Origin of the sequence: Stieleria sedimenti (assembly GCF_025060895.1) — a bacterium.
In the GTDB taxonomy this organism is placed as follows: domain Bacteria; phylum Planctomycetota; class Planctomycetia; order Pirellulales; family Pirellulaceae; genus Stieleria; species Stieleria sedimenti.
The window spans coordinates 1-57,671 of the sequence record NZ_JANZKV010000072.1; the positions used below are offsets into that span (position 1 = coordinate 1).

The following is a 57,671-nucleotide window of genomic DNA, read 5'->3' on the forward strand; positions in this document are numbered from 1 at the left end:
AGCCTGCACACCAACGGTTGCTGAATTCCTTGTCGCTTCTGTCCGTGCTACTCAGGTGGTTCGCGAAATGAGTGTTCTTTACATCGCATTGCCGATCGCGTTGCTGCTGGGCGGCGGCGGACTGATTGCGTGCCTGTACTGCATCCGGGACGGCCAGTATGACGATTTAGATTCTCCGTCGGTGCGGATTCTGGTGGATGAGCACCGGGTGGATGAACAGGGCCAACCGCAAGAAGAACTTGGGGAGCCCTGACCGAGAGCGGCAAAAGGTGTCGCTCTCGATTGGACTGATGGGACCGAGCGCGCAACACGCGTCACAAAACAACCCACTCTCGAAGTGTGTCATCCACCAAACCTAGACGGCAGCAAACGGTCAACAACCCGGCTGCTAGATCAGCAGTGGGAAAGCACCGATCACACTTGGTGGGTGCAGCCCAATGCCACCAATTTCGACGCCAATCCCTTGGTCGGTGAACGGAGTGATCGTCGCCGTTCGCCCTAAGAGTGTTGGCTACGCGATAAGTTTGACAATTCCACTTCTTGAGAAACAGTCGCATGAGCAAATTTAAAAAACCGATTCTAGGCGTCCTTTGCGGGTTCGCTGTCTTCTATTTGGCGACATGGTTTGTGTTTCGTTCAGATAGGACAACTCAGGATTTTGCCGACCATGTTTACCGTGCTCGATACAATGAGGCAGCCGAGATGCTCACCGCCCCTTGTTCGATCAAATTGGAAACAGATGGCGGTTTGACGCTTGTTGATCGTGCTGGCAAATCAACGTTTGTGCCACCAGGACAATTGCCCTTCAAGGTCGGGGGCGGTCGACCAGACGCGCCGGGAGACTTTTCAATGACTGCACTCGGAAGCTCTACGAACGGCCGATTAGATGCGCCCGCCATCATCATGTACCTCAGCGTTGAGGGCGGCAGGATTTGCATCGACCATGTGGATTCCTAACCGCAACAGGATGGGCGAACAATGTGGTGCACCCGAGCACGCGATCAGGGTGTTTTGAAATGGAAAGTCAACCGCGCGTGCCGGGTGACCACTGACGTTCGCGCTGCCAACCGACGCCTGACGATACCAGCTGTTGATGGGATCGATTTGGTGCCACCCACCATTTCTGGACGGCAACGAGATCAATAATCCTGCTGCCAAAACAGTAGGTGACACCATTCATCTCATTGTCTGAATGCAGCAATCGGAAAAGTTGCCCACGGATGGCAGCGCGAACCCACGGATCGTCCTGCTGATCGCTATCGGTGGGTTCATTTTCTTTTCTCCCAAATTATTCGCAGGGGAGGCCGCATTCGGGAATCGGTCCTCATCGATTGGGCCGTACGGACGCGATGGATCCAAGCCCTGTCCCCGCGCTAACTGTCTCGAATCCACTCGCCGCAGTTCGTCAGCGTTTTGGTGCGGTCGCCGTCTCGATCTCTTGTGGCCCATCGTGTGATCCGCGGACGCATGACTCCCCCGTTGCTCGCGTTGTGTGGTCCGGCGGTGTTTCTCTTTGACTCAAAGACAAATCCGACCGAACGCACGACGCGCCGATCTTGGGGAGTCGAGCGGCTAAGGATGCCTGACTCGCAAAAATGAGATCAAAACGCGGCCTGCTTCGCGACGCTGATGAACTGCATGCCCGAAATTCTTGAAGCGGACGATTTGCGTAGGGCAGGTGATTGGGAAACGTATTTTGCCTCGCGTGTGGCAAGGTGCGTCACAATCGGCGATGATGGAGGCTGTTGACCGAAGTCGCGGACCAGCTTTCCTAGCTTGACCGCATATTGTGACCGTTTGCTGTACGAAACAATGTTGGGCGGGCGAATCATATGTCCACATCCAGGAACGCGAAACAATTCTCCCTACGGGGTGTATTCCGCTATGTCATGGTCTGTGCGGTCGTTTTCGCCTTTTCTGGATTCCTGTATCGTCAGTGGTTTCTCCCTCGCAATGTTGGCATGGCCGCGCAACAGCGATTTGACGAAGCATTTGCGAAGAATGCGTGGAGTGGCTGGGCACAAGTCCACTTTCTAGACGGACGTGTTTGTATTGCTTCCGACATCGATGACGATGGGATCAAAGTACTGAGCCCAATTCTTGAAGATATCTACTGGTTGATACACCTTGAATTGTTCGGGACGTCCATCAGTGATGATCAACTCGCTAATCTGCGGCAGCAACTTCCAAACGTCCACATTGATCGCCGGTGGGGTCGGACAGCTGAAGCAGTGCCCAATCAATTGTAGGCCGCAGGGATCGCTGCAGGTGGGTGGCACCATTCATTGATGGGGGTGACGACGGGGGCAGCCAAGTGGCCCCCATCGACTCCGCCGTCGGGGCCGATTCCCATCCAATTTGGGCACGGTAGCGTGCTAGAATGGGACGACTGAGACTGTGACGACTCTTGATCGCCCCGAATACTGCGTCTAGCGTTAACAGCGTTACGCCGATCCTCTTGGTGGGATTGCTAAACCGGATGTTTTGGATAAAGAAATGGATAGACTCGGGGAAACTGAATCTGAGTCCGGGTTGGGGCAGAGAACTGCCGAGCAAGCCCGACGGGCTGAATTTAACGTGTCGGGTATGACCTGTGCCGGGTGCGCTCAATCGATCGAGCGGTCGTTGTTGCGGCAGCCGGACGTGAGTTCGGCCGCGGTGAACTTTGCCGGCGGCAACGTGGTGGTCAATTACGACCCGACGAAAACCGACGAAGCCCGATTGGCCGAGGTGATTCGTCAGACCGGGTTTCAAGTGGAAGAGGGAGACCGCGACACCGCCGAGGAAGACCGTCGGAAAGAGCAGCGCGACACGATGGTCATGTGGCTCGGCGTCGCGCTGACCTTGCCGTTGTTTGTGCTCAGCATGGGCCGTGATTTCGGTCTTTGGGGGCCGTGGGCGCATGCCGGGTGGGTGAACTACTTGATGTTCGCCCTGGCCACGCCGGTTCAGTTTTTTGTCGGCCGCGAGTTCTATTTGGGGGCCTATCGATCGCTGCGCAGCCGATTCGCCAACATGGACGTGTTGGTGACGATGAGTACCTCGGTCGCCTACTTTTTTAGCGTGGCGGTGATGCTGTTGCTGTCCTTCGGCAGTGAGATGCTGGGGCAACATGTCTATTTTGAAACCTCCGCCACGATTATTTCTCTGGTGATGGTCGGGCACTGGATCGAAAGCCGTGCCAAGACGCGAACCAATGGTGCGATCACATCGTTATTGAATCTGCAAGCGAAAAACGCGCGTGTCCTCCGCGACGGCGTGGAAGTCGACTTGCCGATCCAGGACGTGGTTGTGGGTGATCATGTGATCGTGCGGGCGGGGGAACAGATTCCCGTCGATGGCGCTGTGATCGCGGGTGAGAGTGTGGTCGACGAGAGCATGATCACCGGTGAAAGCATGCCGATCCACAAACCGGTCGGCAGCGATGTGATCGGTGCAACGATCAACGGCGATGGCATGTTGACCGTCGAAGCGCGGCACTTGGGGGCCGAATCGGCGCTGGCGCGAATCGTCAAACAGGTGGCCGAGGCCCAGGCGACCAAGGCGCCGATTCAGAAGCTGGCCGATCAGATTTCAGGGATTTTTGTTCCGATCGTGATCGCGGTCGCGCTGGTCACGTTTTGCGTCTGGTTTTTCGTCATCGGCGACACCGTCGGGGCGATCTTGCGAATGATTTCGGTGTTGATCATTTCCTGCCCCTGCGCGATGGGGCTGGCGACACCGCTGGCCGTGACGGTGGGCATGGGACGCGGGGCCGAGAACGGCATCCTGTTCAAGTCCAGCGAGGCCATCCAGCGAGTCGGTGCGATTAAACATGTGGTGCTGGACAAAACGGGAACGATCACGCGTGGCGAGCAGGTGGTCACCGACACGATCGCCGTCGCGGGTCTGAACGACGAACAATTGATCGCAATGGCCGGCAGTGTCGAACGCGGCAGCCAGCACCCGATCGCCACCGCCATTCTGGCCGAAGCCGATCGGTTGGGCGTGGACACGTCGATGCCCGACGACGTCCAGTCCAGCTCCGGTCAGGGCGTGACGGCTGTTTGGCAAGGACAGCGCGTGCGGGTCGGCAATCAGCGTTTCATCGAACAGGATTCGTCGATCGATCCCGCCTTGCAGGCACGCGCGGCGGAATTGCAACGCCAAGCCAAAACGGTCATGTGGATCGCTTGCGAAGGCGAAGTGGTCGGGTTGATTGCCGTGGCGGACACGATCAAACCGGAATCGGCTGAGGCGATTGCAAGGCTGCACGGCCAAGGTATCGTGGTTTCCATGCTGACCGGCGACAACCAACACACCGCTGCGGCGGTCGCCAGCCAGGTCGGGATCGACGACGTGATGGCGGAGGTGTTGCCGGGTGAAAAAACACAGCGGATTCGCGAGTTGCAGTCGCGGGGCGAATTCACCGCGATGGTGGGCGACGGAATCAACGACGCCCCGGCGCTGGCGCAGGCGGACGTGGGGATCGCGATCGGCACCGGCACGGACGTCGCGATCGAAGCGGCGGACGTCACCTTGTTGGGCGGGGAATTAAGAGGCGTCGCGCGGGCGATCAAGCTGTCGGTGCTGACGATGCGCAACATCAAACAAAACCTGTTCTGGGCGTTCGCCTACAACGTCGCGCTGATTCCGATCGCCGCGGGGGTGCTGGCCGGAGTCGAATCGGCGCCGATGTGGCTAAGAGAGTTGCATCCGATCACTGCGGCACTCGCCATGGTCGGTTCGGATTTGGTGATCGTGAGTAATGCGTTGCGGCTGAGACGGGTGCAGGTGGATGAGTGAAGGGGTAGGAAGATTTTGTGGGTAGGAAGATTTTGTGGGTAGGAAGATTTTGTGGGTAGGAAGGTTTTGGCTAAATCGAACTGAGGGTGCTTTTCGTAATTTTCTTACCTCCAAAATCTTCTTACCTCTTTTCCGCAGCTGCACAGAATCGCGTCCCCGCATGCCCATCGCATCCGCGGAATGCGTTAATCGACGTGCCCCTTGGGAGTCACCTTGCCGGGTGCCGACCGTGGCTTGATCCAACCGTTGTCGATGTACCACCGTGTGGTGTCGTCGATCCTCTTTTGAAGCGTCTTGGCGGGTCGAAAACCGGTCTCGCGGCGTAGCCGATCGGCGTTGCAGGCCCACGATCCCGCCGTCGCTTCCCTGGCTTTATCGATGCTGAGGATGTGTGGCCGACCGCGTAGCCGTGAGACGAGCTCGTTGACGGCGGCGATGGCCCAAATCGCTGCCGAGGGGCCGCGCAAGATGAAAACGTGTTTCTTTCCCAATGATCGACCGATCTGTCGTCCCAGCTCGGCATAGGTGGGCGTCTCATCGGCGGCGGCGAAGTAGATGCCTTGGTGACAGGCGGCGTCGCCACAAAGCCGTTTTCCGCGGGTGGCGACATCCGTCAGCGCACGGCAGAGGTCATCGACGTGGACGACGGAGAAGACATGGTCGGCGAAGCTGGGGACCAGATGCAGACTCCATTTGGCGATACCGTTGAACATCTCAAACCCATCGCGATCTCCGGGGCCGAGGACGATCGGCGGGCGGACGATGGAAACCGGCAGTGAAGCGGCAAACTCACGCACGGCGAATTCGCCGCTCAGCTTACTTTGGCCGTAGTCGGAGACCGGCGCCGGCGGGTCGGCTTCGGTGCGCGGCGTCGATCCAGAACAGGGGCCGGCGGCGGCCAACGAGGAAACGTGCACGAAGGTCGGGGGAGCGTCGAGGGCGGCACAGCAAGCGGCCAAGTGCTTGGGGCCCAACGTGTTGGCTTGCTCGAAGTCTGGCTTGCGGAGCGCCTTCGTCGTGCCGGCCAGATTAAACACGATCTCGCAATCTCGGACCGCATCCTCGAGGGATCGCGGGTCGGAGAGGTCGCCGACGATGAAGCGTGGATTCCATCGATGGAGAGAACGAAGATCGGAACTCGATCGAATCAGGCACGTGACCCGGTCCCCTCGTTGTGTCAAATGCCGGACCAACTGAGTTCCGATGAACCCGGTGGCCCCGGTGACTAAAACGTTGGCCATGACTCTCACGCTCAGTACGCGGTGTTAGGCTAATCCCGTGTCGGTTCAAGCCCCTTCATCGTCGATTTTCCGCTCGCAAATTCATCCGTCGGCAGGCCGCTTTGCTGCAGCACCGAAACGAACAGGTTCGCTAAAGGATAGTTGCGGTTGCGGTCAAAGGCGAGATGTTGTCCGTGGCGGAAGCCGCCACCCCCGACCAAAACCGGCAAGTTTCGGTTGTCGTGACTGGACGCGTTGCCGAGATTGCTGGTCATCAGGACGGAGGTCTGGTCGAGCAAGTTGCCGTCGGTATCTTCGAAGCCGGCCAAGCTGCGGAGGAAGTCGCCGTAGGCGCCGACGATCTGTTCTTCGATCAACGCCAACTGGGCGAGCTTGTCTGCGTCGCGGCCGTGATGGCTGAGCGTGTGATAGCCTTCGTCGACGCCTTCGATCGGCAACTTGGCGTTGCCGCCGGGCAGATTTAGCGTGATGAATCGCGTCGAGTCGGTTTGCAGGGCCAGTTTCATCAAACTCAGCATCATCGCCTGGCAACCGACCAAGTCATTGGCGTCCGGTGGGGTCGGCGGCTTGGCATCGACGACCGGCTTGGGCATTTTCGCCCATCGTTCGTTGGCGGCCATCCGTTGTTCCAGCTCGCGCACGCTGGAGAAGTAGGAATCCAATCGGTTGCGATCGCCGGCCCCCAGATCACGTTGCAATCGTTTGGCGTCTTCGTTGACCACATCCATGATGCTGCGTCCGCTGCGAATCCGATCGGCTTGCCGCAAACGTTCTTGTTGCGACTGGTCGATGAACAGCGTCGCGAACAGTTCCGCCGGAGAACTCAGCGACGGGATCATCGCCCCGGTGTCGGTGTACGAAGGGCTTTGGGTGCCGCTGGTGCTGAGGACCAACGACGGATAACGCGTGGCGCCGCCGAGATGTTTGGCGAGGTATTGGTCCACCGAGATCGTGTTCTTGGCGCTGCCGCTGTTGCCGATCGGCGTGGCGGTCAAGATGCTCGCTTCGGCGCGGTGTCCGTTGGAAACGCCTGGGTGGCTGCTGCCGGAAACGACGGTGAATTGATCGCGGACGTCAGCCAGTGGGTTCAGGTAGCGGGACGAGGCATACGTGCGACCGGCTTGTTCGGGAAACAGGTTTTCGCCGAGCAACCCCAAGCCGATCGTGACCGAGACGAAGCGGTGGGCTGGAGGGTCGGATGTTGCACCGGCGGAGGCATCCATCGCCGAGAGCCAGGGCAGTGACATGGCGACGCCGCTGCCTCGCAGCAGGGTACGACGGGCCAGGCGACTCTTCGGCGAATGAAAACGGCTGGGGGCGGTACGCCCGGCGTGGTCTTGTTTTTTCGTCATCGTTTCACTTGGTGAGGAAGGTTTGGCTGGTCACGACGGCTTCGATCAGCGAACGCAAGCGATAGCCATCGGATTTGGTTTGAGCGACGATTTGGTCCAGGGTCTTGCGGTCGGCGAACGTGATTTCGTGTCCGGTCGCATAGACGAGCAGTTGGGCGGCAAAGTTGCGGGCGACCAGATGGTCATCACTGGCGGCGAGTTCACGGAAGGCGACGAAGGAATCGAATGCTCGACCGTCGGCAAGCCGGTACGCCGAGTCGACTTCGGGGCCTTGTTTGTACGAACCGCCGCGCCGCGTCAGGTAATGATCACGCCATTTGCCGGCGGCGTCAAAGTGTTCCAGCGCAAAACCGGGAGGATCGATTTTGGCATGGCACGAAGCGCACTCGGTTTGCGAACGGTGTTTTTCAAGGATCTGGCGAACCGTCGTGGCGCCGCGGACGTCGGGTTCGATGGCCGGTACATTGGCCGGCGGATCGGGGATGGGAATGCCGAGCAATCGATCGCAGATCCAAACCCCGCGGACGACCGGCGAGGTGTTGGATCCGTTTGCCGTCACCTTCAGGATCGATCCGTGCGTCATCAGTCCGCCGCGAAACGGATGGTTCGCGATCGAGGCACGTTTCCATTGCGAGGGGGCGATGTCGGCATCGATGCCATAGTACCGCGCCAGACGACTATTCAACCAGGTGAAATCAGAATCGACCAGCATCCGCGCCGGTTGGTTTTCGACGATCAGTGTTTCCAGATAGCGACGCGTTTCACCGAGCATCGCATTTTGGACCACCAAGTCGAAATCCTTATGCATCCGACGATCCGGTTCGGTGAAATCGATGTCGGCAAGGTCCAGCCATTGGTCGGAGAAATCGTTCACGAAGTGCTGCAGCATGACGCCTTGAAGCAGGCGACGCGTCTGTGCAACGATCTCCGCCGGATCGGACAACCGACCGGCGTCGGCGGCCGCACGCAGTTCGGGGTCGGGCGCCCTGCCGGTCAGCATGTAACTGAGTCGATTGGCGACGGCGTGGTCGCTCAGACGCCCGGGCGTTTCGGTGAAATAGATGAATCGAGGCGAACACAACACGGCTCGATAGGTTTGGCGAAGTACTTCGATCGGATCGTTGTCATCCGCGATGCCCCGATCGATCAGGCGGGCGTACGGTTCCAGCATCTCTGTCGTGACCGGGCCGCGGAAGGCTGCGGCGGCAAAGTCATGCAAGCGTTTTTTCAGGTCTTCTGCCGGTGAATCGCTGTGCAATTGAAACCGTTTCGATTTCGCATCGTAACGCGTTTCCAGGTCGCCGAACAAAGCCTGCTGGACGGCCGCCTGGTTTCCGCCGGGATAAATTCGTTCGATCTTGAGCGAGTGCATCGCGACACCGGGAACGTCTTGCGGTTCTCCTTCGCCGAATCCCACTTGTCCGCCGTTGAAGCGAGCCTTCTTGAGCGTGCTATCGGCAGGTCGGATTTCAAGCATGTGATCGGCTTCGATCCATGTGGTGAAGGTAAACGTTTGCGGAGTCTCGGTCGCTTCGAATGCGCCGACCCAATGCATCAGGGGCGCGCTGGAAACACATTTGCCACTTCGAACCGAACACCACAGCCCGCGACCGTCGGGCATCTTCAACGAAGAAGCGTCCAGCGTGATGCGATACCAACCGGATTGTTTCAATTCGGTGCGGGAGATGCGTCCGTAGAACGAGAGGCCACAGGACCAGATCACCGCCGCGCCATCGCGCAACTCGGGATCGCGATTGCGTTGCCCCTTGCGCTTGTTTGCGATCCGTGACGCGGGCAGGTCGATGACGACGTCGGGCCGGTTGGGGCGAAGCCGATCAAAGGCCAGGTCCAAGGCCGCATCGACGACGCGCAGGTGGTCTTCGAGATGATAGTGCGACATCGACTGGGCGTCGGCGATGTTGCGAAACCCATCGGTGCGTTGTTCGTCGGGCATCAATTGCGACAGCGGGGCGGCGATCGCAAACAGGTCTCCGAGCGTTCGTTCCAGTTGATGGTTGGTCAGTCGCCTGGAAAGCACGCGTCCGTGTGATTGATGACGCGACGTGATGGCTTGGTCAATCGATTGAGAGGCCGAGTTGAGAAACCGCATTTTGGGCTCCGCTTCGACTTCGCCGTATTCCTCCGGCGGCATTTCACCATCAGCGACGCGATCAAAGACGCGGACCCACGTGGCGATGTTCTGGGGATCGCTGGAGTGTGCCAGATCGGCCCACTTCAGACGGTTCAAATCAAATCCGCCTTCACCTTCACTGCCGTCATGGCAGTCGAGACAGTTTTGCCGCAAGAACGACATCACGTCGTCCTTGCGATGATCGATTTGTCGCGTGTCGTTGGAGTCGGTTGCTTCGGTGGCTGCAGCCGTCCGTTGCAGCAGCAGTGTCGTGGTGACCACGGCGAACAAGGTGAACATCGGCAACGCATGGTGTCGCGCGGCACGCAAAGTGGTCGTGCACGCGCTGTGCACGTGGCTTGCGCTGTGCACGTGGCTTGCGCTGTGCACGTGGCTTGCGCGGCGTCGACGCCATTGTCGCAAAGGCATGAAGGCTTGTTTCATCACTCGGTGAGTCATTGGAGGTGGGATCGAGCGCGGCGAGGGGTGGCGATCCAGATGATCGCAGGTGTCACGACCCGTGTAATAGGCGGGAGGGGTCGATACGGCCACGGCTCACATTATAGCTGCAAGCACCGAGATTCACGATGCGTTTTGGCGTGCGAAAGCTTGGATCGTCCGTTGCTGAACTGTGAAGAAGGGACGCCACGCGGTATTCTGGGCAAGGTTGTGGTCCGCCCGACGAATCAGACCACGCTCTATGTCTCCCGAAATCGTCCACACAGGCATACCCCATGCTGTTATCCGAGCCCCCCGAAACCGCTTACGACATCCGCTTTACGTTACTGGGTTTCCCGGTCAGGATCGCGGTGACGTTTTGGTTGGGGGCGGTGGTGTTTGGTTACTCGCTGTGCCGTTTTTTTTCGAGTGAAGAGCTTGGCGTCGGGCCATTGATGATCGCTTGGGCGCTGTGTCTGCTCGTTTCAATCTTGATTCACGAGCTGGGGCATGCCTTGGCATTCCGTCACTACGGCATTCAGTCATCGATTGTGCTGTATCACTTCGGCGGCCTGGCGATTCCGACGAGCACGTACACGCCGGGTCGATCGATCGCGCGGATCGGCGAGAAGGAACAGTTGATCATTTCGGCAGCCGGGCCGGCGTTTCAGTTGTTATCCGCGCTGGCGGTGATCCTGGCCGTCAAGTTGGCAGGTTTCGAAGTGTCGGCGTTCCGTTGGATGCCATCGTTTCTGGCGACTCTTCCATGGGTCACCGAAGGACCGGTGATGGATAGCCGAGGCATGTTGGCGCTGGTGACGTTTTACATCTTGCCGAGCGTCTTGTGGGCGTTGTTGAACCTTGTTCCGGTCTGGCCACTCGATGGAGGACGCATCGCGCGCAGTCTGATTGTGATCAATGGTGGCACGGTCGCGCAATCGCTATGGGTCAGTGTGATCTGCAGTGGCTTGTTGGCGTTCTATGCGTTCAACCATGGGCAACCGATGATGGGCATCTTCTTCTTGATGTTCGGTTTCAGCAGTTACCAGATGTTGAATCCGATGAACAACGGTTGGCGCTAACGCGACGCAACGTCAGGCAGCGCGGTGCGAACAAACGCAGCGCGATGCAACCAACGATCACGCGCATCCGTGCAACAAAGCCGCGCGAGATGGACAACAAAGTGCGCCAAGACCGTTCGATCAAGCGGTTCGTTGTAAAAATTTTCTCAAAAACTTTTGCATGTGTTTGATGTGGCTTCCAACCACTGCGCATGGTGTTGTCGAACATGCATGAAGCGATCCAATGTCAAGTGTTGCAAGCGACATCAAGACAACGAAGCGCATCGTGGTTGCGTCGGTTCGCGTTTCCATCGAATGCGCACAACGCATTGCTGTATCAATATTTGCGTCAACGCGCTCACAACGAGGTCGTTGGGCGACACGTCCAGCCATGTGTCCACACGTCGCTTGTCATGGAACGTTCAACACGATCGCTGCGATACTTGCTTCGGTCGCAAAGAACAGTGGTGAGGTAGCAGGGACGAAGTGTCTTGCAAGCATAATTTTTTCGAAAACATGTTGCGGAATTTGACGCAGCGCGTACAAATACCGCAGGTTTACGTCAGACAGCATTGATTGGTCCGTTGGATAACTGGCTTCAACGTTTGTCTGTCACTTACTAACGCATGGTGAGCCGTGGCCGGTGGCTTGTCGGGGAACGTTCCCACGCAAGTCACAATGACTCGCCATCGTTTCCAATTCCGCGGAGGAAAAACGTGGCTAAAAAGAAAGCAACCAAGAAGAAGGCTGCCAAGAAGAAGGCAACCAAGAAGAAGGCAACCAAGAAGAAGGCTGCTAAGAAGAAGGCCGTGAAGAAGAAGGCTGCCAAGAAGAAGGCAACCAAGAAAAAGGCGACCAAGAAGAAGGCAACCAAGAAGAAGGCTGCCAAGAAGCGCAAGTAAGCTTCTTCTCTTCGCCGATTCTCAATCGGCCCCATCCATCCACCAAACCGCTCGGGTTACCCCCCGAGCGGTTTTTTTATGGCCGGGTGCGTGGGGACAGGCGAGGCGCCTTAATTTCCCGCGTTTTGCGGGGTGTCGTTTTAGTCGGGAACTGCTGAGTCAATGGTGAGCCGCTGGCCGTAAGGCCTCGGGCGGGCGCTGGAATGCCTGGCCGCTTACGCGCCCGCGGCTCACAAAATCGACAGCCCGCTCGCGCCGTTCCGCTAACACCTCAAAGCCAAAGTAAGTGCGCGGCGGTTCAAAGCGTCGGCAGGGTCGGTTTGGGCGGAGCGGCGGCATTGCGGGCGGCCAGGGTGCGGACCATCGCTTGGCTGACGCGTTCCAGCGGGGCTCGAGCGGCCTCATCGTCGGCGAGGACCGCAGCAAGCCGGCCTTCGTCTCCGGCAACACGCAGTTTGATGTCCAGCGGAAGTCCGCCGAGGAAGGGGACGTCCATCTCTTCGGCCTTCTCGCGTGCGCCACCGGATCCAAAGATGTCGTAGGTCTTGCCGCAATCGGGGCACAGGAAGCCGCTCATGTTTTCGACCATGCCCAGGATCGGAATGTTGACCTTTCGAAACATCGCGATCGCCTTGACGGCATCGAGCAGCGCAACCTCTTGGGGCGTGCAAACGACGACGCTGCCGGCCAGCGGAATGGCTTGCGAGAGCGTCAAGGCGACGTCGCCGGTTCCCGGCGGCATGTCGATGATCAGGTAATCCAGTTCACCCCATTCGGTCATGCCCAGAAACTGGTTGATCGAACCGTGCAGCATCGGGCCGCGCCAAATCACGGCTTCTTTGGGGTCGACCAGGAATCCCATCGACATCACGGGCATCGGCGACAGGTCGGGGCTGTCGTCGAGCATGATCGGATCGATCCGCTTGGACTCGCTGAAACCCGGGCGGCCGGAGAGTCCTAGCAGGTGTGGAATGCTGGGGCCGTACACATCGGCGTCCATCAAACCGACTCGGCTGCCCAGTCGCCGCAGCGTCAGTGCGATCGAAGCCGCCACGGTGCTCTTGCCGACGCCGCCCTTGCCGCTGCCGACCGCGATCACGCTCTTGGCGCGGAGCGCCGTTTGGCCGACACGGGTGGCCGGTCGGGCGTGCGTTTTGAACTCCAGGTCGACTTGGATGCCCGGAAAGGCAGCGGTCAACTTTGCCTCAACGGCGTCGCGAACATCGTCTTGGATCGGACGCGAGTGTGAGGTGAGGCCGAGTTGGATCCTGGCATGCTGGCCGTCCACATTGACCGAGACGACTTGTCCCATCGAGCCCATCGGGCGTCCGGTTTCGGGGTCGCGGTGCCCATCGAGAAGCTGGCGGACAGAGGATTCGGAGAGTTCGGACATGTTTTTGAGTTCCAGGTTCCGGGTTCCAGGTTTCAAGTTGGCAGCGCCAAGTCGGATGTTGAGTCGGTTACAGGGTAACGATTTGCCAAAGAAGTGGGACCCAGCTAGGAAAATCGCAAACTTGAAACTTGAAACTTGAAACTTGAAACTTGAAACAAAAAAAAGCGGCTCGGCAGCGAACTGCCGAGCCGCTTTCGCGGTACACGTCTAGAGACCAGCAGCCGGATTGATCACCCGGTTGCTACGTTTCGCTTTATCAGCGGACGTAGCGGGCACTGGCTTGAATGACGCGACGCTTTTGTGAGATGCTCGCACTCGGATCAACGATCGGAGCGGGAGGCATGGGAGCTGCGTCGGTGGCAGGAGCAGCAGCCGGAGCTGGTGCGGGAGCCATCGGGGCGCTGTAGGTCGCTCCGCATCCGCAACCGCTGTCGCACGCCGGGGCGTCGCAGCAGCTGTCACATCCGCTGGAGCTCTTGCAAAGGTTGCCGAAGAGTTTCTTCAACAGGCCTCCGCTCTTGGGGCCGCAGCCGCAAGCCGAGTCGCAGCCGCTGTCGCAACCGCAGGGGACAGCGACTTCGCAGCCACATGCCGGAGCGGTTTCGCAGCAAGGAGCAGCGACTTCGCAGCCGCAAGCCGGAGCGGTTTCGCAGCAAGCGGTTTCGCAACCACAAGCCGGTTCACAGCACGAGCTCTTCTTGCCAGCGAACAGGTGGGCCAGCAGTCCGCCTTTTTTCTTGCTGCAGCCACACGCCGGAGCGGTGTCACAGCAAGGTGCAGCGACTTCGCAGCCACATGCCGGAGCGGTTTCGCAGCAGGCCGAGCCAGCGGCTTCGCAGCCACAAGCCGGTTCAGCGGCGCATCCGCAAGCGGGTGCTTCGCAGCCACAAGCCGGTTCAGCGGCACATCCGCAAGCGGGTGCTTCGCAGCCACATGCCGGTTCAGCGGCACAGCCACACGCGGGTGCTTCGCAACCGCAAGCGGGTTCGGCACATCCGCAAGGGGCTTCGCAGCCACAAGCGGGTTGTGCTTCACAGCCACACGGTGCAGCGGCACAGCCGGTGTCACAGCAAGAAGAGCTAGAGCAGCCCTTCATCAATTTTTGGAGCAAGTCCATCCCTTGTGTTTGGCAACACGTCGTGGTGCCAAGAACGAGGGCCATCATCATCAGTGTCCGTATCATCGGAGCCACGTCTCCCTTAGTTTGTTACGCGGGTCGATTTGAAAAGCGGGTCATGTTGGTCGAATTCGACTGCCACTCGGGTGCGTTCGCTGGACGAAGTTGCCGGCGATCGCATCCGATTGATACACCCTTCGAGCACGGACGGACCGCGGTGTGGGTTACACAGCCCGCCGACTTCGTTCAGCTCGATGGCAATTTGTCGTGGTGGAACAACGTCTTGCCCATTGATCGGCAATTCGAATCCGCACGCGAAATCGCTTTTCAAATCCCCGTTGCGTCCTGTGCAACGGGAAGTTCTGGGTCGATCGTTCGCTGGCGGCACGTCCCGGTCGGGGCGATTTGTCAGCTGGGATCACTAACCGTATCGGACCGGTGCAGGTCAGAGATTACTGTTCCACTCTATTTTCACCAGCTTGCGAAGCTTTGACGGCTGGGCAAGTTGCTCTCAATATCGGGGGGGCAACTGATACCCGGGTTGGTCAAGTGGAACAAACGGTCTGGACGGTATAAACTATCACCGATCGGATTACGTGAGGCGTCCGAGGTCCGCCCGTCAGGGGGCCATGCCCGCGCGGGATATCGATTGTATAACGGCAGCGTTTGGCAACCCATTTCAATTCTCTCCCTCTGGGAGAGACGGCGTTTGCGCCGCAAGCGAACGCCAGAGAGGGCCCGCGCTGCAAAAGTCCGCTGCAAAAGTCCGCTGCAATAGTCTTGGCGCCTTCCGCTACGATCAAATCCGTCACCTCTACAATTGACGTCCCCCGCGGGCATGGCAACAGCTGCCGGTGACGGGGCACGTTGTGTGGTGACGGGGCACGTCGTGTTCTGTGCATTACCGTACGGTGTGCGTTGATACGGTGTGCGTTGAATTGACAGACGTTTGCGGAGTGATCCGTACAGATTTGCCACTCTCGAGCGTTGGAGACGTGTCCAGATGCCTGATCCAGGCCCCGCCGTTGTCGATCTGACCGCCCTGCCAGGGGTCGCGTGCCCCTGCGGCATCGCGCGTCGAGCGTTTCAAGACCGGGACGAGTTCCCCGGAACGGTACATTTGACGAATATCGATCGATCCGCCCGGACGCACTACCATATCGAACACACCGAGGTTTACGTCGTATTGGAGTGTGATGATGATGCTGCGATCGAACTGGACGGCCAATTGCACCCCGTACGCCCAAAAACCTCGATTTTGATCCCCCCCGGCACTCGACATCGTGCGGTCGGATGCATGCAGGTGGTGATCGTTTGCTTACCCAATTTTGACCCTGCCGACGAACACTTCGACTGAGGGCTCATGATCCTCGGCGAGTCCAGTTAAGATAGCGACCGTGCCACTTCGTCCGTTGCCCAATCTTCCCCCCTGCCTGATTGCCTTCCTATGACGCGACCAACTTTTGACTTCCGACGTCGACTCCATGCGGCGCTCCCCTTCCTGTTGATGCTTCCGATGTTGTGGCTCGGTGTTGCCGCATCGGCGGCCGACTGGCCCTACTGGCGTGGCCCCAACATGGACGGGACCGCCGAAGTCAGCGGTTTGCCCGACGACTGGGATTCAAAAGGAGGCGACGGCAGCAATCTGCTCTGGAAACGCGAAGACATCGGCAGTTTCTGCACCCCGGTGGCGATGGGGGGACGACTCTACACGATCCAACGGCACCTGCCCGACACCGAGCGTGAAGGTGAGAAAGTCGTTTGCCTGGATGCCAAAACCGGCGAGACGATTTGGGAAAACAGCTACAACGTCTGGCTGTCCGATGTCCCGGCAGAGCGGATCGGGTGGACCAGCGTCGTCGCCGATCCCGAATCGGGCAACGTGTATGTTCTGGGCGCTTGCGACATCTTTCAGTGCATGGACGGGGAAACGGGCGAGACGCTTTGGAAGGTCCCGTTGCACGAGCAGTTCGGAATGCTCAGCACCTACGGCGGCCGGACGAATTTCCCCATCGTGCACGAAGATCTGGTGATCATCAGCGGGATCATCATCAACTGGGGCGACTATGCCAAACCCAATCACCGCATACTGGCACTGGACAAGCTGACGGGCGAATTCGTTTGGTTCAGCGGAACGCGTGATCTACCCTACGACACGTCTTACTCGGCGCCGACGATCGCGACCATCGACGGTCAACGGCAGTTAATCATGGGCTTCGGCGACGGCCAGGTTTGGGGTATTCAGCCGCGAACCGGAAAGCAACTCTGGAAATACGAATTGTCGCGGCGTGGCCTGTTTGCCGCTCCCCTGGTTATCGGCGACAAAGTCTTCTGCAGCCACAATGAAGAGAACGTCGGCGAATGGGCCAACGTGATGGGCGCCGTCGCGGCGGTCAAGATTTCCGGCACCGGCGATCAAACCCAAGCCACCGAGTTGTGGAAGCAGTACGAAGTCGTGGCGGGGTTCAGTGAACCCGTGCTCGTCGACGGGCGTTTGTATTTGGTCGATGACCGCTGCAAAATGTGGGTCTTCGATGCCGAATCGGGAGAACCGATCGTCGAACAAGAACGGTTTGCCGATAGCCGCCAGAAATCGGCACTGTTGTACGCCGACGGCAAAATCTATGTGACGACCGAAAATGGTCGTTGGTCGATCGTCAAGCCGACCGCCGACGGGTTCGAAGTGATCAATGACGGGCGACTGCGCAGCGAATCCTTTGTCGCCTCGCCGATCGTCGCCGACGGCCGCTTGTACTTCCAAAGCACGCGGAACCTGTACTGCATCAGCAATGAGTCGGCCAAGCAATCCGACCAATCGATGAGCGACGCCTACGGGGAAGAACGCCCCGTTGCCGAGGACACGCAGATCGCTCAGGTCCAGATCGTTCCGGTCGAAGCTTTGATCCAGCCCGGCGAGTCGATCGAGTACAAGGTCAACGTGTTCAACGCGATCGGACAACAACTGGAAACACCCGGCGACGTAACGTTCCGAGTCGAGGGTGGCGCGGCGTCGATCAACGGCAACAAGTTGACCGCCGCGGCGGACGCGGCTCACACCGGGGTCCAGGTCGTCGCGCAGTTGGGCGACGCCACCGGGACGGCCCGCGTGCGGATCGTGCCCCCGTTGCCCTGGAAATTCACCTTTGACGGTCTGTCTGATCCGCCCTTGTCGTGGGTCGGTGCCCGATACCGCCACGTGATTCGAGAAATTGACGGTTCGGCGGCGTTGACAAAAATCAGCACGATCCCCAAGGGGGCTCGAAGCCGTGCCTGGATGGGACCGAGCGATTTGTCGCAGTACACCATTTCAGCCGACGCCCGCGGTCAGCGGGCGTTGGGCGCCCTGCCGGATATCGGGTTGACGGCCCACGGTTATGTGCTCGACTTAATGGGCGAAGCCCAACAGGTTCAAATCCGGACGTGGGCGTCTTCCGAAGAACGCGCCTCGGACGTTGCGGCGTTTCCATGGTCGGAGGACCAGTGGTACCGGATGAAGCTACGGGTCGATTTAGAGAGTGAAGCCCCCGCACAGGTGGCGGTCGTCCGCGGCAAGGTTTGGCCTCGCGATCAGGACGAGCCCGAAGAATGGACGCTCACGGTGCGAGACGAATCACCCAATTTAAACGCCAGCCCCGGTCTTTACGGCAACGCAAAGGTCGCGGAAATTTACTTGGACAATATCGAAGTCGTTGAAAACAGCAACGAACCATAGCGGGGAGCATCATTCCGCAGTGCGGCCGATGATTTGATTCATCGGCCGTGTCGCCTAGAATGGGTTTCCCTCCCCATCGCTCTTTCCCACCCCACACCAGGTCAACTGACCCCCCATCGCAATGCGAAAACAAGATCTCTCGGCGTTCTCGATGATTTTGGCTGCTTTCTGCCTCGGCACGCTGACCACCGTCGCCATCAGTGGTTGCAAGCCGCCGACCGCCGTGCCGCGTGCCGCGGAAACCAGCAGCACGTCGGGCGGCAATACGACCGGCAGCAACACGACCGCATCGGCCCGGTGGGCGTCCAACACGACGGCCAACACCACCGTCGCTGCTGAAACCCCGGTTGCCGAAGTCCCGATGCCGGTCAAGCCCGCCGTCGAGGTGGTCGAACCGGCAGCGGCCGAACCGATCGCCAGTGAACCCGAAGCCAGTGAACCCGAAGCCAGTGAACCCGAAGCCAGTGAACCCGAAGCCAGTGAACCCGAAGCCAAGGTCGCCGCCAAACCGACCCGCGATGCCGAGGTGGAAAGCCAAGCATCAGCGACCACATTGGTATCCGAAGTTGCGGATCCCAACGAAGTGATGGCCGGCGGGAAGGACTGGCCGCAGTGGGGCGGAACGCGGTTGCGAAACAACACACCGGGCGTGACCGGATTACCGCGCAGTTGGAACATCGGCAAGTTTGATCGGCGAACCGGAGAGTGGGACAACAGCAACGCCGAAAACATCGTGTGGTACGCCAATCTGGGCAGCCAGACGTACGGAAATCCCGTCGTCGCCGGCGGTCGCGTGTTCGTCGGAACCAACAACGGTGCCGGGCACCTGAAACGTTATCCCTCCCAAGTCGACTTGGGATGCCTGTTGGCCTTTAACGAAGCCGATGGAGAATTTCTGTGGCAGCACAGCAGCGAAAAGCTGATCACCGGACGCGTCCACGACTGGCCGTTGCAGGGGATCTGCTGTGCACCGCTGGTCGAAGGCAATCGGTTGTGGTTTGTGACCAGCCGCGGCGAAGTCCGCTGTCTCGACGTCGAAGGGTTTTATGACGGCGAAGACGACGGGCCGGTGACAGAGGAAACCGCGTTCGTGGCCGAATTGATGCTCGCCAGCGACGCCGGCAAGGCGGCGGTAGCGGCACTCGGCGAAGGCAAACTGTCCGACGGCTTGGTCGAAGCGCTCCAAACGGCCGGCGAAGAGGTCAGTGGTGATGTCAAAATTGAAAGTGTCGACGAAGGCGCCGGCTGGGTTGCCAGCGGCAACTTCGGCGGCGTCGATCGCACGTTTGAACTCAAAAAGGCCGGCCCGCGGTTGAGCGTGTTCAAGAGCTTGGGCATTCACGACAAACGCGACGCCGACACCATCTGGATCTACAACATGATGGAGGAACTGGGGACCAGCCAGCACAACATGTGCTCGTGCAGCGTGACCAGCTTTGGCGATTACTTGTTCGTCAACACCAGCAATGGATTGGACGAATCGCACTTGAACTTGCCCGCCCCCGATGCACCGACGTTCCTGTGCATGAACAAGAACACCGGCGAATTGCTGTGGCAAGACTCCTCGCCGGGGTCCAACATCCTTCACGGCCAATGGTCCAGTCCCACTGTCGCCGTGCTCGGCGGCGTGCCGCAGGTATTGTTTTGCGGCGGAGACGGCTGGTTGTACAGCTTCAAAGCCGATGGCGGCGTCGAGGGCAAGCCGGAACTGCTGTGGAAATTTGACTGCAACCCGAAGGAATCCAAGTGGGTCATCGGCGGCGAAGGAACCCGAAACAATCTGATCGCGACGCCCGTCGTCTACAACGATCTGGTTTACATCGCGGTCGGACAGGACCCCGAGCACGGTGAGGGCGAAGGCCACTTCTGGTGCATCGATCCCACCAAGCGTGGCAACGTTTCACCGCAACTGGCGATGAAGGTCGAAGGCGACAGCCGCACCGAGATTCCCCACAAACGGATCCAAGCGGTTGAACCCGAGAAGGGTGAAATCGCGGTCGACAATCCGAATTCGGCCGTGGTTTGGCACTACTCGTTGTCGGACAACAACGATGACGGCGAAATCGACTTCGAAGAGGAAATGCACCGAACGATCGGCACCTGTGCGATCAAAGACGATGTGATCTACGTCGCCGACTTTTCGGGATTGTTGCACTGCCTGGACGCACGCGGCGAAAACGGCGAGGCCAAGGTCCACTTCACCTATGACATGTTCGCACAAAGCTGGGGTAGCCCGCTGATCAGTGACGGGCACGTCTACGTGGGCGACGAAGACGGCGACGTGGCGATTTTCCAATTCGGTCCGCAGTACAACGAGCCGATCGAAGAAATCAACATGGGCAGCAGCGTCTACAGTACGCCGATCGCGGCCAACGGTCGAATCTACATCAGCACCAAAGACAAGTTGTTCGCAATCGAGAAGCAATCGCAATGACGAAGACCGTTGTGGACTGTGGCAATTGCGGCCCCGATTTTCACTCGATCCGTCAGTTTGTGACTTCCAACTTTGATGCCGTCGTCGTGCAATCGCACAACGCGGAAGAAACGCTCAAGTTGCTGCGCCAGCGCGACGTCGCGCTGGTGACCGTCAATCGGAAACTTGATCGTGACTACTCCGATGGGATGGAAGTCGTCAATGCGATCAAAGCCGAAGAGGATCTCGCCGACGTGCCCGTGATGTTGGTGACCAATTACGAAGAGCACCAGCAGGCGGCGATGGAGGCCGGTTGCGTGCGGGGTTTCGGAAAACTTGCCTTGCGAGACCCGAGGACCGTCGAACTGTTTCAGCCGTATTTGGGTTCAACTTGAACCACTCCACCACCTTCTTTTTGATCGCGATTTGCGTCGGCTTGTTGGCCGGTGGTCTGCTCGGTGCTCAACCGAGCATTAACGGATCACTGGGCAAGAACGTCGCCCACCCGTTGCAAGCGTCGCTGATCTCCTTCGGCAGCGGGACATTGATTCTGTTGCTGCTGACGATGGTGGTCGGGGAATTCCCGCCCGTCTTTGCCGTGTCGCCGCGTCAATTGCCGTGGTGGATCTGGTTCGGCGGTGCGATCGGTGTGGTGATGGTTTCGACGTCGCTGTTCATCGTGCCGCGGATCGGCTCGCTGCCCTGGTTCGCCGCCGTCATGACGGGGCAAACGCTGGCCGCGCTGCTGCTGGATCATTACGGGCTGCTCGGCAATCCGAAGACACCGGTTTCTGCCCTGCGCGTCTGCGGGACGCTGTTGTTGGTGCTGGGGATCCTGGCGATCGTCGGAGCGCGGCGTCTGGAAGCCACCCAAGACGCGGCGGTAGAAGTCGTCGAGACCAAAGACTAAGTGGCGTAAGCTTCCAGCTTGCGTTCGGAAAAGTGGGTAGGCTTCCAGCTTGCGTTCGGAAAAGTGGGGTAAGCTTCCAGCTTGTGTTCGGAATAGTGGGGTAAGCTTCCAGCTTGTGTGAGGCAGAGAGAGGCAAGCAGGAAGCTTACCTGACCGCTGGCAAGCAGGAAGCTTACCTGACCGCTGGCAAGCAGGATGCTTACCTGACCGCTGGCAAGCAGGATGCTTACCCCACTGTAGGTGACGATCGCATGTCCAATGAACTTCCTTTCGATGATGCCGATTCGCCCGAGACGCCCTTCCAGGCCGCCTCACTGGACGATGTTTGGCAAAGCTTTGGCAGTCAGCTACGACGCCGAGCGCGGACGCGCTTGCGGCAGTATGGCTTGACCGGTCAGACCGAATCGATGGACATCTGCAACGAAGTGATGGTGGATCTGGCCAAGCGAACGGATGCCGATTCGTTGACGGCGGACGATATCCTGTCCTATATCCTGCGTGCGATCGATAACGAAGTGGTCGACACCTTTCGAACGCTGGCACGTCATTGCCGCGATTTCCGTCGCAACGAAGCGACGCCGGTGGAGGAGATCAAGCTGCACGGCGCCCAGACTTCGCCCAGCCAGATCGCGCTCCGCAGGGAAGTGGCCGATCGCGTGCGTTCGATCTTGGGCGAATCGGACGCCCTGGCGCTTGACATGATGTTGCAGAACCACGACTGGAACGAGATCGGCCAGCGGCTGGGGATCAAACCGGACACCGCCCGCATGCGGGTGCGCCGGGCACTGGATCGAGCCCGCGAAGAGATCGGTTTGTCGGAGTCGTCGTGATGGCCGAACGTCCGTCCCCGCACGACCCGAGCCGTCCCGCCGATGCGACCGCAAGCACGTCGCCCCACGTTGCCAGGATCGATGACCTCATCGGCTGGCTGCAGCGGCGCCGCGAAAGTCTTCCGACGTCACCGCTGGCGGAGCTAATCGATCAGGCATCGCTGTCAACGAGCGGACTGGTGGAATTGGCGGCCGTCGACTTGATCGGGCAACGTCGCCGGGGGCAGCAGGTTGTCGTGGAAGACTACTTAAAGCAGTTCCCGCAACTTGCCGAGACCGAGAGTGATGTGTTGGATCTGATTGACGCCGAGCTTTGTGTCCGCCGTGAACGAGGTGAGGTTTGCGATCCGTCCAGTTTTCGTGATCGTTTTCCAAAACTCGCCGATTCGATCGAGCAATTGATTCATCTGGAACCTGGTCGGGGCGAAATCAACGCCGGCGAAAGTTTGGACTGGGATCAATCGGTGGGCCAGCGACAGATGACCGTTGCCGCGGGGCAGCCTTCGGGCGGACAGCCGGTTTCGGAAACGCGCCCCGACGATTCGATCGATGTACCGATCCCGATCAAACCACCCGAGTGGATCGTCGGCGCCCGCTGCATTGCGACCGTCCAACTGCGGCGTGGGCGTTGTTGGCTGGTCAAGGGACGTGACACCGAGCGGAACGACACCGTGGCGATGAAGATCATTCCGCTGCCCGCCAGCCTGGGACGAACCGAGCGGACCCGCATCCTGGATCTCTGCGAGCGTACCAGCAGCGTCACGCATCCGTCCTGGGTGGCACCGCGAATTGCGGCGATCAACAACGGGCACCTCGCCGTCGTGCGGCCCTGGATCTTCGGCGATTCCTTTGCGTTACGTCCGCCAGGTGCGCATCATGTTGAACGCTTGCAGATGCTGGTGCGTGTCGCGTTTGCGCTCGCCGCGGCACACCGCATCGGTGCGACGCATGGCAGCGTGACGTGCGGGAATGCGATCATCGATCACCAGTCCCGAGTCAACCTGATCGACACGGCATCGGGGGTCGCGTGTTGGGCCGAACCCTATGCGACGTGGCAGCACGAGTTGTCGAAAACACTGCCCGACCGGATTCGCCGCGACACCATCGGATTGGTCGGAATGATCACGCTGGAATGCCTCGAGTCACCCGATCGAATCGCATCGACCTGGATTCCGCAACTCACCGAAGAAATTGATTTTAGCAGCAACGATGCCTGCGCGATCATTGGCGAGGCTCTGCAGTCCTGTTTGGATCAGAAGCCCGTCGAACGCTCGTGGTGGCAAAAAGTGATGCGTCCTTGACGGTACCGCCTACCCTCCTTTGCATGAATCGAAACCCTTGCAGTCAGCTTGAAAAAACGCCCCCTTCCCCTTTTTTGTGGCATTGCCCATTTTCATTTATCGCACGGCGTCTTCGAATGCGTCGGCCGGTTGGTAGTCGAAGTAGCACTTGCGTTTGATGACGTCCGCGACCGACTCGGGCACCATCGACTCCCATTCCGGGTCGCCCGATTTGATTTTTTGCAGCACGTCCCGTGATCGCACGTGCAAGCAGGCGGGATTGTAGTTTTGCACGTCGATGATGCCGCCTCGGTCACACAGGTACCCGAACAGTTGTCTCAACTGAGGATCGATGTTCAAGTTCTCACAGGTCGTCAATTCGCCGCTCTCGGAATCCAGCATCGGATAGCAGTAGACCTGCAAGCCGTTCTTAAACATCCGTCCGAAGGATTCCAGAATGCCGCCTTGGAGCCCGGTGTAGTACTGTTCGTCAAACAGTTCCAACAGACTGCCGGCCCCCATCGTGATCGCGATTTTTTCTTTGGTGTAGCGTGACAGGTAGGCGGCAAGTCGATAGTACTGGAAGTAATCGGAAATCAGGACCGGCATCCCGCAGGTGGCCATCACATCGGCCCGTGCCAGGAAGTCCGACAAATTGATTTCCCCCGCGGCCTTCAAGTTGTTCATCGTCAGTTCCATGACGGAGACGACTTCCTTGCCCACCACGTTGGGATGCTTGGAGAATTGTTCTCGGGCGCTCTCCAGCATGTCCAAATTGACGTTGCAAACGGGACGAAAGCTTCCGCGTTCGACCAGGATCGCTTTGCGGTAAAAGAACTCCGACGGCTGCAAGACTTCTCCGCTGGCCGCGAACATGGCCGCACCGCTCAAGCCGAGCTCGACCAGTTTCAGACTCATCAAGCGGTTATCGACGTGGCGGAACGCGATTCCGGAAAACTCGATCATGTCGATCTCGATCCGCGACGTCGACAGGCCGTCCAGAAGTGCGGCGACCAACAGCTCGGGCTCATGGTGGAGGGCAAAGGCGCCGTGGACTAGGTTGACGCCGACGATGCCGAGGGCTTCCTGTTGCAGGGCCGCCTCGTCATCGAGCATTCGGACGTGAATGATGATCTGGCTGTCTTCGTCTTGGGGATGGGCCTGAAACTTGATCCCCATCCAACCGTGGCAGGCATTGGTGCCGTGATAGTTCCTTGCCGAAACGGTGTCGGCGAAGGTGAAGAACGCGGTCGTTTCACCGCGGACCTCTCGCAACCGGTCCAGATTCAACGTGTGTTCATAGTCGAGCATCGCCTGCAGGCGTTCACGACAGACGTAGCGTGACGCCCGTCCGTAGATCGCGTCACTGACCTTCATGTCATAGGCCGACATGCTCTTGGCGATCGTGCCGGCGCCACCCCCGACGCGAAAGAACCAGCGAACGACCTCTTGCCCCGCGCCGATCTCCGCAAAGGTACCGTAGCGGCGGGGATCCAAGTTGACCTCCAAGGCTTTTTGGTGCGTGTCGAGTGGTTCGGAGTGCTGACTGGATTGATGCGTTCGAATCATCTGGTTGGGGTCGCCGGGTTGAGTCGCGTGAAGAAAAAATACTCGCACAGAGAACATGGCTTGCGGTTTGGAGACGATCCCGATGGATGCCTGCCCGGCGTGGCGGTTCGGGCAGAATGAGGCCAAACCGTCATCATCGCGACGTCTGAAACGGAACGACGAAGCGTGTTCGACCTCTGGATCCAGCCTGGTCTGCAACCGTATCCTTTCCGCTTTGGCGGCCCCGTAAACGCACAGTCACTTAGAGGGGGCTGATTGCCCGTCGCCTTAAAAATGTAGTATGCTGGGCAATTGAGCCGCACGTGGTGATTCCTCCCGACGGTGGGATCGTGCGTGAGTGCGAAGATCATGCCTGAGGGGAGTCTGGCAACATGCTCATCTGAACACCATCTTCGGATGATTGACGATCGCACCTCCCTCCTCTGACGCCGCAGATTGAAAACTCCGCCCAGAAACTCGACACTGTTATCTCGTCTTCTGCGCCCGAGCCGGTGGAACGCTCCCCGACAGGCGGGCCGGGAGGCCGCTCACGTCACCATCACTTCAATCACACCAGTCGTTACGGGGTGACCGCATTCGATGTCTTGGCAACAACAAGTCATTTTCGTCGTGGATGACGATGAACGCGCCCGGGAATCCGTCTGTGCGCTGGTGAGTTCGATGGGGTTGGAGTCCAAAGCGTTTGCGTCGGCCGAGGAGTTCCTGGAGTTCTACACCAAGGACAAGCCGGGATGCTTGGTGACGGATATCCGGATGCTGGGCATGAGCGGACTAGAGTTGCAAGCGCAATTGAATGACATGGGATCGCTGTTGCCGGTCATCGTTTTGACAGCGTTTGCGACGACACCGGTCACGGTCCAGGCGATTCAGCGCGGCGCGATCACGTTGCTGGACAAGCCGTATCTGGAAGATGATCTCTGGAACGCGATCCGCAAAGCGCTTGCGCTCGATGCCAGCAAGCGTGTGGAAGAAGCGCACCGTCAAGCGATTCGGGAGCGGATCAACGAACTGACACCGTCCGAACGCACGGTTCTGTCTTATGTGGTGGCCGGCAAACCGAACAAGGTGATCGCGAATCGTCTTGACGTCAGCGTGCGAACGGTGGAGAACCGTCGCAGCGAGATCTATACCAAGTTGCAGGCCGAATCGGTGGTTGATCTGGTCAGGATGGTGATCGAAGCGGACATGCTTGATACCTAACGCTTGCCCCCTTTTCCGCTCGACAAAGTCACCTCCGGCGGGTTGCGGGTTGCCACATCGCTTTTCGGTTTCTTCTCTTCATCGGATCGGCTGCGATTCGCAATACTGGATTCATCGATGGAACGATTCTTGTTGAGGGATCAACAACAATCGAGGGATCGATGACCACGATGGAGCGCTGATTCACCGGACGAATCTTGGTAGGGAGACTCGGGCTTCGATCTTGGAAGGAATCTGCAGAACAAATGGGGCTCTTGGAGAATGTTCCGGCGGCAACGCCGGAACATTTCTCTGAGCCGCCACATTCTTCTGCGGAAATGCGTGGCGAAGCACAATGCGCGTGAGGCAGGCGCAGGTGTTGACGACACCGCACTTCCGACGGATCGGACGAGTGACCGTCAATGGGAACGGCTGGCGATCATCGACTTCACGGGGCGAGGCAGTGACTTTGTCGGTGATCGCAAACAGGTTCGGGGCAAGAACCTGGGCTCGGTTGGAGCTCGCGTGTCACCGACAAGTGCTGCCATTTTTTTTGTTTGATCGGTGAATCTGTTTCGACGGCTGCAACCGCCGCGATCTTCTCTGGCGGTTTCTCGCCACCCGCGGTCCGGCGGAGCTTCCCGTCACCGCTCCGCGATCACCTCAATCCGCAGGAGCCGTCCGTTGCGCTCGTTTTTCCGCGATTCATCGCGGCGTTGGCCCTTGTTTGTTCCCATGGGCCGAAGAGCTTTAGTACAACGTAGTGCGATTCTCAACGCTTGATTCCTCCAGATCATTTTGAAGGCACCCTCCCATGTCAGAAACGACCCAGGATTCCGCTGACGCGCGGGATGAACAACGGCCCGGCAACGATTCCGGCGGCGGCACCCGAAAAACGGTGCTCTACGTCTTGTTGGCGTTAATGGTTGTCGCGTTGGGGTACGACTATCTGGTGGCCCGACCGGCAGTCAACGCAGCCTACGATCAAGTCACCGAGGCCAGCATGGAAGCCAACCGCAAAGGCGCCGGGTTTTTGTCCAACACGGACGTTCGGGAGTTGCTGGGCCGGGAACCCGTGCAAACCTTCGAAGACGGCCGCTATCAGGTGGAAGTCTATCAGTGGCGTGGCGGGTTAGTCGTCAAGCCACACAAGCTGTACACGGTCTACATGCCAAACGGCGACGGTTGGATGTTCAATCGCCACGCGAAATTCGTGTACGAGGAATCGAGTGTCGTGAGCCCCGATCGTCCATTGGTGCCGGTGGATGATGACGAACCGCCGGCGTCGTATGACGAAGCGGAGATGTCAGGCGGCGGCGGAGGTCGGCCCAGCGCGGAGAGTGAAGACACCGCGGCGGAGCGTCCCGATGCTGAAGGATCGGAGGAGGCCTCGTCCCCGGATTCGGCTGAAAGCGATCCGCCGGCGCGCCCGGAATTGGAGAGCGAGTCAACGCAATCGAGCTCTGCCCACACTTGGCGATCCGTCGAAAGCCTTGGCGGCTCCCCGGGGCTCCGTGATCGTTTCAGCGCCCGGCAGGTTACAGCCTAAACCGATTTCCGCTCGGGCAAGGTTCAGCCGGTCTTTTCCGCGCGACGGTGAAGGCTGGCCAGGTGCGGGTCGGTCACGGCGCGATTGATTTCATCGAGCGAAGTCAGCCCACGCAGGACGTAACTGTGGGCGACTTCGGCTAGTCGCAACATCCCGTCATCGGTCGTGATCTCCTCCAGATCACTGGCGCTGGCCCGTTTGGCGATGGCTTCTTCGATCACGGTGTCCACCACCATGATCTCCGGCAAGGCGATCAGCTGGTCATAGCCGCCTTCGAAACAGAGGTGGCAACCGAACGGAACAAAGACCGACGCTTCGGCCCCCTGCATGCGACTGCGAATCCGCTCGGGGACATCGGTCGAATGCGAGCCTTCGGCCGGTTTGCGGCAGACCGGGCAGAGCCTGCGGACCAAACGTTGATTGATGACGCCCGACAGGGCGCTGGCCAGGAAGACATGGTCACTATCGTATTGCAGCATCATGTCGACCGCCTCGGCGGTGCTCGTCGAATGCACCGTTGCCAACACCAGCTGTCCGCTGGCACCGGCTCGGATCGCGGTTTCCGCCGTTTGGCGATCACGAATCTCGCCGATCATGATCACATCGGGGCTGTGCCGAAGCACGACCGTCAGGAGTTCGGCAAAACCGAGTCCGAGCCGCGCATTGGTTTGTGATTGCATCACGCCCGAGAGCGCGTGTTCGATGGGGTCTTCGATGGTGTGGATTTTTCGTGATCCGTCATTGAGCTCATTCATCATGGCGTAAAGCGTGCTGCTCTTGCCGCTCGCAACCGGACCGGTGACGAGAATCAATCCGCTTCGTTGTCCGATCAGATGTTCGATCGATTCCACGTCAACGGAATCCATGCCCAGTTGATCCAGCGGTCGGGCGCCACGCACGGGATCGAACAATCGAATCGCCACGTCTTGGCCGTACAGCGTGGGGATGCTGCTGAGCCGAAGATGTGCCTTGGATCCGTCCGGCGTGGTGATGTTGCCCCGGCCTTCGACCGGGCGGACGGATTCACCCGCATCGGCACCTGCCAAAACACGCAAATGTCCTTGCAGCCGATGGCCGTAGGCCCGCGCGAGTTTACGAATCGGTTCGATCCGGCCCAGTCGCCGGACGGAAATCAGCACGGCACCATCGACGTCCGAAACAAACAGATCACTGGCGTGTCGCTCCAGTGACCACTCGATCAGGTTGGCGGCGAAGAGTTCGGGTGGCGCAAGCTCTGTCTCACCCTCCAGGTTTTCAAGATCTTGGAAATCAATCGCTGAATCGTCGTTCACGTTGCGGGTCTTCCAGGAGAATCGGAGAAGTCGGTCATGAGTAGCGGTTGGATAATATGAACGATAACGGCGCGCAACGCAAAAAAGGGTCGCGTGCCCCGTTCCCAAGCCGGCTCGGGCGTGAAAAATAATGGCATGAATGCGCCACCCCCCAAGGAACTCCTCCGCCGATTCTATGGCTACGATGACTTTCGCCCCGGACAGGCAGAGATCATCGAACATGTTCTAGCGGGGGGGCACGCCATGGTCGTGATGCCGACCGGTATGGGCAAGTCGCTCTGTTACCAGATTCCGGCATTGTCAAGTGCCGACGACGACTGCTCGATCGTCTTGGTGCTGTCCCCCTTGATCGCGCTGATGCAGGATCAGGTCGATTCGCTGTTGCGACGAGGAATCGATGCCGGATTCATCAATTCATCGTTGGATCGCGAAACACGTCTGGCACGCTATGACGCCTTGGCCCAAGGGCAGTACAAGATTCTGTTTGTGACCCCCGAGCGATTCCGCAAGGACGACTTCTGCGAGGCGCTTTCACGACGAACGGTCCGTCTGTTGGCGATCGATGAAGCGCATTGTGTCAGCCAGTGGGGACACGATTTTCGCCCCGACTACACGCGGGTGGCCGAGATTCGTGCATCGATCGGCGATCCGACCACGCTCGCTTTGACCGCGACCGCGACGGCTGAGTGCCGCCGAGACATTTACCACCAGATCGGCATCGGTGCGTCGCAAGTCAAATTGTTTCACCAAGGCATCGATCGTCCGAACCTGCATTTGGATGTGGTCCCGGTCTATGACGAAGAAGAAAAATTGAATCAACTTCGCGACATCCTCCGCGATCCCGAGTACCGATCCGGCAGCGCCATCGTCTACTTTTCGTTGATCAAAACACTGGACCGTTTCAGCGATCACTTGCTGTCCGAAGGGATCGATCACGTCTGTTACCACGGCGATTTGCCACGCAATCAACGCCGTCGTGTCCAGGACGAGTTCATGTCCGGCGAAGCCGATCTGGTGTTGGCGACCAACGCGTTCGGCATGGGGATCGACAAGGAAGACATCCGCATGGTCGTGCATGCGGAAACCCCCGGTTCGATCGAGTCCTACTATCAAGAGATCGGGCGTGCCGGTCGCGACGGGGAACCGAGTCGGTGTGTGTGGTTGTATGCGCAAGAAGACTTGATGACCCAGATGCAATTCATCGAATGGTCCAATCCCGACGCCGCGTTCTACACGCGGTTGTATCAATTGATGGCCGAGCACGGCGAGCAGTGCAGGGCGTTTGGGCTGGAATGGATGAATGCCCAGTTGCAGCGTCGCAGCAAACACGACCACCGGATCGCGACGGCGATTTCGATCTTGGATCGCCACGGGGTGGTCGCCGGTCCGCAGCCGCCGCAGTGTTTTGAGGTGCGTGCCCCGCTACCGGCGCGATTCCAGGACGATGATCAATTGGCCGAGAAGAAACGCCGCGATCAACAGCGGTTGTACGCGATGGTTCAGTTCGCGGCCGAACAAGGCGATCGCAAGCAGTTCTTGAATCGTTATTTCGCCGATCCGGAAGCGTGAGGGCGATGTCCGCATGCGGCGTTAGCCAGTGGCGCGTGATGGTGGTGGTTTCAACACGCGCCGGTCGCTGACGCGTCCCGCTGGGATCAGCCGGTGCTTTCACGCCGCATCACGGTTTCGGCGACGATGTCCAGCCCTTCGAAGGAGAAGAATCCTGGGACGTAGCTGACCTCACTGATCGGGATCGTGATTCGGACTTTAATATCGTCTCCCGGTTCGGCTTCTTCCAGGAAGGACGGGGTGATGGTCACAACGGCACTGGTCAGATTCATGATCGCCAATTCTTCGTTGATCCGCGTCTGCACGTCTTCGATGGACGCGGTGGGCCGGATCCCGACGCGTGCCCCTTCGCGTGATGCTTGGACGACCGCTTCTTTGATCATGCTGATTCGTCCCATTTCGATCAGCCCGAACGTGAAGGTCAGCATGACGGGGACGATCAGGGCAAACTCGACAGTCGCGGCACCGCGACGAGTTTGCTTTTTGCGGAATCGACTTTTCACTGGATTGACTTGTTGGTTTAGTGTGTGCGTTGAAGGAGGACGTCAGGCGGTGACCTGCCCGACGTGAACGTTGGCAATCGTTGGGGCTGATGTTTCAATCAACCAGCATCACGGGTGTGAACAGAAACTCGCTTTCCTCGACCGTTCGGTCGCTGAAGATTGAGTATTTCGCAATCATTGGGCAGGGCTGAATCGTCAAATGCTTTTTGTTCATCGGCCCCGTCAACTTGACGCTCAACACGCGGATGCCCTCCCAGGCAACAATCGTGTACATGGCGTTGTTGCCATTTCCCTGCACCTGACGGAAAATCGGAATGATCCGGGGCTGGCCGACGATCTGCTGCAATTCAGCTTTGATTCCCGCACTAATGCCGGTATCGCCATTGAGCTCAATTTGATGATTCCCATCAAAGTTCAACTCCCGTCCAAGGTCGTCCATGTCCTGAGCTGAGATGCCGGTCAAGATCTGACGCCGGATATCGGTCGTGCTGTTGTTTGCACCACCGATGTCAACGGTTCCGCGGTTTCCCGGTGACCCCGTTCCGGTTGGGTAGAGCGAACACTCGTAATACCCATCGCTGCCGGATTGAATTTGCCCGTTTGAGTAGGAAATCACATCCTCTGTCTGTTTCGCTTTGACCAGCGCCCAGGTTTCTTCGTCTAGCGTGATCGGCAAGATGTCGAGCGTTTCACCTGCTTTTTTGGGCTTATGGAAACCCGAAATTGTTTTGAACAGTGCCGCCGTCGATGCTCCTTGCAGCGACTGGGTTGCCCGTCCGGTCACCGATCCGAAGAACAGCGGAATCGCTTGCTGATTCGCATCCGTCTGCCGGACGTTGACGCGCACCGCATTGAACTGAGACGGATCAGAGGTGTCGAGTGCACCTGGATTGTTCCTGTCGTAAAATCCGATTTCGATATCGGTTGACGCGTTGAGCGTCGGTGCTCGAGAACTGACGGCATTTTTTGCCGCGATGGACGAAGCCGAATCTGTGATGTCGCATTGGACCGTCGATGCACTTTTTCCTTCGACGACTCCGTCAAACAGTTCCCAACAGGCAGAGAGTGCGGCGGCATCCGCGGTTCGTTTGACTTCCGAACGGGAAACATTGATGTGTCCAAAGTCGATCGCAATCGCGGAGACCACTAACAGTCCGGCGACCAAGAACACGCTGAAGACGAGGGCAGAGCCTTTGCGGCGTTTCGTCGATCGGCGTTTGCAAGGAGGGAGGTTTGGACGAGTAACAGGTTTGTGAGCGCGGTCGCGCTGGAGTGAAATTTGAAACATGAGATGACCCTGAAAAAATGATGAGATCGACAATCCACGACGTTTCATGCGAGTCGTGGTGCTGCTACTGAACGACTTGATTGACGTGGATCGTCTGGGTGTGACCATCGGTGTAGATCAAACGGACGGTCTTGAGTCGAATCGAGGCGACCCGGTTTTTCCCGAATCCGATGTCCACGGACTCGAGGCTCTTTTCAGGCGTGTAGTGGTCCAAGGCGTGAATTTCCTGGTCATCCATTTGCACCAGGTATTCCGGGCCGCCAAAGTTGCCCCACTGCATACTGTGTCCATCTTTGACCGCGAACATCAATTGGCCGTTGAACACAGCCATCGCACTGGTCCATACGATCCGGTCGTTGTCGCAGTACAGCGTCTCCTGTATTTGACTTCGCTCTTCGTCAACGAGCGTCTCGTCACAGAAGGCCCCGACGTGAAAACCGCCGCTGGAGTAGCCGTCATCGGCGGCGTAGTTCATCTGCAGCTGGAAATAGCAATCAGAATGTTCCGCGTCGGGATAGAGAAAGAACGCGACCTGGGGCGAATTGATGTTGACGTCGGGTTCGTTGACCGTCAGTTCCCAATCCTCTTCGACCATGAAGAGAACGGGTTCGATCGCTGTCGCGATGCCGGGGAGCGACGCGAGCAAGCACAAGCCCCCTGCAATCAGTGTGGCGCGAGCGGCGCCGAGTCGAGTCGATGTGTGTGACATTTGGGGTTCCCTGAAGAGACGAGGCAGAAAAGTTGCCGCAGCCGAGTTTGGCAATCCCCTTCGGTGGTCTGGCGATCCGAACGCTTCGAGCGAAGCAGGTCGGACCCATGACTTTGCGTCCCACGCTCACACGTGGTTTGCCGTTTCGAGGGTTTTGAAAGGGGAACCGTTCGAGCTGATTTGGCATTCAAACGCTATGTCGATTCGCGCCCGGAGACTGGAGTTTCCCCACAAGTATGGTCGGCGAAGCGACGCTCCCCCCTGCAAGTCGCGACGGTCGTGGCGGTTGTCGTGCCGCGCTGAGGGAATGCCCTCATTTTTGCCGGCTGCAAACTGGGTATCCCACTAAGGGTGACCCAGGGTTTTGGTTCAACGCTGGTGACGTCCGGGCCGCGGATCGGCTGAAGGGAACGTCCAGCTCAGGAAAGACGCCAAACGCGACAATGACCCACGATCTCGCCGATTGAGTGTGATGCGGTCGCGCTACTGGATCAACCGTGTTCCGGGGCCACTGGCGGTGGCAGTGGCGGTCGCTCGAGTGGCGGGCGGCTGTTCGTAGAGATTGAACTCGGCCCACAAAGGAATGTGATCGCTGATCGCATTGGCCTGTTTTTCGGTAAGGCCCAGGTCGGCCTTCAAATCGATCACGCCGAGTCGCCCCGAGTATTCGGCAGTCACGCTGCTGTCGATCAGGATGTGATCGTTGGTCTTGGTTCGATTGATGTTGGTTTGAATGTCGGCCGCCAGCGAGAGCACGCCGGGGATCGATTTCAGCTGTCCCAGGTCCTTTTCGCTGACGTTGAGATCGCCCAGCAAGATGAAGTCGTCTTCGGAGTACTGTTGAAATTCATATTCGCGGACGCGTTGAAAGACGTCGGCCAGCACATTGATTTCGCTATCCCGATCCGCGGGATCGACGCGGTCGGGTTTGGTGTGGACGTTGATCATCGTGAATCGAAATGGCCGCTGGGTGCTCTCTTTGGGAACCACGGTTTCGAACGTTGCCACCATCGGTTCGCGGTACATGCGTTTGCCGGGATCCTGCACGACATAGGCGGAGCCGGGCACCAGATTGATCCGTGAGCGATCCCAGACAAAGGCGTACGATTCCAAGTAGGCTTCGCCGATCGGATCGCTCATCGTCGCGGCATAGGTCCCCCCGGATTCGTTCAACAGCCCGACCAGTCGTTGCAGGGCGATGCCGTCGGCGCCCTGCAGTTCTTGGATCGCCACGACGTCAAACGTGCTGACGATCTTGGCGATCGTTCCCAATACATCGACGCCGTCTTCGTTTTGTCGGATGCTGGATTTCTTGTCCGCGAAGTGTTCAATATTGAAGGTCGCGATGCGAATGCGGTCGGGCGGACGTTCGGTTCGGTCGCCCAGCGAAATGGTTTCGCCGCGAAAGGCCGTCTCGGAATCCGGCCCGAGTAATCCGTCAAGCGACGAAAAACTCAGCCCGCCGGTCAGCATCAGGTAGAGTGCGTAGAGCAATCCGAGCGTCGTCGCGCCCGGACCAAACCAGCGCAGCAGCGAACTTGTGCTACTGTAGGAGCTTTTTCTTCGACGTTTGGAAAAGATCCCCACCTCGGCCTCCTTGCCGAACGTTGCTGGGCCCAACCATGCTGGTTGGGGTTGACGTTGATCACCCTCTCGATGGTTTTAGGTGGCTATAGGTAAACTTGGGCGTCTGGGGCAATGGCAAAACGAAAACCGGGAGTGCGTGAGATGTCGCAATGGCAAGACGTGGAGCGGCGTCTGGCGCGGGTCCGTAAGTTCGCCGGATGGATGGATGACAAATTTGCATTGCCGGGAACCCGCGTCCGATTTGGGTTGGACACGTTGGTGGGACTTCTGCCGGGGGTGGGCGATGCGGCCACCGCGGTGGTCGGGCTCTGGTTGATCGGCGAGGCGTTTCGCATGAAGGCGTCCACGGGCGTGTTGATCCGCATGTGCGGCAACGTCTTGATCGACGCAACGCTCGGGGCCGTGCCGATCGCCGGTGACCTCTTTGATTGGTATTGGAAATCCAATCGTCGCAACGCCGTGCTGTTGGAAAAGCATCTCAACAAGCGAGTGGCCGGTCCCTGATGCAATCCCTCGAGACGTTGCCGCGGTTTACGATTCTGATTCACACGGTCGGCCAGGGTTTCGCCAGGCGGCAACCGTCTGCTGGGCGGGGCATTGCCGCAGGACCGGTGCATTGGGATTGGTTGTTCCAACCGCCGGGCGATCGATCAGGCGGTCCAGCGGACGATTCACGCGCTGATCACCTCAAAAAAACAACGCCAATTGCAGGGTTATGGACCTGGGCGACCGACCCCTTGCCCGAGTTGGACAAGCCGCCATCGGATCGGGTGGATCGGATCACTACGCCGGCGCTGCGGTTGGCCGATCATCGCGAGCGTTATTTGGATTTCGAAGGTGACATCGGGGCCGGCCGCGGATTGGTCCGGCAACTTGCCACGGGGCGATACGAATTGAAACGTCAGACGGCGGCCTGCTTCGAAGCTCGGTTGCGATGGACGCGTTCAACCACTGAAGGTTCAACCACGGGGATGCGTCAGGGTCGCGACGCCGACGCCTGGATGGTGATTCGCTTTTCGCAATCGGATGGAGATGCGGCGGAGCAGAATCAAACGTGGACAGCAACCCTGTTCTCCGAGCGGGACACTTAGCGACGCACGGAAAACAAGTGGGATAGGCTTCCAGCCTGTCGACGCCGGAATGACAGGCTGGAAGCGTATCCCAAATCGAACACCCCGACACGCAACGCTGTGACGCCTTTGATTCTCGTGTTGCACGGGTTTTTAGCGGCAGGCCGCGAGCCCAAGACCGCTGCAAAACGCTTCACCGCGTTGCCCGACACAATGCCGTCGCCCGCTCACAAACCGCGGGATGAAGGGGTGTCCGAGAGAGTCTCGGATTCCGGTTCGTCGTCCAGTTGTGCGAGCTTGTAGATCTCACCTTGGGGCGTGAACGTGGACGATTGCAAGTCACCGGTTTGTCCGGTGACGGTGAGGTATTGGTCGGCGAGTTCGATCGATTCGATGATCACGGAACCGTCCATGTGCCCCGGATACTGGTCGGGTACGTCGATCAGTGCGATCGATTCACCGTCCTGAGTGTCCCATTGCAAGTTCAGGTTGGTCTTTGATGCGATCAACTTGATTCGATCTTTGAACTGAGACAGTGGCAGCGGCAACGCACCGGCGCGGATTTGCTTGATCGAGACGGCCAGGCGGTTGGGTTGGTCGGTCAATTGGACACTTAGCTCGCAGGACAGAACGGCGTCGAGGCGATGGTCCTTGAATCGAGCGGCGGCCATCAACAGGCCGTCTTGAATCATCACGCGAGGCTCTTGCAACCCTTTGGCTTCCAGTGTGGGGAATCGCTTGGGAAGTTGATCGATCAGCCAGGCGTTGATTTGTTCGGCGGCAAACTGGGCCTGCCACAGCCCGGGTTGGGCGACATCGTCTTGCAGTTTCTGAACGTCCGATTCGAGCTGCTCGACCGACTCGGCGACGTCTTGCGGTGGCGGGGCGGCGATGGCACGCTCGTAAAATTCAGGCACTTTCTTGGTTTCACGGTGAGCCCAAAACGCTGTGGCACCGAGCGAGGCGACGAGTAATGCGCCGACCAACAGCAATCGTTTGATCAGTCGCATCCACATAAACAGTCTTCCTCTTTAGAATCGAATCGGCTTCGGTAACCAGTCACGCAGTCGATCGGCGACGCTTTCACGTTTCGGGTGGGGCTCCGCCATGGTATCGGCGCGGCCCGCGGTGGGGGTCGGAATCGATCCGGAATGATGGACGACGCCGGACGCCGGCGAAGAGTTTCCCGTCGCAGCATCCGATGGAGGGGTGCCCCGCTGATGGGATCGAGCCATCAAGTATCGCGACCACCCATTATTTAGCAGTCCGACAGCGGGTTTCAAGTTTCCGCGTTGAAGGCCTTGGATTGCCAGGAAGGCGTTGTCCTGCAATGCCGTTCGCTCGGCTCCGGTCGGGAACCGGTCGTGCAGATGGACGTCATCGATCCAAATTTTTCCTGGCGAGAGGCTGTCGATCGTCAATCGAACGGATTCCATTTCTTCGCGATGGATTCGTTCGGCTTCCAAGACGACATGCCGGGGTTGCCAATGTCCGTCGCAGGGGACATCGAATTCGGTTGAGATGCGAACGGGTTTCCCCAACCGATTCCCCTCCAGCGAAACGCGAACGCGGTGTCGAGGTGCCTCTTTGTGTGAAGCCGTCGTTGCACTGGTTTTCAAGATCGGTGACGCGTTGGGGTCAGCTTCGACGGTCTTTTTATTTGCACGGATGGCAAACGAGACGGCCAGCCGGCCCGAACGCGGCACCGGAATGGGTTCACTGACCAACCAGATGCGGCCCGCCGAGGCGGTGTCAGCGGTCATGCGGATCGAATGGGATCCCTCGATCGATTCGGTGGAGTCGAGCGTGACGGCGCCGGCGGGGAACTGCGTATGCATCCAGCCGACGATGCCGACTTGGCCTTCGATCTCGAAACCGCCATTGGTCAATTCGATGTAATCGTCGGGCAACGCCAGGGTGCCGATCTTACCGACGACTTCAGCGACATGTGCTTTGAGCCGCTTCAGCGTTTCCGCTCCGCCGACCATGTTGCCCTGCCAGGCGACCAGTTGAATCGGATCGGTTTCCCCGCGGACTTGCAGCCGAACGATGGACGTCGGAGCGACGGTCAGCAATCGTGTGTCGGCGACGCCGGTCGGTTGGACAATCGCGTTGGTGTCGTCTGCGCGGAGCAGGCTGCAGTCGGCGATCCGCCGGGTGGAGAACTGCAGTTTGACCTGACTGGTCCAAGGGGCCTTGTTGATCACGGTGAGCCGGATCGGTGACGGTTGATCGGGCGATGGGGCTTGGTCGGATGTTGGAGCGGGGGCCGTTTGGTTCACCAACACATGCACGTAATCCGAATCGACATCCGCTGACGAAGACACCGGTGTGGCATCGATTGGCGTTTGCCGGTAGTGGTGGATCGTTTCGCGAAAGGACCGCTCCAGTGCGAGCGGCAGTTCCCTGGCCGGAATCGAAACAACGTCGGTGGGGCTCTGGACACATGATTTCAGGAATCGCAGGGACGTTTTCATCGAGGTTTGCCCGTCGATCGCCCCCGTTTCCAAATGCAACAGTCGTCCCGGGTGTGCCGCTTCGTCCAAGTTCGGCCGGCCCGGCCGACGTGGGATGACCCGCACCGGCCCGGACGCGGACCAGGCAGCGACCGCCGCTTCAAAGTAGTCGCCGAGCCACAGCGGACCTGGAGCCGACTGCGCCTGCGCTGAGGCTGGCTGGTCTGCGGTTGCCTGTGCTGGAGGGGCTTGGCCGGCGGCCGAAATCCATCCTCGTGTATCGATCGCAACGGAGGCTTCATCGTAGCCAAACCAAGCGGCGTGGGTGGCCAGCCGCGAAGTCGCTTTCCACAAGTAGAACATCAGTGCGGTTGATTCAGCGTAATCACCACGCGCGACTTGGTTCGTGTAGTCCGTGTTCAGGTCGGTCAGCCAATTGGGCGAATCAACCCGCAGGGTGACGTGGCGTGGCGTCTTGTGTTCGTCCGAGGCGGATTCGCCGGAAACGGGTTCGTCCAGAAGCAGCGATTTGATGGAAATCGATTGGTCGCCGGATTCGTTGCTGATCCGGACGAACTCGTGGCCGTCGTGAGCGAAGTGCAAGATTTGATGTGTGACGACGGCGGCAAGACTGTCGGAGGCCACATCCATGGGGCGACCGACGGACAGCGTGACGGTACGCGTGACGGGTTGGAATTCTGGGGTGTTCGCGAATTCGATGCGCGCGGTTTTGGGGGCCGCGTCGAGGGTCGACTCGGCCAACGTGAGGGACAGTTGGTACGGTTGATGCGGCTTCAATTCGCCCAGGAATCCGACCATGGACTGGCCGGGGGCAAGTTCATGCGGCTGGTCCCGCGCGGCGTGACGCCGCGTTGACAGGGTCAGCGATTCGCTGACGCGTTTGACATTCGGGACCAATTTTGTCGCCCCGTTCGGCATCCAGGCCGGTCGCTGCCAATCGGACGGATCGATCGGCTCGATGCTGCCGATTCGCCGCCAGGTGATGGGTTCGACGTCGTCATCGGTCTTGTCTTGAAAAACCATCCAGGGCGTTTGCACCGAAGCGAGTTGATTAGGCGAACGTGTCAAACGCGACCAGATGCGGTCGGATTTTTCGCTCAGCCGGCAACGGATTTCGTAGACACCTGGTTGGTCGGGCGATGAAGCCGCGATCGCGATTTCCTCGCAGTCACCCGAGGGGCTGAGCCGAAGATCGGTCTGTTCGCGGCCGACCACCGCACCATCTTCGACACGGATCAGCTCGTAATGGAGTGTCAGCTCGCGATCGGCGTATTGCGGTAACGATCGGATCTTGACCGACAGTTGATGTTTGTCGTCGGCATCGACCAGCGGCCAAGCCGGGTTGGTCGAATGAAACTCAAACGGACGTGTCGCCAGATTCGACCACTGGCGGTCGGGCGGATCACTCGCCGGCACGTCACTCGGCGTCTTGGAATCAGCGGCCGCTCCCGTTGATGCCTCGATCGCAGTGTCCGTGAATGCCTCTGTCGGCGTTTGTGCGTGACTCTCCGCCACCAGCACCGTCCAAACGACCACCAGCGTGACGCTCGCCCCGAAGACGAACGCGGCAGAGCGGTGCGCGTTGAGGAATGCGGGAGGACATCCGTGTCCGATCATGACAGGTGAAAGTCGCGAGAGTGGAGGAGCAAGACTGGTCGGAGACTAGCTCGCAACGGCCTTGCTCGGCAAGACGAATCGGTCACGAATCCACTCCCCGGCCGCGTCGAGCGTTTCCTGGGCGTCGCGAATCCGATACCCCAACTCGGTCTCGGCGCGGCGGCTGGAATACCAATGGTATTGGCTGCTCATCCTCACCCCGGCGCTGTTGAAGTCGGGTTCCTGGCCGGTCACGCGCCCCCAGGCGTCGCCGACCAGCCCGGCCAGGTACTCGATGCCGGGACCGGCCGATCGGATCGGGGGGCGTTTCCCCATGCGTTTGGCCATTTCGGTCCAAAGTTTTTCATAGGTCCAATTGTGCCCGGCGAGAATGAATTCACGTCCGTTGGGGCAATCGCCATCGAGTGCCGCGATCACCCCGGCGGCGACATCGCGGGAGTCACACAAGCTGCAGCCACCCGAGGGAGCGATCGGCTTCCAGCCCGATCCGACTTCTAGCATCATCCGCCCGCTGCTGGGTTTCCAGTCCCATGGCCCCAGCATGAATCCCGGATGCAGGATCACGGTTTTCAGTCCATCCGGGATCGCCTGACGAATCACTTCGACCGACGCGCGTTTACTTTGGACATAGGCACATGGGACCTGTCCTCCGGCGTGTTCCAAGGGCGTCGTTTCGTCGGCGATTGTGCGGGGGGATCCGAGGGCGATCGCGTTGACGGTTCCGATGGCCGCGAGTTTCTTGGCGTGGCGGACACAGGATTCGACGATACGGCGGGTGCCGTCTCGATTGACCTGCATCGATTGCTCGATCTTGTGCCAGCCCAAATGAATCATCGCAGCGGCGTGGACGACCGCGTCGCACTCGGCGATGGCTTGATCGACCGGGTCGTCCAGCGGGTCGGCACTGCATTCGCCAGATTCGCCAGCGGGTTCGCCAACGGCTTCCCCGTCGGATCGGCCGTCGGATTGGCCCGGCGGCGGCACCAGCGAACTGTGGACCAGTTCGACGTCCAAGCCGGCAAAGACTTCGGCGTCCGGTTCGCTGCGGACCAACGCCAGGACGGAATCGCCGCGCTCGTTGAGTTGGCGGATCACGGTGTTTCCCAGTAGTCCGGTCCCTCCGGTGACGAAGACTCGCATGGTGTGATTGGGTAGCTGGGGTTTGCGGTTGAAAGCGTCGGTAAGGTGGCCGCCGCGGCGGCCACTTTCGGCCACCGTCGGCGACGGGAGGATATTCCGGGTTCTGGGGCGGCCAGAGAAATGTTTTTTAATGTGAATTTAGGTTCCCTTAAAGGCCCCTGGGATTTGCCCGCAACGCTAAAAATCGGCAAAAACGGGGTGAGAGGGGCTAAATCGAGCGAAACCTCCCGAAGCAGGTGAATTGACAACTGACCTGTGTTTTGACCACCCTGTCGATCACCAATTTGGAGCAGATCGATCGCGAGACCCCTTGGTGTCTCGGTGCAGCGATGGATGTGACTTCCCTGGTGTCGTTTCTGGGGCAACCAGTTGCGACAGATTCGAGTTTCGAATCGACGCTGGGTCTGCTCTTCCGAATCTGATGAGAGAACTGCATGTCGCAAGACAAGCTTGAGTTAATACGCAACGCCGGACCGAGTGTCTTGCCGAGTCTACTGCTGTGCGACTTCGGCGATCTCAAAACCGAACTGGCGCGACTGGAAGATGCCGGGACGCAGGTGTTACACCTGGACGTGATGGACGGCCATTTCGTCCCGAATTTGACGTACGGCATGCCGATCGTCGAAGGCATTCGTCGACACAGCGATCTTCCGATGGACGTCCATCTGATGATCAGCGATCCGCTGCGGTATGCCCAGCCGATGGTCGACGCCGGCGCGGACCTGCTGACGTTTCATGTCGAAGCGGTCGAGGATGCGGGCGAGGTGGCCCGCGAAATTCGCTCGATGGGAGCGGCCGTGGGGGTGGCATTGAACCCCGACACCGATCTGTCGGCGCTGGACCGATGCCTGGACGAGGTCGACATGGTCTTGGTCATGAGCGTCAACGCGGGGTTTGGCGGACAAGCGTTCAATCCCGTCGCCCTGGCCAAACTGGCCGCGTTGAAACAGTCCCATCCGGATCTGTTGCTTGAAATCGACGGTGGCATCAACTTAAGGACGATCGGGGCGGCCCGAGCGGCCGGTTGCGATTTGTTCGTCGTCGGATCGGCGATCTTCAAGCAAGACGACTACGCCGCTGCGATCGCGGCGCTCGATGCCGAAATCGCGGGAGGGGTCTCATGATTCGTTCCGCAATGTTGACCCGGGTGTTGTTGATTCGCCCCGGCGCGACCGATTTCGATGACCAGGGCCGCATGAAGGGTTGCCTGGACATGCCGTTGAGCAGTCGCGGCGCCGAACAGGCTGCGACGCTGGCCAAGGAACTCGCCAGCGTGAGCGTGAAGACGATTTATTCGTCTCCCTGTGAATCGGCACGTGAGACCGCCAAACGGCTGGCAGACGAACAGCGGGCGGCCGGGCGTGAAGTCAAAGTCAAAATCATCGATGCCTTCAGGAACCTCGATCACGGCCTGTGGCACGGAAAGCTGATCGATGAAGTACGCCGCAACCATCCCAAGGTCTATCGCCAAGGGGTCGAGCGGCCGGATGAGTTTTGTCCGCCCGGCGGTGAACCCGTCGCCGGGGCCAAGGCACGTGTCGACAAGGCCCTGCGAAAGTGCCTGAAAAAAGGACGCGACCACGTCGTCGCCATGGTGATCCCCGAACCGTTGGCGTCGGTCGTTCAGTCTCGGCTCAGCGGAGAAGACCTGGCCAGCGTCTGGAAGAGCGAAACCGACTCGGCATCCTGGTCGATGATCGAAACCGAAATGTAGGGCATGCTGTGCATGCCAGGAGTCGTAGCCGTAGGGCATGCTGTGCATGCCAGATGTCGTAGCCGTAGGGCATGCTGTGCATGCCAGATGTCGTAGCCGTAGGTCATGCTGTGCATGCCAGATGTCGTAAGCCGTAGGTCATGCTGTGCATGCCAGATGTCACGCACAGCGTGACCTACCTATTGGGCCGGCGACTCAGATTCCTCCGCCTCGCCGTCACCTTCACCCTCGGTCGTTTCGTCCTTCGGAGTTTCGTCCTTCTCCTCCGCGGCCTTCATTTCCTTGGCGGCTTCGGCCTCTCGGCGTCGCTCCTCTTCCTCAAGCTCTTTCTGCCGTTTGGCCGCCAGTTCCTCTTGTTCCTTGCGGAACCGCTCGTAGCTTTCCGGACTGGTTCGCCCCAAACCCTGCTCCATCATCTCGGCGAACCCGCTGAGGGGGAAATCTTCGGAGAGTTCTTCGGAGTCGATCATGATCATGTAGCGGCGGATCGACGCGTACAGGTCTTCGGCCGAGTCATCGATGGTCAACACCGGATAGTCTTCAAAGATCTCGTACCAGATTTGGAAGGCTTCCAGGTACAGCTTGATCGCCAAGTCGACTTCGGCTTCTCGGTTGGCCTTTTCGGCGTCATAAATCAGCTTTCGGGCTTTCACCGTTCGGTCTTCCTGTTCGGCCATGGAAAGGCTTTCCCAGTAGACGTAATTGATCTGTTTCCGCAGGCCATCGGTTTTCTGGATCCGTTGGTCCAGATCGTCGATTTCATCCAGGATCTGCAGGGCGGGCAATTGTTTTTCGGTCGGCAGACGCTGTGCGACGTCTTGGAAATTCGGTTCGATCGCGGCCAGGATATTGGGCATCGCTTCCTTTCCGGCCTCGGTGCGCTGGTCCGGGTCCTTTTCGTAAACGTTGCGCATGTCGATCGGCAGCTGATCGACCTTTTCTTGCCTCATGTCCAAATAGACTTGTCCGGCGAGTTTGCGGAACTTTTCTGCCAGTTCGCCGCGTTCGTTCAGCAGGTCCGACAGCGACCCCAGTTTGACGGTGAATCGGGCCAGGGTTGGGATGCTCCGTTTGCCGAATCGATCCCAGTTTTCCGACGCCTTGGTCCAGGCGCTGATGGCGCGTTGATCCAGCACGCCTTCGTTTTCGATGGCTTCGGCGTGTTTGATCGACCACTTCGGACCGGTTTCATAGAAATTGATCGGGGTTTGACGACGGATCTCGACGCCGGCGTCGACGACGTCGTAGCCGTGATTGAGCCACAACCGACCGACCAACCAATTGTCTGGTTTCTGGAAAGGCCCGAGCGCTTCGCTGCTGTCCACGGCGATGCCTTCATTGGCCAGCGAATCGTGCAGCACGGTGTCGTCGGCAAACAGACGTCGGAATTGACGCTTCTCGTCCGACATGCCAATTTTCTGGCCATAGAACCATCCGGTGTACCAGATCAGCCGCGGGGCTTTGCGGTTTTGCCGCACGCCACGGGTCAGAAACTCGGTGCCTTCGCGGACCATCTCGTACCGCTGGCGGTAGTCGTCGAACTCGACCGAAACGTTGTAGGCCAGGTTGTGAGCCTGGTGTTCCCAGACCTTGTCGTAGTGTGGTTGCAACAGGGCGATGTTGTTCAGGGCTGCCTTGAGGCGATCCCATTCGTGCAGCACCCGATACTTGTGCGCCTTTTCCCACAACAACGTCGCGGCGACGCCACGCAGGCCGAGCGACGCGAGTTTCATCGTTTCGCTGGCCGGGCTGATTTCACCGAGGTCGCTTTCGGCGATCCCGAATTCCTGCCGCATCGTGGCCAGTTGGCCGCCCGAATCGGGGGTCCCATCGGAGGGCTGGCCCAACAGATAAAGCGGGACCAAGGTCGCCACAAGAATCACCAGGTAAATGATTTTGCGACGAAACGCAGTCGACTGATTCATGCCGCGATCTCACGAGCTTTCAAAAAGAAGTAACTGATCAAAAATGCCAACAGGCAATAGCCGAGTGTCGCGACGCTGTGACGCGCCAACACGGCGTTGAAAATATCGATTCCGCTGGCGGCGTATTCGGCCGTCGAAACCATCCGCGGCAGGTTCGGCAATGCCGTCGCCACGGCGTCCATGGTGTAGACGATCACCGCATCGGCCGACTTGATCAAGGTGTTGGCAACCCCTTCGACGTCCAGTTGGGTGGTCATCGCGTCTTGTTTGACCAGACGCACGAGCGACTCGATCGGGCCGCCGCCGCGTTCGATGTTCGAATCGATAAAGTGACGGGTGTCATAGATGCTCTCGGCGGAAAATCCGAGCAGCACGCAGACGGCGGTGGCCACCATCGCGACCGGTCCGCTCAAGAATGTGCTGAACATCACGCCGAACGCAATGATCATCGTCATCTGCAACCAGATCGAACCGTACGCCTTGGTCAGATTCCATCCGAAGCTGGATTCCGCCGGGCGCAGATACAGTCCGCTCTTGGTGACCCCGAGGTACTGGCTGCTGTCCAAGCATTTCAGCAGGATCTGCATGCGGCCGTCTTCGGTCACGACGTCGTCAAACACGTTTCGCGTTTCCACTTCGCCGGTTTCCTTGTTCAGCCATTCGAACGTCAGCGGCAGCTCACGCTCGTCGATCTGATACTCCTCCACGGTGAACTGTTTGGGAGTCAATGAAAAACCGGTGTCGGGATTCTTGAAAGTCAGCGATCCGCGAATACCCGACTCGATGTCTCCCTTGAACGACCGGTAGGCCCGGATCGACAGGTCGAACGGAATTTTGTCGGGGAAGCGTTGCCGCGTCACGTTGTCGAACGTGAATTCGGCCATCCCCAGCGTTCCGCCTTCGACATAGGAGTGTTCCAGTTTGCGGTTTCCCTTGGCGACGCCGATCAGCCGCGAGATGCCGGCCGAGCCGTAGCCGCCGGCGAGCCGTTCGGCCCCGACGTCGATTCCGGATTCTTTGGGATCACCGTTGCGGTCATAGAATTGGATCTCCCCATAAGACGGAATGCGTGCCCGCAACTGACCGGTCGGCGGGCCGATGGTGAACGACCCGTCGTCGTTGCGGGTGACGACGTGGCGGTGTCCACGGACGAAATTGGTCAGCCCCTGCGTTTCGCCGGCCTCGATGGTGAAGGTGTGCTCGTGTTTTCGGACGCGGTCGGTTTTTCCGACGATCCGGCCGTCGATTTCATTCGCCTCGACGACACCGTAGTGGGTGTGATCGAGCCCGCGGTCGACGAAGATATAGCTGGCCAAGCCCATCGGGATCAGCATCACGGTTCCGACGGCGACAAACCCCAGCATCCGTCCGAGCACGATCTCGGTCGCGCGAACGGGTTTGGTCACGATCGTGTAGATCGTCCGGTTCTCGATGTCTTGCGGCAGCGAAAACGCGCTGATGAACAACGCCAGGGCCAACACCAGGTAGTTGGTCGCGGTGAGCACAAAACTGATATACAGTCGTGCCGGGTCATCGCTTTCGGGGTTCAGGAACCAGCCGGCCAGCAGCAGGATGACCACGAACAAACCGACGACGAACAACACGCGGCGACGGATGGCTTCCTTGAATGCCAGTCTTGCCAACGCCACGATCCGGCTGGGGCTGGTCCCCGGCAGATCGGTGCGGAGCAGGTCGCGGATCGCACGGGCGACCGCATAGAAGCCTTCACCCGGGCCGTAGCGTGCGGCGGAGATGACGTAGCCGACCAGCAACCCCAGCACGATCGCCAGGACGATCAGCACGACGCCTTGCAGGAAGGCGCTTTCGAGAAACGCTCCGGGCCGGAACAGCCATTCGGAAAAGGTCCAGAAATCGTCTGGTTGCAAGTTCATGAGTTGTCACTCCCCGCTTGCGATCCCTCTGCGGCGGAGGCGTCGGCAGCCGGCTCGTCGCTGGCGGTGGCCGAAACGCGACGTGCGCCGGGGCGGGCTTCGCTTTCGCGGACGATGTTGAGGAACAGGTCCTCCATCGTCGCGGTCGGGTTGTCCATCGATTTCAGGTCCGCGCCGTGCCGCGCGATCACCTCGCGGATTTCGTTCTTGGCCTCTTCGCTGAGCCCACTGGCGTGGACTTCGGTCACGTCTTGGACCTTCAGCAGGTCGGTCACGCGTCCGAGTTCTTTCAGTTCGCCCTGGTGCAAGATGGCGACACGATCACAGACGTCTTGCACGTCACCGAGTTGGTGGCTGCACAACAGGATGGTTTTTCCCTGATCGCGAAGGGCCAAGATCAGGTCCTTCATCTCGCGGATCCCGATCGGGTCCAAACCGGTGGTGGGCTCGTCCAATAGGATCAGGTCGGGGTCGTTGATCAGCGCCTGGGCCAAACCGACGCGGCGCCGCATCCCTTTACTGTATTCGCGCAGTTGGCGGTGGCGGGCGCCTTGCAGCCCGACCAGCGTCAGCAGTTCCTCGACACGTTGTTTGCGTTGTCGCCCGGACATGTCGAACAGGCGTCCGTAAAAGTCCAGGGTCTCTTCGGCATTGAGGAACTGATACAGATACGATTCTTCGGGCAGGTAGCCGATCTGCTCGTTCTTTTTGGTTTCGGTGGCGTCCTTGTCAAACACCAGGACACGTCCGCTGGTGGGGAACAGCAAGCCCAAGATCAATTTGATCGTGGTCGACTTACCCGAGCCGTTGGGGCCGAGCAGGCCGAAGATCTCGCCCTTGCGGACTTCGATGTCCAAGGATTTCAACGCGTGGACTTTCTTTCGGCCCCAGAAATCCTTGTAAATCTTGCTCAAGTTGCGGGTTTCGATGACGACATCGCTGCCCGTCGCGCTGGCACGGGCGGCGACCGGGGCGGCGCCGGCGGGGGTGTTTTCGTCGGCGGAGTCCGCGACGGCGGTTGAATCGGTATCCACGAACAAAGGCTTCCGTAGAAAAGGGCAAAAAGGGTGGGCTGATAAGGCAGAAACAGTCGGGCCTGTCTGAAAATCCAGCCGGAATATTGAGGGTTGTTTACGCTACGCGAGATCGCTACCGGCGGTTCGGACTTTTTCCGCCAGACTCTTTTTATAAGTCTTCGCCGCGATGCGTCGTTGCCAAGGCGGTACCGGCCTTGGCACAATACCGCGGCCCTCGCGGGCGATCGAGAGGCGGCTCGGCAAACGGCCTGTCGATGGAGTCGATCGTCCGAATTCAACGCGGTCTCGTTCACCCGACGCGTCCGCGTGGGGCGCGGCGCAGCCCTTGCCGACGCACGCGGGCTTCAACCGACAGGCCGCAAACGCCCGCACCAAAACGCTAAATTCCCCTTGCTCCAGACCACTTCGTGCTTGATCCGCGCAACGTCGAACCGCCAAGTCGCCGATCGGACTACCAGCAGGCCGTCGCGTACCTCTACGAGCGGATCGATTACGAACGAACCGCCGGCAGCCGGGATGACCATCGTTTTCGGCTCGAACGCACCGAAGAATTGTTTCAGCGGCTCGGACTCGGCGGCTACCTCCATCGCCGCCCCCGCGGCGGCGGCAACCACAAGGATCGCCAGGCGGCCGACCGGCAACTCGATCGCGGCCCCAAAGTTCCCCTGATTCATTTGGCCGGCACGAAGGGCAAGGGCTCCACCGCGACGATGGTCAGCCAAATTCTTACTGCCGCGGGCTATCGCGTCGGCTTGTACACCTCGCCGCACCTGACCGATCTGGAAGAACGCTTTCGGATCGATGGCGTGCCTTGCAGCCACCAGGACCTGATCGAATTGGTCGAACAGGTCGCCCCCGTGGTCGATCCGCTCGATGCGTCGGGCAACCCGGTGTCCTTTTTCGAATTGACCACGGCGATGGCGGTGCTGCACTTCGACCGCAACGACTGCGACGTGCTCGTCTTAGAGGTCGGCCTGGGCGGCCGTCTCGATAGCACCAATGTGTGTGCCAGCACCGTTGCGGCGATCACTTCGATCGGCCTGGACCACCAACGCGTCCTGGGAGACTCGATCGGGGAAATTGCGGCCGAGAAAGCAGGGATCATCAAAGGCGGCGTGCCGGTCGTCTCGGGGGCGGTCCAACCGGAGGCGCAGGCGGCGATCCGTCGGGCGGCCCGACGCGGCGGAAGCGTCCTGTTTGAAAAGGGACTGGCCTTTGACGTTCGGATCGGTCCGCAATTGGCCGTCGGCAGTGAATTCATCTATCACGCCTCCGCCCCCGAACTGGCCTCGCGGGATCAAGCCGCGGGGGAATCGATCAATGGATTGCCTCTGTTCCTCGCGCTCGATGGGGCACACCAGGTTCACAACGCGGCGATCGCCATCTCGATCATCCGGCTGTTGAACAGCCCGCACGTCGGCCAGGGCCCGCACGTCGGCCAGGGCCCGCACGTCGGCCAGGGATTGTCCGTCAGCGACCAACAGATCGCCGCGGGGCTGCAAAGGGTTCGCTGCATCGGCCGATTGGAACGGTTTTGGTTGCGGCCGCAATCGCCGCTCGATACCGCCCCCGTCCAAGTGGTGCTGGACACCGCACACAATCACGATTCGATTTTGGCGTTGTGCGAAACGATCAGTCGCCGCGTGATCGAGTCGCCCCTTGATCGCAGCGATTTGAACCCGACGGGGCGGTACAGCCGCCCCCTCGTCGTGATCTTCGCGACCAGTCGGGACAAGGATATCTCGTTGATGGCGGCGGAACTCGGCAAGATTGCCGACGAAATCATCTGCACCCGCTACACGACCAATCCACGCTCGGTGTCGGCCGATCAGTTGCTCGACGCGTTCGCCCCGCCCGCCGACACGCCGGCAAGCGGACGGGATCGAACCGTCAGGATTCGCTGCGTCGGGGATCCACAGCAGGCGCTCGACGAGGGCATCGCGGCGGCGGGCGGCGCGGCGGCGGGCGCGGCGGCGGAGGGCGGCGGAACGTTGATCATCTGCGGGTCGTTTTTTCTGGCCGGTGAACTGCGCCCGCGGCTGATATCGCTGTCCAATCTGCGGCGCAGCGACAACCGCTGCGCGGCGGCGGATCCCACCGACCAGGCGTCGTGAGCATGATGCATCCTGAGACCCCCGAGGCACAGCCGCGATCCTGCCACCTGCGGGTTTGGCATGCGGCGACGTCGACCGACCAGCGCGGCGAATTTGAACGTCGCTGTGAACGGTGGCTGGCCCAGGACGAACTGATCCACGCCGATCGTTTCCAACGCACCACCACTCGCAACCAACATGTCGTCGGTCGGGCCATGGCGCGTTGCCTGCTTGCAGACCGCAACGTCCCGCCCCAGGAGATTCGTTTCGGAACGGGCCGACACGGCAAACCGCAAGTCGTGATGCCCGACGCAGCGATTCAGCCGTTCAACATCGCCCACACCGACGGTCTGGTTCTCTGCGGCGTCGCCGATCCGCACGTCGATTTGGTCGGCGTGGATGTGGAATCGATTCACCGTCGCACTTCGACCGAACTGGCCGAACGGTACTTTGCCGAGCCGGAAGTGCAGTTTTTGCGTCGCCAGCCGAGCGACTTGCAGCAGTACTTTTTTCTGCGAATCTGGACCCTCAAGGAAGCCTTCATCAAAGCCATCGGGACGGGATTGCACACGCCCCTGGCCGATTTTGCGTTTGAGCAAATTGATTCTGAGCGACCCGTGATTCGTTTCCTAGCGCCGGGGTTGGGGATGGAAAAACAATGGAGTTTCGTGTGCTCTTCACCAAGAGAAGGGTTCATCGCCTCCGCTGCGGTCGCCGTGACGGGCGAGACTTCGCCGGCGAGGGTCAACTGGCAGCCGTTTGAGGATCTCATTGGGGGGGACGAGTAATCGCTCAAATGTCGGAGAACAACTTTGACAAAACGGTCCAGGATGTGTCAGACTGTGGGTAGATGGAGTTAGGCGGCTCGACGTTTTGAGACGTTGCTTTTCACCCCCTCCCGCCTCAATGCTTATGTCTGAAAGCTCAATCACCCTGATCTTGAATCAGCTTCGTCAGGCGGGAACCGATGAAGAACGTCAGGCCGCCGCTGCAAAGCTGTATCGTTGTTACCGCGGCCAGGTCGAGCGAGTCGCGCGGACTCGGCTGACCCCCGGCGGCGGTTTGGCCGACGAGGAAGATGTGGCCCAAAGCGCCTTCCGAAGTTTTTTCGACCGGATCGAAACGGGCCAACTGGACGCGCTCGTCACCGGCGGACAGGCTTGGGCGATCCTGGCGCGACTGACCCGAAACAAAGCGATCGACTCGGTGCGCTACGACAACGCATTGTGCCGCGGCGGTGAAGGCGGACGTCGTCCCGCCGAACCGCAGGCCGGCGAGCCGGCAACTGGCGAACCGCTCCGATCAAACCGCTTGAATCGGCTTGAGCCTCAAACGGGTTCGTCGATCCCCGGTGTGTCCCGGTCGGGTGCGACTGCGAGTGGGCGCAACCGATTCACGCTCGGCGATGGGGCCAACCCGAGTTCTTCGAGAATTGAATTCGCTTCGAAACGTGTGGGGCGGAAGCATGAAGATTATCCGCTCGACGCGGTTCGCGACAGGAACCAACGCTCCGGTGCCGAACAGGCGGCGTCCAACGAAGCGATCGAGCGGTTTCTGGAACAACTCTCCGAAGCGACCTTGCGTGGGATCGTCTCGTTGAAGTTGCATGGGTTCACCAACGAGGAGATCGCCGAGCAACTCGGCTGCGCCACGCGGACGGTGGAGCGAAAACTGAATTTGATCCGTCGATTGTGGAGTCCGATTTTGGAGAACTCCGATGAACACCGGCAATCCTGATTCGCACGGGGGATCCGCAGAAGATTCACGCGAGAAGTGGATCACGATCGATCGGTTGTGCGATGCCTACGAAGCGTCGCTTCAAGAAGGCGAGGTCGAACGGGCTCCGTTTCTGGCCGGGGTGCCGAAAGATTGGCGGACTCAGTTGACTCAGGAACTCGACGCCATCGACGCGGCGTACCGCGACGCCGAAGAGACCCGCGATCAGACGGTCAAGGTTCCCGCCAGCGATCTGAACAGCCGTCGCTTGCCGACGTCGAGCCGTTTGGCCGAGTTGGCCACGCTGGATCGTGACAAGGTTTGGCTGGGACGGTTCGAAATCCGCAAACGGCTCGGCACCGGGGCGACCGGCAGTGTGTGGTGTGCGCGAGACGCTCGGCTGGCGCGTTGGGTGGCGCTCAAGGTCCCGCATGCTTCGCGGGTGACCAGTGAAACCAGTGCGGCACGTTTTCAAACCGAGGCTCGTGCCGCGGCTGCCATCACGCATCCCAACGTGGTCCAAGTCCACGAGGTCTTGATCGAGGACGGTTTGCCGATCTTGATCCAACAGTGGATCGATGGACCGTCGCTGGCCCGGTATCTGAAGGATCACGGTCCACTGGATTTTGATCAGGCGGCGGACTGGATGTCGCAAATGGCCGACGCGGTCGCCTGTGCCCACGACCATGGCATCGTGCATCGCGACCTCAAGCCCGCCAACGTGATGCTCAACAAGAACCGTCCCATGGTTCTCGATTTCGGCTTGGCCAGCTACCCCCAGTTTTCGTCCGGATTGACGACCGAGGGCACGGTCCTGGGGACGCCGGCCTACATGAGTCCCGAGCAGGCCGAAGGGGCCGAAAACGCCAACCAGCCGGCGACGGATCTGTATGCGCTGGGCACCATCTTGTATGAGATGCTGGTCGGAACGCCGCCGTTTGTCGGAAAAGCACGCGAAGTGCTGCAGGCGAACAAGACCGCAATTCCGACGCCTCCCCGCAGCCGTCGCGCGGCGATCCCTCGTGATCTGGAAACCATCACGCTGCGGTGCTTGGCGAAATCACCCACGGCACGCTACCGATCGGCAGCCGATCTGCGTGATGATTTACAACGGTTTCGCAGACGCGAGCCGATCCGGGCACGCAAGGTGTCGCTGTTGGAAAACATTTGGGTTTGGGGTCGACTGCATCCCGCCTATGCGTTGTTGGTGATGGGAATCCCGGTGGTTTTGATGTTGCTGATGGGAATCCTGGTCGCCCAGGTGCGGCACATCCAACTGAGCGATCGTGCCAATCGTCTGGTCCGCCAAAACGCACAAAGCGAAGCCGAACGCGAGGCGTTGCTGGTCCACCGCCACATGGTCGAACTGTCGCGGGCGTCGCATGAGTTGGCCGAAGGCGACCGCACCCGCGGGCTGGAGCTGTTGCGCAACATTCCCGATTCGATGCGGAATTGGGAATGGCGACTGCTCGATCTTATTTCCCACTCTCCCTCGACCGTGCTCAATGCCGATGTCCCGGGTGTCTCCCCGACCGTGGCGGTCAACGCGTTGGCCGTTTCGCGTCGACACCAATGGATGTTTGCCGCCTGCAGCGATGGGACCATTTTGAAATGGAAGCTGCCGTCCGATCGCGAGTTCTTCAACGCCGACGAGGACAAACGACGCGGACTCGGCCCCGCACAGATTCTCGTCCGATCACAGGGCTCGGTCCACGCGTTGGCCGTCAGCCCGGACGAAAAATGGTTGTGCTGGATTGATCGAGACGGCGCGGTGACGGTTTGGGATCTGCAGGAAAACGAACAAGACCAGCGGATCGCCCTGCCCAAGTTGCGACGCGGTCATGCAATCGCCTTTTCCCCCGATTCGACACGACTGCTGGTCGGCGGCGGGTCGACCGCCAGCGGAACGCGCGCCCTCGACGAGCACAGTTGGTTGGTCGTGTTGCAGCAAAATGATGCCGGCGAGTTGACCCTCACGCATGAACGCCAGTGGTCCGACCGGCCCGCGATCACCGCGCTGCAATTCACCGATGACACCGGGTTTGTTTTCACCCGCGGACGTTTCGACGCGCCGATGGGATCGATGGGGTTTGTGGAACAGTGGCGGGTCACCCCCGATGCGTTCGGCCAAGAAGGTTTGATCTGGCGCGGGCTGGGCATGCGTGGATTGGACTTTCACCCCCAAACGCATCGGATCGCTTGGTGCGACGACATCGGAATGACTTACGTCAAGGATTTGCGAATGCCGCTGAGACATCCGCCGAGTCAGTTCCAGGCGAGTCAGCGAGCGGCCGCGCAGGTTCGCTTCTCTCCCGACGGAGACGAATTGATCGTCAGCGGTCGTGACGGCAACGTTTCACGTTGGTTGCTGACGGGGATTTCCGCCGCCGAGTCGCCGCAACCCGCCAAGGCATCCGCGCCGCCAACTGAGTCGGCGACTGAGTCGACGCCGCCGAAGAAGGCGGGCAAGCCTGACGCGTCGCCGTCCGAAGACAAGTCCGCTGACGATCCCCATTCGCGGCCCACCGAATCGTTCGCGATTCGACTGATCCGTGATTACCGCGGGCACGAGAACACGGTCGGGGACGTGCTTTACCTTGCCCCCTGCCGCAAGTTTGCCAAACAACCGAAATCGGGCGAGCCGCCGTTTCGTTTTTGTGAACCGTTTCTCTTCACCGCCAGCGACGACGGCAAGGTGCTGTTGTGGTCCAACGACGGCCACGACGCGATCGAAACGCTGAATGTTTCCGATCGAATGTTGGTGGATGCCGCTTGGGTTTCGCCACGACAAATTGCCGTCGCGATTTCGGGGGCAAAACGTCAACGGAACCTGCTCTACAAGACCTTCTCGCTGAGCAAACACAAGCTGGACGTTGAACTGCGACGTGTCCGGGCGGCGCGCGGGATCGGCAGCATGCAGCTTCATGGCGATGTTCGGCCGACAGTGTCGGGACCACCCCGCTTCGCCGTCCATACCCGAAGCACTCTCACGGTGTTTGAAGCGGGAAGAACCGAATTCGTCGCTCGACGGTCGATCGACGCCCAGCGACGCGCCGTCTTGACCGCCGTCAGCCTGATCGATTCGCAACATCTCGCCGCGTCCTTTGCTCAGGACGTCAAGCTTTCGCAAGAAGCCGCCAAAGCGAATCCGAACGGCAATTCAGTGATTCGCCAAGAGAGTTTGTTGCTTTACGATTTGACCACCGATGCGCCCCCGCAAGAACTGGTGTTGCCCCGGCTCGGAGGCATTTCTCGACTGAAGGTGGCTCCGTCGGGCGATCGGATCTTTGGATGCACCCGGGCCGGACGCGTTTTCTATGCCACGCTCTCGAGATCGGCTGACGGCCAATGGCAATGGGCGGACACGCCGGTGCAAGTCTGGAAGGCGCATCCCAGTGCGGTCAATGACCTGGTTTGGCTTGCCGATCGAAATCAGGTGGCAACGGTCGGTGACGACGGCAGTTGTGCGATCTGGAATCCGGGTGAGATCCCGGATGACGATTTGACCTTTCCGTCGACGGCCGGCCACCTCGCACATCCATTGGACGCCCCGTTGCCGGACGTCGTCGCGGACTCGCAATCACCCCAGCTGGGCCAGCGTTTGCTGGTCAGCAGCAGCCCCGTGACCCGCGTGACCGCTTCGATCACGGGGGACCGGATCGTGACGGTCGGATCCGATCGAGTCATCCGTATTTGGGACACGCACAGCGGGTTGGAATTGATCGCCTTGCAACCACGGAAAGAGCGTGTCGTGGGAGTCGAGTTCAGCCCCGACGATCGTTACCTGATGATCGCCGAAGCCAACTCCCGGATCGAAGTCATCCGTTTGGTCGACGAGGCGACGCGGGGAGAGTAGCGGGGCAACGCTGTGAAGCATTTATTCCCTGCGTTTGACGAGGTGTTAGCCGCAGGGCGCAAGCCCTCCGGTCCCTCATCGTTCCCGAAACACCGGAGGGCTCGCGCCCTACCGCTAACAAAAAACCACCGCGTGTGGTGTCAACGCTGGTGGCGTTGGACGCCCGCCTACACTCATCCCCATCATTCTGACCCGAATCATTCTGTCATCCCTCGTTTCACTCCACGTCCGTGGCCGCTCTCGAATCGACTTGCAAGCTGGCCAGGTACGCGACCAGGTCACGTAATTCTCGCGGTGTCATGAGTTTGGTCAGGTCGGCGGGCATCGATGAGTTGCCTTTCCGCCGCACTTCGATGTCATCTTGCAAGATCCGTTGTTGGCTGCCGTCGGCAAGGATCAGTTCGACGACCTCGTCGGTTTCGGATTTCACAATGCCGCTGTGAACACGACCGTCGATGTCCACGATGACCGCCGTTTCAAATCCCTTGGCGATCTTCGCATCGGGCAGACAGATCGATTCGAGCAGGTAGCGGGCGTCACGCTCTTTCCCGATCACGGTCAAATTGGGGCCCACCTCGCCGCCGGCGCGATCGACTTTGTGACAGCGGACGCAGGAGAGTTCGGTTTTTCCAAAGAACAACGTGGCCCCCCGCTCGGGGTCGCCTCCGGAAAGAGAATCCAGCCATTTGCCGAGCGGTTGCGATTGGGCCAATTCGGTGCGGTACTCGTCCAAACGCTTTTGTTGTGGATCGTCCAGGCGGCCCTTGGCCGCTTCGATCACATTCAATTGCACGCGGGCATCCAGGCTGCCGTCGAGGTATTGGTCGACGGCCTGGCGGATCGCCGCGTCCGCTTCGGGACTTTTCAGTTCGGCCAGGATGTCCCATGCCTTCTGCCGCATTCGGGTGTCGGTATTGGAAGTGGACGCGATGAATCGATCGATCGACTTTTCGGCCGCGTGATCGGCCAGCACGGACAGACTAGCCAGTCCCAACGGGCCACGCGCATTGTCGACGGGAATTGATTCGGCCAGCCGGACGGCGCCGGGGGCGTCCAGACGCGCCAGCGCCACCAACGCCCGTGCACGCGCGTCCGAACTGCGACTGGATTCGGCGACTTGCTCGACTAGTGCGCCGGCGATTTTTTTAATTCCCAGTGTCGCGGCCACTTCGATCGCTCGCAGTCGCACATTTTCTGGTGCGGCCATCAACAGATCGATTTGCGGTTCCAGGGCGGCGGCTGCCAAGGCGGCGTCACGTTGATCCAGCGGGCGGTAGTCACCCAAGACTCGGTCCAGCGGCCCCGGCGAGCTCCAATTGCCCAGCATCTCGATCGCTTCGATCCGCATCGCTTCACTCGCTTCGGAACGGGTCGCGTAAGTCGCGATCGCGTTGGCCGCTTCGGCGCTGCCGATCCGGTAATTCGCGTTCAGGACGCGTCTTGCCAACGCTTCGGATTCCAGCGGCTGTCGGATCATTTCCGCCAGCGCGGCGGTAGCAAATTCGATCGGTTTGTCGTGGATCGCTCGTGCGGCCTCCAAGCCCACGCGGGGATCGGCATCGTGCAGGAATTTCGCGACCGAACCGCTGGACAGCCTTCCTAACGCGATCGCGCCCAACAGCCGTACTGCGGCACTGGGGTGCTTGGCCAGCGCGGCAATCCGATCCGCTTTGACGGCCCGCGTCAAATACATCGATGCCGCGTGGCGGATCGCCGGATCGTTGGCGTCAACGGTTCCCGCGTTGGCCAGGACCGCTTCGATCGCCGAGGCGTCTTTCAGCCGTCCGAGTGCGTCGATTGCAGCGTATCGCACCCGCGGGTTGTCGCTTTTGAGCGCCGTTCGGGCGGGTTGAGAAGCATCGGTCCAGCCCAGTTCGCCGACGATCGTCAACGCCGCGACACACAGATCCGCGTCGGCGCCCGAGATCAATTCGACCAACGTTCGCTTGGCGGTCGCATCGGGTTCTTCGCCCGACCCGCTTTGACGCGCAATTTGGCCCAGCCCCCACGCCGCGTGTAAACGTGACTGGGGCGGGGCGTCGGTGTCTGCGGCGATCGCGGCCAGCGTGTCGGTTTCGCCACGGGAGGCAAGTTCCCATTGGCTTTCCAGGCGAATCCGTCGATCGGTGTGCCCGATCCAATCGGCCAGGGTTTGCGGGGACAAGACGTCCCAGTCGCCGGCGAGTCTCTGCTTCACGTCCGCGACCACGGGATCGTCGGCGTGTTCGGGGTCGCTGATGCGATAGATGCGAGCTTTGCCCAGACCATCCCACCCGTCGACCCAGTCACTGACGTACAGCGCGCCGTCGGGGCCGAACGCGACG

General features: G+C 59.7%; 42 protein-coding genes and 1 riboswitch (1 of these 43 running past the window's edge). Of the genes, 24 read left to right on the forward strand and 18 right to left on the reverse strand.

Translation table 11 applies throughout. The features are described from left to right. The coding region (gene ccoS / locus NZK35_RS11095; protein ID WP_259632600.1) for a cbb3-type cytochrome oxidase assembly protein CcoS at positions 1 to 253 on the forward strand (253 nt) is incomplete at its 5' end. A gap of 302 nt (positions 254 to 555) precedes the next feature. Next, positions 556 to 957: a hypothetical protein gene (locus tag NZK35_RS11100; RefSeq protein ID WP_259632601.1), complete on the forward strand. Its 402-nt coding sequence runs from the start codon at positions 556 to 558 to the stop codon at positions 955 to 957. Between the two features lie 1,076 nt (positions 958 to 2,033). On the opposite strand, the gene NZK35_RS11105 is transcribed toward NZK35_RS11100, so the two are convergent. Beyond that, positions 2,034 to 2,282: a hypothetical protein gene (locus NZK35_RS11105; protein WP_259632602.1), complete on the reverse strand. Its 249-nt coding sequence runs from the start codon at positions 2,280 to 2,282 to the stop codon at positions 2,034 to 2,036. A gap of 295 nt (positions 2,283 to 2,577) precedes the next feature. Between NZK35_RS11105 and NZK35_RS11110 the strand changes: the two genes are divergently transcribed. Next, positions 2,578 to 4,785 carry a heavy metal translocating P-type ATPase gene (locus NZK35_RS11110; protein WP_259632603.1) on the forward strand — a complete coding sequence of 736 codons (2,208 nt, stop codon included), beginning with the start codon at positions 2,578 to 2,580 and terminating at the stop codon, positions 4,783 to 4,785. Positions 4,786 to 4,970: 185 nt separating this feature from the next. Here NZK35_RS11110 and NZK35_RS11115 read toward each other — a convergent pair whose 3' ends face one another. The 3 genes from NZK35_RS11115 to NZK35_RS11125 are packed head-to-tail and all read right to left on the reverse strand — an operon-like array spanning position 4,971 to position 9,809. Further along, positions 4,971 to 6,026: an NAD-dependent epimerase/dehydratase family protein gene (locus NZK35_RS11115; protein WP_259632604.1), complete on the reverse strand. Its 1,056-nt coding sequence runs from the start codon at positions 6,024 to 6,026 to the stop codon at positions 4,971 to 4,973. A gap of 29 nt (positions 6,027 to 6,055) precedes the next feature. Continuing rightward, complete coding sequence (locus NZK35_RS11120; RefSeq protein ID WP_259632605.1) at positions 6,056 to 7,378, reverse strand: DUF1552 domain-containing protein; 1,323 nt, start codon at positions 7,376 to 7,378, stop codon at positions 6,056 to 6,058. A 4-nt stretch (positions 7,379 to 7,382) separates the two neighbouring features. Next, on the reverse strand, positions 7,383 to 9,809 hold the full coding sequence (locus NZK35_RS11125) for a DUF1592 domain-containing protein (protein ID WP_259632606.1): 2,427 nt from the start codon (positions 9,807 to 9,809) through the stop codon (positions 7,383 to 7,385). A gap of 434 nt (positions 9,810 to 10,243) precedes the next feature. On the opposite strand from NZK35_RS11125, the gene NZK35_RS11130 reads away from it, so the two are divergent. Further along, entirely contained in the window at positions 10,244 to 11,029 is a 786-nt protein-coding gene (locus tag NZK35_RS11130) for a site-2 protease family protein (RefSeq protein WP_259632607.1), read from the forward strand. A gap of 695 nt (positions 11,030 to 11,724) precedes the next feature. Next, entirely contained in the window at positions 11,725 to 11,910 is a 186-nt protein-coding gene (locus tag NZK35_RS11135; protein WP_259632653.1) for a hypothetical protein, read from the forward strand. Positions 11,911 to 12,208: 298 nt separating this feature from the next. Here NZK35_RS11135 and NZK35_RS11140 read toward each other — a convergent pair whose 3' ends face one another. Then, on the reverse strand, positions 12,209 to 13,303 hold the full coding sequence (locus tag NZK35_RS11140; RefSeq protein WP_261364662.1) for an Mrp/NBP35 family ATP-binding protein: 1,095 nt from the start codon (positions 13,301 to 13,303) through the stop codon (positions 12,209 to 12,211). A 774-nt stretch (positions 13,304 to 14,077) separates the two neighbouring features. On the opposite strand from NZK35_RS11140, the gene NZK35_RS11150 reads away from it, so the two are divergent. The 8 genes from NZK35_RS11150 to NZK35_RS11185 all read left to right on the forward strand — a co-directional run bounded on the left by NZK35_RS11150 (position 14,078) and on the right by NZK35_RS11185 (position 23,586). Beyond that, positions 14,078 to 14,386 (forward strand): hypothetical protein, encoded by a 309-nt coding sequence (locus tag NZK35_RS11150; RefSeq protein WP_259632608.1) that lies wholly within the window; start codon positions 14,078 to 14,080, stop codon positions 14,384 to 14,386. Between the two features lie 1,037 nt (positions 14,387 to 15,423). Then, positions 15,424 to 15,777, forward strand: coding sequence for a cupin domain-containing protein (locus NZK35_RS11155; RefSeq protein WP_259632609.1), 354 nt, complete (start codon positions 15,424 to 15,426; stop codon positions 15,775 to 15,777). Between the two features lie 90 nt (positions 15,778 to 15,867). Next, positions 15,868 to 18,132 carry an outer membrane protein assembly factor BamB family protein gene (locus NZK35_RS11160; protein WP_259632610.1) on the forward strand — a complete coding sequence of 755 codons (2,265 nt, stop codon included), beginning with the start codon at positions 15,868 to 15,870 and terminating at the stop codon, positions 18,130 to 18,132. 121 nt (positions 18,133 to 18,253) lie between these two features. Further along, a complete protein-coding gene (locus tag NZK35_RS11165) occupies positions 18,254 to 20,566 on the forward strand; it encodes an outer membrane protein assembly factor BamB family protein (RefSeq protein WP_259632611.1) in 2,313 nt (770 codons plus the stop codon). Beyond that, on the forward strand, positions 20,563 to 20,940 hold the full coding sequence (locus NZK35_RS11170; RefSeq protein ID WP_259632612.1) for a response regulator: 378 nt from the start codon (positions 20,563 to 20,565) through the stop codon (positions 20,938 to 20,940). The genes NZK35_RS11165 and NZK35_RS11170 overlap by 4 nt, the downstream gene beginning before the upstream one ends. After that, complete coding sequence (locus NZK35_RS11175) at positions 20,937 to 21,455, forward strand: DMT family transporter (protein ID WP_259632613.1); 519 nt, start codon at positions 20,937 to 20,939, stop codon at positions 21,453 to 21,455. The genes NZK35_RS11170 and NZK35_RS11175 overlap by 4 nt, the downstream gene beginning before the upstream one ends. A 251-nt stretch (positions 21,456 to 21,706) precedes the next feature. Next, a complete protein-coding gene (locus NZK35_RS11180; RefSeq protein WP_259632614.1) occupies positions 21,707 to 22,285 on the forward strand; it encodes a sigma-70 RNA polymerase sigma factor region 4 domain-containing protein in 579 nt (192 codons plus the stop codon). Next, the gene (locus NZK35_RS11185; RefSeq protein WP_259632615.1) at positions 22,285 to 23,586 is read left to right on the forward strand and encodes a serine/threonine-protein kinase; all 1,302 of its coding nucleotides are present in this window, start codon (positions 22,285 to 22,287) and stop codon (positions 23,584 to 23,586) included. The genes NZK35_RS11180 and NZK35_RS11185 overlap by 1 nt, the downstream gene beginning before the upstream one ends. A 96-nt stretch (positions 23,587 to 23,682) precedes the next feature. On the opposite strand, the gene NZK35_RS11190 is transcribed toward NZK35_RS11185, so the two are convergent. Then, positions 23,683 to 25,134: a TonB-dependent receptor gene (locus NZK35_RS11190; protein ID WP_259632651.1), complete on the reverse strand. Its 1,452-nt coding sequence runs from the start codon at positions 25,132 to 25,134 to the stop codon at positions 23,683 to 23,685. Positions 25,135 to 25,713: 579 nt separating this feature from the next. Here NZK35_RS11190 and NZK35_RS11195 point away from each other — a divergent pair. Together NZK35_RS11195 and NZK35_RS11200 are read left to right on the forward strand one after the other, a co-directional pair. After that, positions 25,714 to 26,334 (forward strand): response regulator transcription factor, encoded by a 621-nt coding sequence (locus tag NZK35_RS11195; RefSeq protein WP_259632616.1) that lies wholly within the window; start codon positions 25,714 to 25,716, stop codon positions 26,332 to 26,334. 793 nt (positions 26,335 to 27,127) lie between these two features. Beyond that, positions 27,128 to 27,862, forward strand: a complete 735-nt coding sequence (locus tag NZK35_RS11200; protein ID WP_259632617.1) for a hypothetical protein — start codon at positions 27,128 to 27,130, stop codon at positions 27,860 to 27,862. A 23-nt stretch (positions 27,863 to 27,885) separates the two neighbouring features. Here NZK35_RS11200 and NZK35_RS11205 read toward each other — a convergent pair whose 3' ends face one another. Beyond that, positions 27,886 to 29,154 carry a GspE/PulE family protein gene (locus tag NZK35_RS11205; protein ID WP_259632618.1) on the reverse strand — a complete coding sequence of 423 codons (1,269 nt, stop codon included), beginning with the start codon at positions 29,152 to 29,154 and terminating at the stop codon, positions 27,886 to 27,888. A 135-nt stretch (positions 29,155 to 29,289) separates the two neighbouring features. Between NZK35_RS11205 and NZK35_RS11210 the strand changes: the two genes are divergently transcribed. Beyond that, entirely contained in the window at positions 29,290 to 30,723 is a 1,434-nt protein-coding gene (locus NZK35_RS11210; protein ID WP_259632619.1) for a RecQ family ATP-dependent DNA helicase, read from the forward strand. An 86-nt stretch (positions 30,724 to 30,809) separates the two neighbouring features. Here the strand turns inward: NZK35_RS11210 and NZK35_RS11215 are convergent, their stop codons facing one another. From NZK35_RS11215 to NZK35_RS11230, 4 genes are all read right to left on the reverse strand, one after another. Next, positions 30,810 to 31,226 carry a TadE/TadG family type IV pilus assembly protein gene (locus tag NZK35_RS11215; RefSeq protein ID WP_259632620.1) on the reverse strand — a complete coding sequence of 139 codons (417 nt, stop codon included), beginning with the start codon at positions 31,224 to 31,226 and terminating at the stop codon, positions 30,810 to 30,812. A gap of 94 nt (positions 31,227 to 31,320) precedes the next feature. After that, positions 31,321 to 32,622 (reverse strand): pilus assembly protein TadG-related protein, encoded by a 1,302-nt coding sequence (locus NZK35_RS11220; RefSeq protein ID WP_323379633.1) that lies wholly within the window; start codon positions 32,620 to 32,622, stop codon positions 31,321 to 31,323. After that, positions 32,579 to 33,223 (reverse strand): hypothetical protein, encoded by a 645-nt coding sequence (locus tag NZK35_RS11225; protein WP_259632622.1) that lies wholly within the window; start codon positions 33,221 to 33,223, stop codon positions 32,579 to 32,581. The genes NZK35_RS11220 and NZK35_RS11225 overlap by 44 nt, the downstream gene beginning before the upstream one ends. A 59-nt stretch (positions 33,224 to 33,282) precedes the next feature. Beyond that, positions 33,283 to 33,375, reverse strand: a riboswitch (cyclic di-GMP riboswitch). 331 nt (positions 33,376 to 33,706) lie between these two features. Then, the gene (locus tag NZK35_RS11230) at positions 33,707 to 34,810 is read right to left on the reverse strand and encodes an endonuclease/exonuclease/phosphatase family protein (RefSeq protein ID WP_259632623.1); all 1,104 of its coding nucleotides are present in this window, start codon (positions 34,808 to 34,810) and stop codon (positions 33,707 to 33,709) included. Positions 34,811 to 34,921: 111 nt separating this feature from the next. On the opposite strand from NZK35_RS11230, the gene NZK35_RS11235 reads away from it, so the two are divergent. Both NZK35_RS11235 and NZK35_RS11240 read left to right on the forward strand, forming a co-directional pair. After that, complete coding sequence (locus tag NZK35_RS11235; protein WP_259632624.1) at positions 34,922 to 35,314, forward strand: DUF4112 domain-containing protein; 393 nt, start codon at positions 34,922 to 34,924, stop codon at positions 35,312 to 35,314. Further along, a complete protein-coding gene (locus NZK35_RS11240) occupies positions 35,314 to 35,901 on the forward strand; it encodes a hypothetical protein (protein WP_259632625.1) in 588 nt (195 codons plus the stop codon). Before NZK35_RS11235 ends, NZK35_RS11240 begins: the two co-directional genes overlap by 1 nt. A 206-nt stretch (positions 35,902 to 36,107) precedes the next feature. On the opposite strand, the gene NZK35_RS11245 is transcribed toward NZK35_RS11240, so the two are convergent. Genes NZK35_RS11245 through NZK35_RS11255 form a run of 3 tightly spaced genes read right to left on the reverse strand, consistent with a single transcriptional unit; the run spans position 36,108 to position 41,114 of the window. After that, complete coding sequence (locus NZK35_RS11245; protein WP_259632626.1) at positions 36,108 to 36,896, reverse strand: hypothetical protein; 789 nt, start codon at positions 36,894 to 36,896, stop codon at positions 36,108 to 36,110. Positions 36,897 to 36,911: 15 nt separating this feature from the next. Continuing rightward, positions 36,912 to 39,974, reverse strand: a complete 3,063-nt coding sequence (locus NZK35_RS11250) for a hypothetical protein (RefSeq protein WP_259632627.1) — start codon at positions 39,972 to 39,974, stop codon at positions 36,912 to 36,914. Positions 39,975 to 40,019: 45 nt separating this feature from the next. Further along, positions 40,020 to 41,114 carry an NAD-dependent epimerase/dehydratase family protein gene (locus tag NZK35_RS11255; RefSeq protein WP_259632628.1) on the reverse strand — a complete coding sequence of 365 codons (1,095 nt, stop codon included), beginning with the start codon at positions 41,112 to 41,114 and terminating at the stop codon, positions 40,020 to 40,022. A 434-nt stretch (positions 41,115 to 41,548) separates the two neighbouring features. Between NZK35_RS11255 and rpe the strand changes: the two genes are divergently transcribed. Further along, positions 41,549 to 42,238 (forward strand): ribulose-phosphate 3-epimerase, encoded by a 690-nt coding sequence (gene rpe, locus NZK35_RS11260; protein ID WP_259632629.1) that lies wholly within the window; start codon positions 41,549 to 41,551, stop codon positions 42,236 to 42,238. After that, a complete protein-coding gene (locus NZK35_RS11265) occupies positions 42,235 to 42,828 on the forward strand; it encodes a histidine phosphatase family protein (protein ID WP_259632630.1) in 594 nt (197 codons plus the stop codon). The genes rpe and NZK35_RS11265 overlap by 4 nt, the downstream gene beginning before the upstream one ends. Positions 42,829 to 43,007: 179 nt before the next feature. Here NZK35_RS11265 and NZK35_RS11270 read toward each other — a convergent pair whose 3' ends face one another. From NZK35_RS11270 to NZK35_RS11280, 3 genes are read right to left on the reverse strand one after another with little or no spacing between them, the layout of a single operon-like run. Continuing rightward, positions 43,008 to 44,753, reverse strand: a complete 1,746-nt coding sequence (locus NZK35_RS11270) for an IRE (iron responsive element) (protein WP_259632631.1) — start codon at positions 44,751 to 44,753, stop codon at positions 43,008 to 43,010. Beyond that, complete coding sequence (locus NZK35_RS11275; protein ID WP_259632632.1) at positions 44,750 to 46,645, reverse strand: ABC transporter permease; 1,896 nt, start codon at positions 46,643 to 46,645, stop codon at positions 44,750 to 44,752. Before NZK35_RS11275 ends, NZK35_RS11270 begins: the two co-directional genes overlap by 4 nt. Next, the gene (locus tag NZK35_RS11280) at positions 46,642 to 47,679 is read right to left on the reverse strand and encodes an ABC transporter ATP-binding protein (RefSeq protein WP_259632633.1); all 1,038 of its coding nucleotides are present in this window, start codon (positions 47,677 to 47,679) and stop codon (positions 46,642 to 46,644) included. Before NZK35_RS11280 ends, NZK35_RS11275 begins: the two co-directional genes overlap by 4 nt. 410 nt (positions 47,680 to 48,089) lie before the next feature. Here NZK35_RS11280 and NZK35_RS11285 point away from each other — a divergent pair, with 410 nt between their 5' ends. The 4 genes from NZK35_RS11285 (at position 48,090) to NZK35_RS11300 (ending at position 55,347) form a co-directional block, all read left to right on the forward strand. Next, positions 48,090 to 49,796 (forward strand): bifunctional folylpolyglutamate synthase/dihydrofolate synthase, encoded by a 1,707-nt coding sequence (locus tag NZK35_RS11285; RefSeq protein WP_259632634.1) that lies wholly within the window; start codon positions 48,090 to 48,092, stop codon positions 49,794 to 49,796. A 2-nt stretch (positions 49,797 to 49,798) separates the two neighbouring features. Beyond that, the gene (locus NZK35_RS11290) at positions 49,799 to 50,563 is read left to right on the forward strand and encodes a 4'-phosphopantetheinyl transferase family protein (protein ID WP_259632635.1); all 765 of its coding nucleotides are present in this window, start codon (positions 49,799 to 49,801) and stop codon (positions 50,561 to 50,563) included. 124 nt (positions 50,564 to 50,687) lie between these two features. Beyond that, positions 50,688 to 51,512 (forward strand): sigma-70 family RNA polymerase sigma factor, encoded by an 825-nt coding sequence (locus NZK35_RS11295; protein WP_259632636.1) that lies wholly within the window; start codon positions 50,688 to 50,690, stop codon positions 51,510 to 51,512. After that, entirely contained in the window at positions 51,493 to 55,347 is a 3,855-nt protein-coding gene (locus NZK35_RS11300; protein ID WP_259632637.1) for a WD40 repeat domain-containing serine/threonine protein kinase, read from the forward strand. The genes NZK35_RS11295 and NZK35_RS11300 overlap by 20 nt, the downstream gene beginning before the upstream one ends. 217 nt (positions 55,348 to 55,564) lie before the next feature. On the opposite strand, the gene NZK35_RS11305 is transcribed toward NZK35_RS11300, so the two are convergent. Next, a protein-coding gene (locus NZK35_RS11305; protein WP_259632638.1) for a PVC-type heme-binding CxxCH protein crosses the window boundary here: on the reverse strand, positions 55,565 to 57,671 show its 3' portion. The gene runs 1,331 nt beyond the window's last position; 2,107 of the gene's 3,438 nt are visible here — the last part of the coding sequence; its start codon lies off the right edge, out of view; it ends in the stop codon at positions 55,565 to 55,567.

Bases quoted from the DNA above. Each gene is read 5' to 3' on its own strand.
- NZK35_RS11100 (WP_259632601.1), top strand. From the start codon at position 556: ATGAGCAAATTTAAAAAACCGATTCTAGGCGTCCTTTGCGGGTTCGCT.
- NZK35_RS11165 (WP_259632611.1), top strand. From the start codon at position 18,254: ATGCGAAAACAAGATCTCTCGGCGTTCTCGATGATTTTGGCTGCTTTC.
- NZK35_RS11140 (WP_261364662.1), bottom strand. From the start codon at position 13,303: ATGTCCGAACTCTCCGAATCCTCTGTCCGCCAGCTTCTCGATGGGCAC.
- NZK35_RS11125 (WP_259632606.1), bottom strand. From the start codon at position 9,809: ATGTTCACCTTGTTCGCCGTGGTCACCACGACACTGCTGCTGCAACGG.
- NZK35_RS11250 (WP_259632627.1), bottom strand. From the start codon at position 39,974: ATGATCGGACACGGATGTCCTCCCGCATTCCTCAACGCGCACCGCTCT.
- NZK35_RS11235 (WP_259632624.1), top strand. From the start codon at position 34,922: ATGGCAAAACGAAAACCGGGAGTGCGTGAGATGTCGCAATGGCAAGAC.
- NZK35_RS11105 (WP_259632602.1), bottom strand. From the start codon at position 2,282: ATGGTGCCACCCACCTGCAGCGATCCCTGCGGCCTACAATTGATTGGG.
- NZK35_RS11265 (WP_259632630.1), top strand. From the start codon at position 42,235: ATGATTCGTTCCGCAATGTTGACCCGGGTGTTGTTGATTCGCCCCGGC.
- rpe (WP_259632629.1), top strand. From the start codon at position 41,549: ATGTCGCAAGACAAGCTTGAGTTAATACGCAACGCCGGACCGAGTGTC.
- NZK35_RS11180 (WP_259632614.1), top strand. From the start codon at position 21,707: ATGTCCAATGAACTTCCTTTCGATGATGCCGATTCGCCCGAGACGCCC.
- NZK35_RS11225 (WP_259632622.1), bottom strand. From the start codon at position 33,223: ATGTCACACACATCGACTCGACTCGGCGCCGCTCGCGCCACACTGATT.
- NZK35_RS11290 (WP_259632635.1), top strand. From the start codon at position 49,799: ATGATGCATCCTGAGACCCCCGAGGCACAGCCGCGATCCTGCCACCTG.
- NZK35_RS11295 (WP_259632636.1), top strand. From the start codon at position 50,688: ATGTCTGAAAGCTCAATCACCCTGATCTTGAATCAGCTTCGTCAGGCG.
- NZK35_RS11245 (WP_259632626.1), bottom strand. From the start codon at position 36,896: ATGTGGATGCGACTGATCAAACGATTGCTGTTGGTCGGCGCATTACTC.
- NZK35_RS11185 (WP_259632615.1), top strand. From the start codon at position 22,285: ATGGCCGAACGTCCGTCCCCGCACGACCCGAGCCGTCCCGCCGATGCG.
- NZK35_RS11120 (WP_259632605.1), bottom strand. From the start codon at position 7,378: ATGACGAAAAAACAAGACCACGCCGGGCGTACCGCCCCCAGCCGTTTT.
- NZK35_RS11275 (WP_259632632.1), bottom strand. From the start codon at position 46,645: ATGAACTTGCAACCAGACGATTTCTGGACCTTTTCCGAATGGCTGTTC.
- NZK35_RS11195 (WP_259632616.1), top strand. From the start codon at position 25,714: ATGTCTTGGCAACAACAAGTCATTTTCGTCGTGGATGACGATGAACGC.
- NZK35_RS11155 (WP_259632609.1), top strand. From the start codon at position 15,424: ATGCCTGATCCAGGCCCCGCCGTTGTCGATCTGACCGCCCTGCCAGGG.
- NZK35_RS11270 (WP_259632631.1), bottom strand. From the start codon at position 44,753: ATGAATCAGTCGACTGCGTTTCGTCGCAAAATCATTTACCTGGTGATT.
- NZK35_RS11200 (WP_259632617.1), top strand. From the start codon at position 27,128: ATGTCAGAAACGACCCAGGATTCCGCTGACGCGCGGGATGAACAACGG.
- NZK35_RS11160 (WP_259632610.1), top strand. From the start codon at position 15,868: ATGACGCGACCAACTTTTGACTTCCGACGTCGACTCCATGCGGCGCTC.
- NZK35_RS11130 (WP_259632607.1), top strand. From the start codon at position 10,244: ATGCTGTTATCCGAGCCCCCCGAAACCGCTTACGACATCCGCTTTACG.
- NZK35_RS11190 (WP_259632651.1), bottom strand. From the start codon at position 25,134: ATGATTCGAACGCATCAATCCAGTCAGCACTCCGAACCACTCGACACG.
- NZK35_RS11170 (WP_259632612.1), top strand. From the start codon at position 20,563: ATGACGAAGACCGTTGTGGACTGTGGCAATTGCGGCCCCGATTTTCAC.
- NZK35_RS11210 (WP_259632619.1), top strand. From the start codon at position 29,290: ATGAATGCGCCACCCCCCAAGGAACTCCTCCGCCGATTCTATGGCTAC.
- NZK35_RS11300 (WP_259632637.1), top strand. From the start codon at position 51,493: ATGAACACCGGCAATCCTGATTCGCACGGGGGATCCGCAGAAGATTCA.
- NZK35_RS11220 (WP_323379633.1), bottom strand. From the start codon at position 32,622: ATGGTCACACCCAGACGATCCACGTCAATCAAGTCGTTCAGTAGCAGC.
- NZK35_RS11240 (WP_259632625.1), top strand. From the start codon at position 35,314: ATGCAATCCCTCGAGACGTTGCCGCGGTTTACGATTCTGATTCACACG.
- NZK35_RS11115 (WP_259632604.1), bottom strand. From the start codon at position 6,026: ATGGCCAACGTTTTAGTCACCGGGGCCACCGGGTTCATCGGAACTCAG.
- NZK35_RS11255 (WP_259632628.1), bottom strand. From the start codon at position 41,114: ATGCGAGTCTTCGTCACCGGAGGGACCGGACTACTGGGAAACACCGTG.